Origin of the sequence: Asticcacaulis sp. DW145, assembly GCF_037101385.1 — a bacterium.
Lineage (GTDB): Bacteria > Pseudomonadota > Alphaproteobacteria > Caulobacterales > Caulobacteraceae > Asticcacaulis > Asticcacaulis currens.
In genome coordinates, this window is record NZ_AP029025.1 from 1168037 (window position 1) to 1224333 (window position 56297).

Here is a 56297-nt window from a genome sequence, read left to right on the forward strand (position 1 = left end):
TTTCCGGCTGGCGGACATGGTCATCATGGCAGGAAGCTTCTCCGAAAAGATCGGCGGCCACAACCCGCTGGAGGCCGCGCGGCTGGGCAAGGCCGTGATCACCGGCCCGGACCTGTATAACTGGGACGCCGTCTATCAGCAGATGTTCGACGCGGGCGCCGCCTTCCGCGTCAGCGGGCGGCAGGAGCTGGGCTTTCTGGCGCAGGGGCTGATCGACAATCCGGCGGCCCTGCTTGATGCGCACCGCATCGCTCAGGCGCTGGCGCAGCGTGAGGCCGGGACGCTCGATACCGTCATGGCGCACCTCAAACCCTTCCTGCCCGGTAACGCCCCCACTCCGGACGACGAAAGCCATGAGGCGGCGGATGCCGCTTAAAGCCCGCCGATTGAAGACCCCCGACTGGTGGTATAAGCGCGAGGCGAAGGGCGCGCCGGTTACCCGCTACGCCTTGGCCCCGCTGGCGTGGATCTGGGAGGCGGTGACGATCACGCGCTTTCTGACGGCCAAGCCCTATCGCTCGCCCGTCTGCGTCATCTCAGTCGGCAATGCGACGCTGGGCGGGTCGGGCAAGACGCCGATCGAGCGCGAACTGCTGCGCCGCCTGAAAAAGCTGGGCCACAGGGCCAGCGGCCTGTCGCGCGGCTATGGCGGGTCGCTGAGCGGCCCGGTCAGGGTCGATCCCACCGTCCACAGCGCCGCCGAGGTGGGCGATGAGGCCCTGATGCTGGCGCGCGACTACGACATGGTGATTGCGCGCGACCGCGCCGACGGCCTGCGCCAGATCGAAGGCGAGGGTTTTGAGATCGCCATTGCCGACGACGCGCATCAGAATGTGAAGATCGCCAAGGATATTCACCTGCTGGTCGTCGATGGCGACACCACGAATGACGGCTGGCCGTTTGGTGACGGATCTGTGTTCCCGATGGGACCGATGCGGGAACCTCTGGCCATCGCGTTGAAACGCGCCGATATCGTCGTCCTGTGGCTGCCGGATGAGAAATCCGTCGTCGATCAGAAGCTGTTGCGCCTGTTTGGGGACCTGCCGGTGTTTGTGGCGCGCCTGATCCCGATGCCGGTGGGCGAGCCGGGCAAGGTGGTGGCCTTTGCCGGCATCGCCAAGCCGTGGAAGTTCCGCGCCACGCTGGAAGGGCTGGGCTATGCGGTGGCCGATTTCCACGCCTATGCCGACCATGAGCCGCTGAGCGAGGCCGATCTGAGCGCGCTGGAAACGCAGGCGCAGGTCCGCGATGCGACCCTGATCACCACGGAAAAGGATTGGGTGAAGCTCAGCCCGGCATGGCGGGAAAAGATCGCCTTCCTGCCCATTACCGCCCGCTTTGACGATCAGGCGGGCTTCATGCGGGCGCTCATGGCCCGGACGCCTTTTGCACCGGAAGCGCTATCCGTTAATGACAAATCGTTCATAAAATAAAAGAATGTTCACTTGGGCCGCGGGCCGCCCTGTGAGAAAGAGGTTTCAAAAGCGATAGGTTTTCGCCCTCTTTCCGACAGGATGTTCATGACCTTCCCCAAGGCCCTGATGTGTGCCACCGCCCTTCTGTGCGGTCTGCCGGTTATGGCACAGGCTCAGACCACCGACGCCCCCGCCTCGCGTCAGGTCATCCCCTATGATCAGGCCTTTTTCAGCACGTTTCAGGTGCAGTCGGCGCTGGACATGGTCAACCGCGTGCCGGGCTTTACGCTGAAAAACGTCGATCAGGTGCGCGGTTTTGCGGCGGCGGCCGGTAATGTGCTGATCGACGGCCAGCGCCCGACCAGCAAGTCGGACAAGCTGACCGACATCCTCAACCGCATCCCGGCGGGTACGGTGGAACGCATCGACCTGATCATCGGCGGGGCCGAAGGCATCGACATGCAGGGTCAGACCCAGGTGGTCAACATCATCCGCAAGCCTTCGGAAAAGCCGACCCTGACCGTCATCGCCAATGCCCGTTTCCTGAGCAATGGCTGGGTCAAGCCGACGGGGCGCATCACCTATAGCCGCAATGCCGGGGACAAGACGCTGGAGCTTTCGGCCACCGTCTTCAGCAGCTTCGACGAAGAGGGCAGCAATGGCGACAAGACCGTCTATCCCACCGACGGCAGCCCCGTACGCCGCACCCGCATCATCGGCGAAGCGGGAGCCAAGGGGTTTGAGCTGAACGGCGTCGCGTCGCATCCTTTGTGGGGCGGCAAGCTGACGCTGAACGGCAAATGGACGCCCGACCGCTATGAGGGCAATTACCGCTACATCACCGACACGACGGCGGTGGAAAATCTCGATTACCGCGAAGATCTGCGCGAAGGCGGGTTTCAGTATATCCGCCCACTGGGCAAGGTCTTCACGCTGAAACTCAACGGTCTGGCTAAATATACGCACGAAAAAGGCGACGACCTCTATATCAGCCCGTCGGAAGAGACGCGGTTCCTCGATGATTCGGTCGAGACGGAAAACATCGTCTCCGGACAACTGATCTGGACGCGCAGCGAGCGCCTGACCTACGAGGTCGGGCTGGAAAAGGCCTATAATTCGCGCGACAGCGACACCGCCCTGACGGTCAATGGCGCGGCGGTGGACCTGCCGGCTTCGCGCGTCAAGGTCGAGGAAGACCGTACCGAAGCCTCGTTTCTGGCCACCTGGCGCGCCACCCCGGCGCTCAGCGTCGAAACGGGCCTGAAATACGAGTGGTCCACCCTGTCGCAAACCAGCGAGCACCCGGACGAAAAGCGCTTTGGCTATGCCAAGCCCAAGGTGCAGGTCACCTGGTCGCCCGAAGGGCCGTGGCAGTATCTGCTGCGCGTCGAGCGTGTGCTGGGGCAACTCGATTTCGACGATTTTGTCTCCTCGATCGACCTGATGGACTCGACCGTCAAGGCCGGCAATGTCGGCCTTGAGCCCGACAAGCGCTGGGAGACGGAGCTGAACGCCAGCTATCGCTTCTGGGACAAGGGCGCGCTGGTGCTGAAATACATTCATAAGGACGTGTCGGACGTCATCGACCGCGTCCCCATCGTCGCCAGCGACGGCAGCGTGTTCGACGCCAAGGGCAATATCGGCGACGGCACGGCCGAAGAGATCGGCACCACCCTGACCCTGCCGATGGACCGCCTGCGCATCCCCGGCGGCCTGCTGAAATTCACCGGCAGCGTCTTCCTGTCGGAAGTCACCGATCCGGTGACGAAGGAAAAGCGCCGTCTGTCGCGCCAGCCCGAAACCGACTGGATACTGGAGTTCGCGCAGGACCTGCCGGTGCGGCGGATGCAGTGGGGCTTCTCGGTATGGAACGGCTATGACGAAAAGGTCTATCGCGCCTCGGAAATCTCATATGCGCGTGGCAATGCCAAGCTGAACCTGTTTACCGAATACCGGCCCGGCCCGAAGACAATCTGGCGCATCGAGCTGAACAACCTGCCGGGCCGCGTGCATGATTATGACCGGGTGCGCTATGACGGCGACCGGGCCACGGGCTCGGTACGGGCGGTGGAAATGACGCGCCACCGCACCCAGCCGTGGCTGTTCCTGCGGTTACGCCGGGAGTTGTAGGGCGCGGCCTATCCGAAACGCCGCGTCTCCAAGCACTTAAACCAGATGTCACTATCCGTCTTGGAGATAGCCGATAAGGGAATACGTCCCAATTCGCATCCCGTGGCTGTATTGCAGACAGCCAAAACAGAAGTGGACAATATTTGAACCTGCCTTAGTTCCATTGAGTCACAGCCCACGGACCAAAACGTCAATCCATACCGCTTTTCCTTCACCTGCCCCTGCTCGTAAATCAGGCGATAGGTCTGAAAATAAAGGCATAAGGCCGCAAACAAGGCATATAAAACAGAACACCAGAAAACGTCTTCCCGTTCTAATTCATGAGACAGGAAGTCCGAGACCACCCGGCATGTCAGCAAAATGGGAATGAAGGAAAAACTGGCATAGGTCACCGCTAAACTACGTTTTGCGTATTTCAGGACGGCGCGTTGGAGTTCCATTTAAAGTGCGCGCCAGCCGATGTCCGAGCGATAAAACCCCATCGGCCAGTCGATCTTGGCAATGGCCGCATAGGCGGCATCGCGAGCTGCCTGAATCGTCGCCCCACGGGCGCAGATATTGAGCACGCGCCCGCCCGCTGCCGCCAGACGCCCGTCGTCCAGCCGCTTCGTGCCGGCGTGAAAGACGCTGACATCGGGGCCAAAGTCATGTTCGACCCCACGGATGATCGAGCCGCCGACGGGGCTGTCCGGATAGCCATTGGCGGCGAAGACCACGCAGACGGCGGCGTCTTCGTACCATTCCGGTGCCGGCATGTCCTTCAGGCGGCCCGTGGCAGCGGCCAGCAGATAGGGGACCAGATCGCTTTTGAGGCGCAGCATCAGCACCTGACATTCCGGGTCGCCGAAGCGGGCATTGTATTCGACCAGACGCGGGCGACCATTTTCGATCATCAGACCCGCATAGAGCACGCCCGTATAGGCGTTCCCTTCGGCCTTCATACCCGCCATGGTGGGGGCCAGAATCTCACGCTCGGTAATGTCGAGAATATCCTGAGTGACCACCGGGGCCGGGCTATAGGTGCCCATGCCGCCCGTATTGGGCCCCGCATCGCCGTCAAAGGCGCGCTTGTGGTCCTGCGCATAGCCGAACAGGATCGCCGTTTCGCCATCGGCAAGGGCGAAGACCGAGGCCTCTTCGCCCGCCATGAATTCTTCGATGACCACGGTTTGCGACGCCGCGCCGTAGCGCCCGCCGAACATGGCCTCCAGCTCGGCATAGGCGTCGGGCAGGTCGGGGGAAATCGCCACGCCCTTACCGGCCGCCAGACCGTCGGCCTTGATGATATAGGGCGCGCTCTGGGTTTTCAGATAGGCTTTGGCGGCATCGAGGTCCGTGAAGGTCTCGTAAGCCGCGGTGGGGATATCGTGGCGCTTGCAGAAATCTTTGGTGAAGGCCTTGGAGGATTCGAGCTGCGCCGCCTTTTGCGTCGGACCAAAACAGGGGATGCCGACCCGCTTTAAGGCATCGGCAATGCCTTCGGCCAGCGCCGCCTCCGGACCCACCACGACCAGATCGGCCTGCATTTCGACCGCCAGCGCCGTCAGGCCGGCCACATCGGTGACCTTGAGGTCGTGCACCTCGCCCAGCGCCGCCATGCCGGGATTGCCCGGCGCAAGGACCAGACGCGACACGCGCGGCGACTGACGGATTTTCCACGCGAGGGCGTGTTCACGGCCGCCCGAACCGATCAGCATGATGTTCATGGGGGTGACTTCCGACAGGACGGCCCCTGGGTCAAGCGGAAAAATCGGCGTTTGTGATTAAGCCCTACCCGGTGCAGGATGGGGGCAGGCTTTCGCAGCGGAAACCCTCATGACCCGGCATCGTATTTATCAAATAAGTGTCGCGAGCGTGTACGTCCATTACGTGACCAAGGCAAAGAAGAAGGCGCGCACGCAGGCCGAGGTCGATGCGATCATCGGCTGGCTGACGGGATATGATCAGCCCCAACTGGCGGCGCATCTGGAAGCCAAGACGAATTTTGAGGATTTCTTCGCTCAGGCCCCGCAATTGCATCCGTCACGCCACCTGATCAGGGGCGTGATCTGTGGCGTGCGCATCGAAGAGATCGAAGACCCGCTGATGCGCGAAATCCGCTATCTGGACAAGCTGATCGACGAACTGGCCAGGGGCAGGCCCATGGAAAAAATCCTGCGCAGCGCCTGAGCCCTCGTATTTTCCCTCTGGTGTTCTGACAACATCGCGTTAATAGTCAGACAAATTAAAGAGGAACCCGCTATGTCCACGCTGAATCGTCGCGCCCTGTTTGCCGCTCCGGCCCTGATCGGGGCCACCACCCTACCCGCCGTTGCGGCCACACAGCCTAGGTCGTCCACCCTCCGCGCGCCCAAGCCGCCTATGGGCTGGAACAGCTGGAACAGCTTTGCCACCACCCTGACCGAGGCGCAGGCGCTGGAGACGGCGAAGATCATGGCCGACAAGCTCTTACCCGCAGGCTATGACGTGTTTACGGTGGATATTCAATGGTATGAGCCCAATGCCACCGGCTATGAGTACCGTCACGGGGCAGAGCTGGCCATGGATAGCTATGGCCGCCTGCTGCCTGCGCCCAACCGCTTCCCGTCGGCGGCCAACAGCGCGGGGTTCAAGCCGCTGGCCGACAAGGTGCACGCCTTGGGCCTGAAGTTCGGCGTGCACCTGATGCGCGGCATTCCGCGTCTGGCCTATGAGAAGAACCTGCCGATTCTGGGCACCAAATACACCGCGCGCGACGTGGCCAATCCCAACTCGGTCTGTACCTGGAACACCGACATGTACGGCGTCGATATGTCGAAGCCGGGGGCGCAGGCCTATTATAACTCAGTGTTTAAGCTGTTTGCCGACTGGGGCATCGACTTCGTCAAGATGGATGATATGAGCCGCCCCTATGACATCAACTGGCCGGAAATCGAAGGCGCACAGGCCGCCATCGCCGCATCGGGCCGCCCGATCGTGCTCAGCCTGTCGCCGGGTGAAACCGACCTCAAATGGGCCGTCCATGCGCAGAACAATGCCCAGATGTGGCGCATTTCCGACGACTTCTGGGATAGCTGGGACATGCTGAAGGCGCAGTTCAAGCGGCTGGCCGACTGGAGCCCCTATCGCCGGCCGGGGGCGTGGCCCGATGCCGACATGCTGCCGCTGGGCCTCCTGGCGCTGGGGCAGCGCAAGACCAAGTTCACACCCGATGAGCAGCAAACCCTGATGACCCTGTGGTCGATCGCGCGCTCGCCACTGATCATGGGCGGCGACCTGCGCGCACTCGATGAGGCGACGCTGAAACTCCTGACCAATAAGGAGGTTATCGCGCTCAATCAGGACAGTGTGAACAACGTCCCCGTCTCCAACGACGGCGCGCAGGTGGTGTGGACGGCGCAAACCGCAGACGGCGCGAAAGATTCCGGGGCGCGCTATCTGGCTATCTTCAATATCAGCGACCACCCGCAGGTGGTGACCCAGCCGTTGAAGGCCATCAATGCGCCGGAAAAAGCGCGCGTGCACAATCTGTGGACCGGGGCCGTTTCAACGGCGGACGAAGAGATTTCGCTGGAACTGCGCGGCCACGCCAGCGTCCTGTACAAGCTCACGCCGCTATAGATTTGCGTCCCGTCACGTCCTGAAGCACGCCGAACAGCGACAGGGGCTGCCCCGCCTCGTCGCATTCGACCGAGCCCTGACTGAAAACCGTGCGGATGTCGCCATCGGCGCGGACCAGCCGCGCTTCGAAGCTGTACCCCTCACCGCGAGAGGCGGCGGCCTTCACGCAGTCGCTCACGCGCTGACGGTCATCGGGGTGATAGCATTCCAGCGCATTGGTCAGGTTGGGGTGGAAGATTTGCGGCGTCAGGCCGTGGATGCGGTACACGCCCTGCGACCATTCCACCGTCTGGTTTTCCAGATCGACGTGCCAGTAGCCGACCCCGGCCACCGCCTCCATCATTTCCAGCTTCTTCTGATTTTCGTTGCAGCGGCGCACGATGGACTTCTGCATCTGGGCGTCCTTGCGCAGCGTCATCAGCGACGACACCGTGGCCGCCAGCGTGGTCAGACGCGCCCGGTCGCGCGCGTTAAATTCGGTGCGCGCTTCCGTGTCGATGACGCACAGGGAGCCCACCAGCACCTCCCCGAAGCGGATCGGCGCCCCAGCATAGAAGCGGATATGGGTATCGCCCAGAACCAGCGGATTATTGGCAAAGCGCGGGTCCTTTGTGGCGTCGAGCACCACCATCACCTCATCGCGGCAGATCGTATAGTCGCAAAAGGCCTGTTCGCGCGGCGTTTCACAAACCGACAAACCCACACTGGCCTTAAACCACTGACGAATGGCGTCGATCAGCGAGATGGCGGCGATCGGACAGTCAAAGACATCCGCCGCCAGTCGGGTGACCTGATCAAATTCGGGCTCCGCCTCGCTGTCCAGAATCTCCAGAGTGCGCAAGGCATTCAGGCGCTGGGCCTCCCGCCGCTGGACCTCGGAAACCGGTGCGTCTGTTTCGGTGATCATCAGGTGCCTTCCTCTTTTTATCGCTTTAGTTTAGCACAAAATGAAGAAAACAACGTTATTTCCTCGCGCGCAACGGGTCATTTCGTCGCGTGACAGTTTTTCCCGTCAGAGGTAAACGGGTGACATGTCCGAAGACCTGCTTAGCCCCGCCGATTCGCAATCCAACAGCCCGCCCTGGTCGGTATCCGAACTGGCCGGCGCGCTGAAACGCACGATTGAAAGCGCCTATGACCATGTGCGGCTGCGCGGCGAAATCTCCAAGGTCACGCGGCATACGTCGGGTCACGTTTATCTGACGCTGAAGGACGACCGCGCCGCCATCGACGGCGTTATCTGGAAGGGCAATGTCAGCCGCCTGAAAGCGCAACCACAGGCCGGGCTTGAGGTCATCGTCACGGGCAAGCTGACCACCTTCCCCGCCTCGTCCAAGTACCAGATCGTGATCGAGAGCCTCGAAGCCGCCGGGATCGGTGCCCTGTTGGCGCAGCTTGAGCGCACCAAGGCGAAACTGCACGGCGAAGGGCTGTTTGCAGCGGAACGCAAAAAGCGCCTGCCTTTCGCGCCCAAAACCATCGGCGTCATCACCTCGCCCACCGGGGCGGTCATCCGCGACATCCTGCACCGCATCCGCGACCGCTGGCCCTGCCGTGTCATCGTCTGGCCCGTCATTGTGCAGGGCGACGCCGCCCCGCCGCAGGTGATTCAGGCCCTGAACGGCTTTCAATCGGAGGCTGTGCCGCGCCCGGACGTGCTGATCGTGGCGCGCGGCGGGGGTTCGGTCGAAGACCTGTGGGCCTTCAACGACGAAGGGCTGGCGCGCGCCGTCGCCGCCTGCACCATCCCCGTGATTTCCGCCGTCGGGCACGAAACCGACACCACCCTGATCGACTTTGTGTCGGATCGCCGCGCCCCTACCCCCACCGGGGCAGCGGAAATGGCGACGCCCGTCCTGAGCGAGCTGCGCGGCTTTGTGCTCGATCTGGAACGCCGCCGTCTGGGCAGTTTTGATCAGGCCTTGCGCAACCGGCGTGAACGCGTGGCGCTGCTGGGACGCGCCCTGCCCAAACCGCAGGACCTGATCGACGCGGCGCAACAGAGGCTCGACTACGCGGCGCATCGGCTGGACGGCGGGCTGTTGCGCAACCTCAATGCCCACGACACGGCCTTTGCCCGCACGGCGGCGCGCTTTTCGCCCGCCCTGCTGGAGCGCCCGCGCCAGCTCAAGGCCGAGCGCGTGACACAACTGTCCGAGCGCGCCACAGCGGCCCTGACGCGCGGCGTGGAACGGCAAAGGCAGGAGTTTAACCGCCTGTCGGCGCGTCTGACCCCGGCCCTGACCCTGCGCCCGCTCGACCTGAAGCGCGAGGCCCTCGGCCGCCTGAGCCAGCGTTTCGACGCAGCCCTCAGCCGCCGCCTCGACGACGCGGAACGCCGCGCCCGACTGCCGGACTTGCAACAGCGGCTTGGAGCGTCCTTTGCCCGGCTGCTGAGCCAGAAAGCCGAGCGCCTGCACCGGCTCGATCAACTGCGCCTCAGCCTCGACCCCGACCGCCCGCTGAACCTCGGTTTCGCCCGCGTCAGCCGCGCCGACGGCCACCTCGTTACCTCACCCGACGGCGTGAGCGCCGGCGAGGCCCTGACCCTGACCTTCAAGGGCGACCGCACGCTCGGCGTCGTGGCCAGCGACGGCACCTCAGCCCCCCCGGCCCCCAAACCCACCCCGAAGCCCCGCCCCGCGCCCCCGAAACCGGAACAGGGCTCTCTGTTTTAATCTTGCGCCCCACTGAGGTCGGGCCTATCTTGGGCGCATGAATATGCATTCCAAGCCGCCCCTTCCCGATCAGGCCATCCTCCATTACGGAGACGGTGAATACGCCGTCATGCGTCCGGGCAAGTTCGTGATCTGCGCCGTGTCGGGCAAGCAGATCCCGCTGGAGGCCCTGCGCTACTGGAATCCCCGCACGCAGGAGGCCTATGCCGGGCCGGAAGAGGCCACGGCCCGATGGAAAGCCCTGAACGGACGTTAAAGCGCATCCCGAAAAGTGGGACGCACTTTTCGGACTCAGATGCGCGACAAGCCACAATGAAGCGCAGGCACATTCTGGGCGGCGGGCTTGCCTTGGGCCTTGCGGGCCTTATCGCGCCCGGTCTTGTCAGAGCCGATCCACGCCCCTACGGCTCGGTGTGGGCGCGGACCTTAAAAGGCGGCGCCTATAATCTGACCGGCAAGTTTGTGCAGAGCGGCTTTGCCACTGGCCGGGCCGAACCGCGTCAGGAGGTCATTCTTGACGGCACGGCGCGCGGCCTGACCTCCGAACAGGGTGATTTCGTTATCGGCTTCGACCGCGACGCCCCGCCCATGGCGCGGCTGGCCATCGGGTCGGGACCGGCCATGGACTTTGAAATCCTGCGCACCCCCTACGACATTCAACGCATCGACGGCCTGCCCCCCGATCAGGTCAGTCCCTCGGACCCGGCGCTTCTGGAGCGCATCGCCAGGGAGCGCGACCTCAAAAACATCGGCTTCGCCAGCCGGGAAGATGCCACCTGGTTCGTGCGGCCCTTTGTCTGGCCGCTGCGTCACTTCGTCAATACAGGACGTTTCGGCAATCAGCGCGTCCTCAATGGCGAGGCCAAGAGCCCGCACTATGGCTTCGACATGGCCGCAGCCGAAGGCACGCCGGTCTATGCGCCCCAAACGGGGCGTGTCACCCTGGCGGAACCCGACCTGCATTTCGAAGGCGGCCTGATTCTGCTCGATCACGGTCAGGGCCTGATCAGCATGTATCTGCACCTGTCCACCCTGACGGTAAAGGCCGGCGACCTTGTGACGCAGGGCCAGATTATCGGTCAGGTGGGGCAGAAGGGACGCGCCACCGGGCCGCATCTGTGCTGGCGCCTGAAATGGCGTGACCGCGCGCTCGACCCTTCGTTGTGGGTGGTATCGCAGGCGTAGCGAAATCGGTTTTATATTACCTTAGATTTCATCATTTATCGCACAATAACACTCTTGTTTTCAATGCCATTTGCGACATTTGGTCGCTTAGCGTCAGGTTCGTGAAAATCCGTTGCGCATTAGGGCTTGATCTCGCCGATCCTTCATCGTAACAGCGCTACTCTTTGTCACAGGTTTGCAAAAACAACGCCATCCTTACGTTACGTCAAGATGAGCGCAGATCCGGACCATGGGGGATATGGCAGATTACGGGGCCCTGAAAATTCTGCTGGTTGAAGACAATCAGCACATGCGTTCGATCGTACTGGCCATCCTCAAGGGGTCGGGCATACGCGACGTGCGCGAAGCGCGCGACGGGGCCGAGGCGTTCGACGTCCTGCGTCAGTTTCCGGCCGATATCGCTCTGGTCGATTTCAACATGTATCCGATCGACGGGGTTGAATTCACGCGGATGCTGCGCACGGCCAGCGATTCCAGCAACCCCTATCTGCCCGTGGTAATGATCACCGGCCATTCCGAGCGTTCGCGCGTGGTTGAGGCGCGCGACGCCGGGGTCAATGAATTCGTGGCCAAACCCCTCACGGCCCGCGCCCTTTTGAGCCGGCTGGACGCCGTGGTCATGCGCCCCCGCCCCTATATCCGCTGCGCCAGCTATTTCGGCCCGGACCGCCGCCGCAAGACCGATCAGCCCTATAACGGCCCCCTGCGCCGCGCCAGTGACGGCCTCCTCGCTTAACCGCTTGTTAGTAAGTATTAACGCCGGCTTGGCTTGCGCCCCAAATCGCCGCATAGTCGCCTCTGGCGCGATTCGGCGCGGTTGTTCGACAGGTACACCCGATGGGAAGACTGACCTCCATACTGCTGATGGGAACCTATCTGTTTCTGTCGCTGGGCGCGGCCATGGCGCTCTATACCGGGGGATCGGATACGGGCGCGTGCATAGCGGCGGCGCTGGCCACACTGGCCGTCTGTTTCGCCATCCACAATTTCGTCAATCAGTACCTGTCAGAACGCCGCCTCTCGAAAGAGATTGATCTGGTGCGCGACGCCCATCGCCTGATGGTCGAAGCCATTGATGTCACGCAGAAAGACATGGTCGAACTGGCCGATCAGATGCAGCACCAGCGCGTCGGACGCACCGACGAACTGACCACCGAAGTGAAGATGCTGGAAAATCTGGTGCTCAAGCTGGGCGAAAGCATCGAGGAGCGTCTCGCCGACTGGCAGGCCGTGCCCGGCCCGGCTCAGGCGCCGCAGCCCGCGCCCCTGTCGCGTCAGGAACAGCAGGCCATAGCCCTGATCGAGACCGTGCGTCAGGCCCTGATCGAAAACCGCGTGGACCTCTATCTGCAACCCGTCGTCTCCCTGCCGCAGCGCAAGACCATCTATTATGAGAGCTTCTCGCGCCTGCGCGACGCCACCGGCCGCGTGCTAATGCCCGCCGAATATCTGTCGGTGGCTGAACCCGAAGGTCTGGTGCCCTCCATCGACAACCTGCTGCTGTTCCGCTGCGTGCAGATCGTGCGCCGCCTGGCCAAGCAGGACCGTCGCATCGGCATTTTCTGCAATATTTCGCTGACCTCGCTGCGCGATGAGGTCTTCTTCCCGCAGTTCCTTGAATTTCTCAACGAAAACCGCGATCTGGCCGATTCGGTGATCTTTGAGCTGGGTCAGGACGCCTATGCGGCGCGCGGGGCCATGGAAGCCCGTCACATGGCGCGACTGGCCGATATGGGCTTCAAATTCTCGCTGGACAAGATCACCTCCATCGACCTTGACCTGACCGACCTGCAACGTTCGGACGTGCGTTATGTGAAGATCGGCGCCAATCTACTGCTCGATCAACTGATGAATATCGACGGCAAGCCGGCCTTGCGCTTCCTCAAGGATATCCACGCGGGCGACTACGCCAACCTGCTGGCGCGCTATGGCATCGACGTCATCGCCGAAAAGGTCGAGAACGAGCGTCAGGTGGTGGACATACTCGAAATCGAGGTCGCCTTCGCCCAGGGCCACCTGTTCGGCGAACCGCGCGCCATCAAGGAGCAGGTGCTACTGGAAACCGCTCCCCCGGCGGGCTTCATCAAATCGACCCTGCCTCCGCAACGCCGCCGGGCTTAAGGTTTTTAACCACGGATAGACACGGATATGAGCGGCAATGCCGCTCATTGACACGGATGTTATAGCGCAGAGGGGGGGCTATGACGAAGCTTCATTTTGAAGACGAGGTCTATCGTATCAGCGGCGCGGCCTTCGAAGTCCACAACACCTTAGGCATTGGGTTTCTCGAAGCCGTTTATCAGGAATGTCTGGTGCACGAGTTTCGCGTAAACGATATTCCGTTTGTAGCTCAGAAAGCCCTAACTCTCAGCTACAAGGGAGCGGTGCTGACGCAAACCTATCAGGCAGACTTCGTCTGCTTTGAGAGTATCATTGTTGAAATTAAGGCCTGCCCGTCCATCGTACCGGCCCACCGCGCTCAACTCCTGAACTATCTCAAAGCGACGGGCCTCAGTCTGGGCCTGATCATTAATTTTGGCACCCATCCCAAGGCCCAGATCGAACGCTTCGCGCTTTAATTCCGCTCCGTGCGTTCGCCCAACAACTTTTACCCTGCTAATTACCCCATCCTCGAATCATCCGTGTCACGTGCGGCACCGCCGCACATATCTGTGTGCATCCGTGGTGAATCTTTCCCTTTGGTGACAGGCTCTATCAACGTCACTTCATGGCGCCCAATGTCGCCCGGCCAGCCCTTTCAGCCGTGACCACTCCTCAATCGCGGCAACCAGCCGGTCCCCGGCCTCTTCCAACACCCAGTGCGAGACGCCGGGCAGGCATTGTAGAGTAAAATCAGGCACATACGCCTCATTGCCCTCGGTCAGGGCCGCATCCAGGAACGGATCGGCCATCCCCCACACCATCAGGGTCGGCACGCTGAGCGGGGCCTTGGTGCGCGGCGTCACCAGACGGGTCACATTGGCGCGGTAATAGTTGATCATCGCCGTGGCGGCCCCCGGACGCATGATATTCTCGGCATAGGCCTCAAGTGCCGCCTGACCGAAGGCCGGCGACTGACGCCGCAGCAGCGCCGCCAGCCCGCGACCCTTACGCCGCCGCACCTGCCATTCGGGCAGCCACGGCAGCATGAAGAACAGCACATAGAGCGAGCGCAGCCTCTGCCGCAGACCGCTGTACAGCAAGCGTTCAAACACCGCAGGATGCGGGGCATTGGCCACCACCAGCCCGGATACGCGCTCCGGATAGTCGATGGCCGTGCGCCACGCCACCACCCCGCCCCAGTCGTGCCCGACCAGCACGGGCCGCGTGGCGCCTGCCGCTTCGGCAATGGCAAGCACATCCTCGCTCAGTCGCTCGATACGGTAATCGCTCTGGCGTCCGGGCCGCTCACTGTCGCCATAGCCGCGCAGGTCCGGGGCGAGAACCCGCCACCCCATGGCCGCCAGCGGGGCCATCAGCGGATGCCAGGCGATGCGGCTCTGCGGAAAGCCGTGCAGAAGCAAAAGCACGCGATCGCCTTCCCCGGCCTCATCGACCGCAAAGCTCAGTCCATTGGACGTCAGACGATAGCTGCGCATGGGCTCGCCTCCCTGCCCTGTCATAGCGCAGTTCGGGCGGCAGCGATATGCCCGGCAAGCCCGCAAAAGGCCAGACCGTATAAAGTATGGACGTGCGCCGAACCTGTGGTAGGCTGTTACGGGTTACGTACCACAGGGGGACATCATGAAAACTGTGTTGGCACGCGCGGGACTGGCGATGGTTTTGGCTTTTTCGCTGGGGATGCCCGCAATGGCACAGACCCCGGCCTTTGATCCGACCACCTGGAAGCCTCCGGTCGCCGGCCCGAAGACGCAGGTTCTGGTGCTGGGCAGTATCCATCTCAGCAATCTGGATAAATTCGATCCGGCCTCGATGAGCGCGCTCCTCGACAAGCTGGCGGCCTATAAGCCGACGGTCATCACCATCGAAGCCCTGTCCGGGATGCAGTGCGATCAGTTACGGCGCTACCCGACGATTTACCCCGGCGTCGCCGATCAGTATTGCCGCCCTACCGACGCGGCGCAAAAGGCCACGGGCCTTGATGTACTCACCGCCTATGCGCAGGCCGAGGCCATGCTGGCCTCATGGCCCGCCAACCCCACCCCTGCGGCGCGGCGGCGTCTGGCGGCCACGCTTCTGGCCGCCAATGAACGGGCGTCGGCGCTGGTACAGTGGCTGAGATTGCCTGCGGCAGAACGGCGCGTCGGCGACGGCCTCGACGCGGCCCTGCTCAAACTGCTGACCGACATTGCGGCCGCGCCCAATGAAAACTATCAGATCGCTGCGGTTCTGGCGGCCCGAAGCGGACTTGAGCGCGTCTATTCGGTGGATGACCACACCTCGGACGCGGTTCAGAGCGAAGATCCGGCCTTCGAAGCGGCCATCACCCGCATCTGGTCGAGTCCGAAGGACCCCGCCCCGCCCGCCCCGGCAGCCGACGCCAATGCGGCGACCGGCATGTTGAACCTGTTCCGCTATTACAACAGCCCGCCGATGCAGATGTACGCCATCACATCCGATTTCGGAAAGGCAGCGGCGGACAAGACCCCGGACTACTGGGGCCGTCAGTATGTCGGCTGGTGGGAGGTGCGTAACCTGCGCATGGTGGCCAATATCCGCGCCGCCTTCGTCAGGACACCGGGGGCCCGCGTGCTCAGCGTCGTCGGCGCCTCGCACAAGCCCTATTTCGACGCCTATCTGAACCAGATGCACGAGGTCGAACTGGTGGACACGGCCAGCGTCCTGAAATGACGCTCTAAGCGCCGCGGCGCCTGACCTGCCTTTAGATCGAAAAACCGGATTCCCCTTTCCGGGCGCTTGTTCTATGAAGGCCTCTCTCAACGAAAGGCCCGCCATGAACGCCCCGCATCTGCTGACCCATCTGTCCGATATCGCCGCTGACTATGACGCGGTTTTCTGTGACATCTGGGGCGTCATCCATAATGGCAAGCGGCATTTTCCGGAGGCCTATGATGCCCTGCGCCGCTTCAAGGCCGAGCGCGGGCCCGTTGTGCTGATTTCCAACTCGCCGCGCCCGCAGGACGGGCTGAAGGCGCAACTGGCCGATCTGGGCGTCCATGACGATGCCTTTTCTGCCATTGTGTCGTCGGGCGATGCCACGCGCACCTTCCTGAAAGACTATGCCCCAAAGGGCTCGGCCTGGATCATCGGGCCGGAGCGCGACGCGCCCCTTTATGACGGGCTGGGGGTCGATCTGAGCGGCACGCCGGAAACAGCCGCCTTCATCTCCTGCACGGGCCTGTTTGACGATGAGAACGACACGCTGGAGCAGTACCACCCCGACCTGAAAGCCGCCGCCCGGCGCGGCATCCCCATGATCTGCGCCAATCCTGACCGCATCGTGCAGCGCGGCGATCAGATCATCTACTGCGCCGGGACTCTGGCCGACATCTATATGGCCTTTGGCGGCGAAGTGATCATGGCGGGCAAGCCCTATGCCCCCATCTACGACCTCTGCTATCAGGCCCTGAAGGCGGTGGCCGGGCGTGAGGTGGATAAATCGCGCATCCTTGCCATCGGCGATGGATTGCCGACCGATGTGCTGGGGGCCAATGGTCAGGGGTTGGACCTCGTCTTTATCGCGGCGGGTATCCATGCGCTTGAAGCCACCAATGCCGAGGGTCAGCTCGATGCGCAACTGCTGGTGAAGGTGCTGGAAAGCGAAAAGGCCAGCGCCCGTTACGTCTCCCCCGCCCTGACATGGTGAAGACAAGTTCTGGTAGCGCAACCACAGTAATGTTTTATCAACAGGTCGCCTCCAAAATAAGGAAGTCATAAACGTACCTGGGGTGGCGCCGTGTCGCGAACCGTCCTGATCATCGAAGACAGCGCCACTCAGGCGCGTATCATTGCCCGCATGTTTGCGCAGCAGGGTTGCGAAGTGGTCACGGCCAGTTCGCTGGCCGAAGCGCGGGCGCAACTGGACGTGTCCCGCTTCTACCTGATCCTGGCCGACATCTTCCTCGGTGAAGACAATGTGCTGGACCACATGGCGGAACTGCGCGAACGCGCACACGGCACGCCTATCGGCATCATGTCCGCCGGTCAGCGCAACGATCCGGTGATGATCCGCACCATGCTCAACAAGGCGCGCCGCGAACAGGCCGATTACCTGCTGCCCAAACCGTTCAGCTATGTCGATGTGAAGCAGATCTGCACCTCGATCGACAGCCGCGACCAGACCGACCTGTCGCAGCAACTGGCGGCGCTCAGGGCTTGATCTATCCTAAGCGCCTGAACGAGGCTCTTTTAGGAAACACCCAGCGCAATACAGGTATCAATCCACCAGCAAGGATGATCAGCCCTGCTGAGATTTGCCGCGCCTCAGCGCATGGTAGTTTCAGGGCGTGCCATACTACCATATTGGCCAGAGTGAATATCGCGGCAAGCAAAATAATCAGCCACCTTGGCCGTTCTGTAAGGCCGAGCCAAAAGAAAAGCCAGAGAGTCGCGAAGACAACGACGAAACCCAGTATGTTAAGAACTATCACCAAAGGCTACCTCTAGCGTTTGCTCTTTATCACAGCAAAACCACTTCCGGATAGGGGCGGAAGGGGTTTAGGCGCATTCCGAAACGCAGTTCGGCGAAGCCAAAAGTGCGTAGCGGTTTTCGGAATAAAATGCGCGACAAGAAAACAGTCAGGGCGGAATGACGGTCTGTCATTCCGCCCTGACGGGCCACCATCACGAAGGCCTGCGGGACAGGCCGTTGACCGGCCTTGTCCATTATGGGGAGTGATCGGGAGCCCGCCGGATCAGTCGAACAGGGCGTCGATATCGTCCTGAGAATTGGTCTTTTTGAGGTCTTCCGGCGACATGTCGAACAGGGCGTCGATGTCGTCCTGAGACTGAGGCTCATTGCTGGCCGCAGGGGCCGGCGTATCGAACAGGGCGTCGATATCATCCTGAGAATTGCCGGCGTCCGGGGTGGGGTCCGGGGCGGCAACCGGTGCAGGGGCCGCCTTGGCGACCGGCTCCGGCTTGGGCTCAGGCTGTGGTTCCGGTTTGGGTTCGGCTTTGGGCGCTTCAACCTTCGGGGCCTGCACCTTCAGTTCCGGGGCCGTCACAGGCGCTTCATCGAACATGGCGTCGATGGCGTCCTGACGGGTTTCCGGACCGCCAATAGCGGGGCCGTTGAGCAGCAGATCGCGGGCACGCTTTTCACGTTCGGACAGCTCGACATCCTTGTCCTCAACGCCCAGGGTCGCCGCCAGCTTGCCGACGCGCTCCTCGATCTGTTTGAGGACGTTGACGACCTTCGACACGCGCTGACCGGTGATGTCCTGGAACGAGCAGGCTTCGAAAATCTTCATCACCTCGTCGTCCACCGCCGCCTTGTAGGCCTTGGGGTCGGAGACATCCATGCCCATGATCGCCTCAGCGGCGTTCATGATGTTGTGCGTGGCGTTTTCCGTATCGCGGGTAATGGCTTCCAGTTCCGCACCGGCCGTAGGGATACGCTCCTGCGACAGATCGTGCGGCCTCAGCTCCCGGATCTCTTCCTTGGCCTTGGCGATATAGTCGGCGATAACGGCAAACTCTTCGGCGCGGCGTCTGTCGAGCTGCTGGAAGAATTCCCGCATCAGGCTGACAAGGGCCTCGGACTGCTGCATCAAATTGATCAGCTTGGGCTCCATCGCCGCCGCCAGAGCCGCGTCAACGGGCTCCAGAGCGGGAGATTCAGCCTGTTTGGGTGCAACCTGGCCCATTTTAACCTGCATGATAGTCGGTCAATACTTTAGTTCTTCGCGCAACCTTATCGAAAAGTGGCGCCCACTTATCGGATTGCGCTTTAGAATTCGCCAAGAACGGCGGTGATCTTCTGCTTCAGCGTCGCACCGTTGAACGGCTTAACGATGTAGTTGTTCACGCCAGCCTTTTTGGCCGCGATCACGTTCTCGGTCTTGGACTCGGCCGTAACCATGATGAAGGGCGTGCGTTTCAGCGAATCGTCTGAACGCACCTTCAGAAGAAGCTCATAGCCGGTCATGGGCTCCATATTCCAGTCGGAAATGACCAGACCGTAACTGGTCTTCTTCATCTTTTCGAGGGCTTCCGCGCCATCCGACGCTTCCTCGATGTTCTCGAATCCCAGCTGCTTCAGCAGATTGGAAATGATCCGAAGCATGGTCTTGTAATCATCAACCACCAGGATCTGCATGGACATATCGACGGCCATGTGAGTGTGCCCACCTTTGTAATACTCGAACCTGCCTTATGCAGGCCCTTCACATCTGACTGGGCCATAATGGCAGCAAGCGGATAAAATAGAGTTAAAGGGCGCGGCCAAATTTTTTTATATTATTCAATGATATAACTATAGTTAACCATGAAAAACCCGCGTTTTGTGAACCGCGTTTGAAAAAATAATGCCAAATCGGGACAGTTTTACGCACCTCAGAGCGGCGGGATTCTGCACCGCGCGTCTTGGCAAACGCTGCCGCGCGCCCTAAAGCGCAATCCGACAAAGTGGAAACCACTTTTCGGAAAAATTGCGCGACAAATAGGAATCTATAGCGGGATGATGTTTTCATCTAAAATCATCCCGCTATAGATCAGGCCAAAAGCCATGGGAACCCTTGCTGATGACCGATGCCGTCACCGTGTATCTCGAAGACCTGAGCGTGGGTCAGTCGCTGGAGCGCGCCTTCACCGCCACCGATGCGGCTATCCGCGCCTTTGCCGAGGTGTCGGAGGACCACAACCCCGTACACGTCGATGAGGCCTACGCGGCGACCACACCGTTCAAGGGGCGCATCGCCCACGGGGCGCTGTTGAATGCGTGGATTTCGGCGACCATTGCCGGCGGCCTGCCCGGACGCGGCAGCATCTATGTGTCGCAGTCGCTGAGTTTCAAGCGCGCGGTGAAGATCGACGACGTGGTGACCATCACCCTCACCGTCACCGATATTCAGTCCAAGACCGGCGTCGTGACCCTGACTACCGTCGCCAGCGTCGGCGGCAAGACCTATGCCAAGGGCGTGGCCGAGGTCATCGCCCCGCGCAAGCCGGTCTGAGCATGGCGCAAATGGCGACCAAGGCGTTTCTTCTGACGCTCGAACCCGGCGGAGCCCTGCGCGCGCAGGCGCTCAACGCGGCGGCGCAGGGCGTGGCGTGGCCGACCGGTGCCTGTGCGGCGATAGGCAGCTTTGACGGCGTGCACCGCGGCCATCAGCGGGTGATCGAAAACGCCATCGCCGCCGCACACCGTCTGGGGGCCCCCTCCGCCGTCGTCTGTTTCGACCCGCACCCGCAGGCCTTCTTTCTGACGCGCGCCGGAAAGCCCGTCACGCCGTTTCGCCTGATGACTCTCGATCAGCAGGTGCGCGCCTTTTCTGAGCTGGGCGTTGAATACGTCTTTGTGCTGCGCTTTGACGAGACGCTGTCGGCCCTGACGGCGGAGGCGTTTACGCAGAGCATACTGCACGACCACCTCAAACTGAGCCACATCAGTTGCGGCTTCGACTTCCGTTATGGCGCGAAGGGCGGCGGTTCGGCGCAGACGCTCAGCGAGTCAGGGGCGTCGATGGGCTTCACCACCGCCGTCACCCCGTGTCAGACCGATGAGACGGGGCACAAGCTGTCGTCGTCGGCCGTGCGTGAGGCGCTGGAAGCCGGTGACGCGCAACTGGCCGGGCACGTGCTGGGCCGTCCGCAGGCCTTTGCCGGTGTCGTGTCGCGCGGCGATCAGATCGGGCGTCAGATCGGCTTTCCGACGGCCAATATCGAGCTTGGCGACTATCTGCGCCCGCAATACGGGGTCTATGTGACGCGCACGCGGCTCAGCGACGGGCGGGTGCTGGGCAGCGTCACCAATTTCGGCAAGCGCCCGACGGTGGGCGGCCTGTCTGAGCGCTTCGAGACGCATATCTTCGGGCTGGACCACGACATCTACGATCAGGTGATCGAGGTCGAATTGCTGCACTATCTGCGCGGCGAACAGAAATTCCCCTCCTTCGATGCCCTAAAAGCGCAAATCGCCAGAGACGCCGAAACGGCACGGGCGTATTTTCGATAAACCCGTCTGCCGCAGACGGGGAGAAGGGCCAGTGGTCTAAACGTGCCGCACCGGCTGACGCAGGATCGTCTTCAGCTTCTCCGGCACAGTGCGGCGCGGGTCAGACAGATAGATTTCGTGGTGGTGGCCGGTTTCGCTCAGGCCATTGTCGGCAATCCATTGATGCAGGCGCGCGATCAGCGGGCCTTCGTCGTCATAAGACCCCATGTGCAGGGTCTGAACGCTCAAGCCCTCGGCCCAGGTTTCGAGCCGTAAGCGCCCCAGCGCCGAACCGCCTTTACCCTTGCGCCCGGCCCCGACCACGGCGCGGGCGAACATATCCGGCGTGATGGCGTCCGGCTGCGGCACCATGATCCGCCACGACCACAGGTCCTTGTCGCGGTCATAGAAACGCTCGAAACGATCAGCCCACCACAGCCCTTCCATCGGCGGCACGCTGTAGTCGAGGTCACATTCGACCTTGCTCATGAATTTCAGCCCATAGGCCACCGAAAACAGGGCCTGCATGGACGCAGCAAAGCCGTCGCCATTGGGGTCGCCGTGGCCGTCAATCATCAGGAACGGCAGCGGCGGCACGTCGATCAGCACAAACTGACCGGCGGGCGCGGTATAGAGCGACTTGCGCTCGCGTTTCAGATCGACCTTGCGCATGGGCACCTCCTGAGCGGAGGTTACAAGCCGTGCTGACAGTTTTTGTCAGGATTAGATGCGCCCCCAACCCAAAGCCCCTCCTCTAATTTTAGGGGAGGCGCTTTAACAATGGACCCTCACCCACTTTTCTTTCCCTGTCTTTGTTTGGCCCCTCGCCGGGCGGTGGCTTGCGCCACCTTGGCCGCCACCTTTGCGGTTTGAGCGGAATGTCCATTAGAAACCATTCCGCTCTAGGCAATCCCGGCGGCCTCTGATAAACGCTGCCTCCATGTTGACGATACGGGCGCAGCTTCGAATTTGAAGCCCAGCGTAAGCCACCCGCACCGGGTCTTGCGCTGGGAGTACATCGCCACGCCTTATTTGACCGTATCCCCTCCCAGAGATATCAGGATTCATGTCCGAACACCCTTCACGCGATTACCGCGAAACCGTCTTCCTGCCTGAAACCGCCTTCCCGATGCGCGCCGGCCTGCCCAAGGCCGAGCCCGAAATGCTGAAAAAGTGGGAAGAGTCCGACCTGTACCACAGCGTGCGCAAGGCGCGTCAGGCCAAGAACGCCCCCCTGTTCGTGCTGCACGACGGCCCGCCCTACGCCAATGGCAACATCCATATCGGCCATGCGCTGAACAAGATTCTCAAGGACTTCGTGGTGCGCTCGAAGTTCCTGATGGGCTATGACGTCGATTACGTCCCCGGCTGGGACTGCCACGGCCTGCCCATCGAATGGAAGATCGAGGAGCAGTTCAGCGCCAGGGGCCGGAGGAAGGACGAGGTGCCCGCCGCCGAGTTCCGCAAGGCCTGCCGCGAATACGCCGCCGAATGGATCGGCGTGCAGCGCGAAGAGTTCAAGCGTCTGGGCGTCTTAGGCGAATGGGATGAGCGCTACGCCACCATGGACTTCGACACCGAAGCGAAGGTGACGGCGGAGTTCCACAAGTTCCTGATGTCGGGCCAGCTTTATCGGGGCTCAAAACCCGTCATGTGGTCGCCGGTCGAGCGCACGGCTCTGGCCGACGCTGAGGTCGAATACCACCCGCACGTCAGCCCGACCATCTGGGTGAAGTTCCCGGTCCTAAATGGCCCGGTTCCCGGAGATGTGGTGATCTGGACGACAACGCCATGGACTATCCCGGCAAACCGTGCCGTCAGTTTCAACCCAAAGGTCGCCTATAGTTCCTTCAAAGTCGAGGCGATTGAAGAAAATCTTGAGTTCGAACCTTGGGTCTCGGTCGGCGACTGTCTCATCGTCGCGGATAAACTCGTCGAGGATGTTTTCAAGGCGGCCAAGGTAGCACGCTGGTCCAAGGTGGCGTCTGTTGATCCAACTGGGTGGACCTTGCAACATCCGTTGTTCGATGTAGGTGGACCCGGCGGCTATGACTTCGACGTGCCCATGCTGGCGGGCGATCACGTCACGGACGATGCCGGTACGGGCTTCGTGCACACGGCGCCCGGCCACGGCGCGGACGACTATCTGGTGTGGCTCAAGCATGGCTATTCGCTGGATTCCATCCCCGACACCGTGGACCCCGATGGGGCCTACTACCCGCATGTGCCGCTGTTTGCGGGTCTGAAAGTCCTTGAAACCGAGGGCAAGAAGGCCGGCAAGTTCGGCGACGCCAACAAGGTGGTGATGGAAAAGCTGATCGAAGCCGGCAACCTGCTGGCGCGCGGTCGCGTCGATCACTCCTATCCGCATTCGTGGCGCTCTAAAGCCCCGGTCATCTTCCGCAACACGCCCCAGTGGTTTATCCGCATGGACGGTGAGACGAACCTGCGCGCCACGGCGCTGAAGGCCATCTCCGAGACCGCCTTCTACCCCGATCAGGGCCGCAACCGTATCGGCAGCATGGTCGAAACCCGCCCGGACTGGCTGATCAGCCGTCAGCGCAACTGGGGCACGCCACTGGCCATGTACGTCGATAAAAAGACGGGTGAGCCGCTGAAGGACGAGGCGGTCAACGACCGCATCATCAAGCTCATTGCATCTGAGGGCGCAGACGCCTGGTTCACGCGCCCGGACGAGGATTTTCTGGGCAATGGCTACAATCCGGCGGACTATGAGAAGGTTACGGATATTCTGGATGTGTGGTTCGACTCCGGCTCGACCCACGCCTTTACACTGGAAGGCCGCGACAATACCCATAGCCCCGCCGACCTCTATCTCGAAGGCTCGGATCAGCACCGCGGCTGGTTCCAGTCGTCGCTGCTTGAGTCGTGCGGCACACGCGGCCGTGCGCCGTATAAGGCCGTCCTGACCCACGGTTTCGTCCTCGACGAACAGGGCGAGAAGATGTCGAAGTCCAAGGGCAATGTCGTCGCCCCGCAGGACATCGCCAAGGAATCCGGCGTCGAAATTCTGCGCCTGTGGGTCGCCCTGTCCGACTATTCCGACGACCTGCGCATCGGCAAGCAGATCATCCAGACGACCGTGGACGCCTATCGCAAGCTGCGCAATTCGCTGCGCTATCTCTTGGGCGCGCTCAACGGTTATACGGACGCTGAGGCCGTCGATTATCAGGACATGCCGTCGCTGGAACGCTATATCCTGCACCACGTGCATGAGTTGGATGCCAAGGTGCGCGCCGCCTATGACGCCTATGACTTCGCCGGCGTCATCCGTCCGGTGGCCGATTTTGCGTCCCAGACCCTGTCGTCGCTCTATTTCGACATCCGCAAGGACAGCCTCTATTGCGACAAGCCGTCGGACGTAAAGCGCCGCGCCTGCCGCACCGTGCTCAACATCCTGTTTGAGCGCCTGACGGCCTGGCTGTCGCCCATCATGGCCTTCACCACCGAAGAGGCGTGGAGCTATCGCTATCCGGACGCACCGGAAAACCTTTATCGCACCCTGCCTGCCGTGCCCGCCGAATGGCACAATGCCGCCGAAGCGGCGCGCTGGGGCAAGATCGAGGAAGTGCTGTCGGTCGTTACCGCCGCTCTGGAAGAGAAGCGCCGCGACAAGGTGATCGGTTCGGCGCTCGAAGCCGCGCCGACGGTGTTTATCGACTCCGAACCGCTGCTGGCGGCCTTTGACGGCATCGACGCGGCGGAGGTCTTCCGCACGTCTCAGGCCGTGCTGTCGGCCTCAGTCGGCCCGGACGACGCCTTCCGCCTCAACGAGGTGAAGGACGTGTCGGTCGTGGTGCACATCGCGCACGGCAACAAGTGTCAGCGGTCGTGGCGCATCCTGCCCGAAGTGGGCTCGGACCCGCGCTACCCGGATCTCTCTTTGCGCGACGCCGCCGCCGTCGCCGAATGGGACGCCGCTCGTGGGGGCTAGTCGTCCCGCTTCCCCCCTGATATCAGAGGGGATACCGGCTTTAGCCGGAGGGGGGTTATGCGGCGGGATTAACCCCACCCGTCTCGTCGCTCACGCGCCGATCCACCCTCCCCTGATATCAGGGGAGGTGCTTATCTTCTGCATCGACGGCCAATCATGACTGACCTTCACACCAAGCTGAAAACCCACTTCGCCCCGCCGCACACCACGCCGCTGGGGCGGCAGATGCTGCTGATCGGCCTGATCGGCCTGATCCTCGATCAGATCAGCAAGAACTGGATTTTATACGGTCTGCAACTGCCCAGTCTCGGACAGGTCAAGATTTTGCCCTTCTTCTCGTTCAGCATGGTGTGGAACAAGGGCGTCAGCTTCGGTTTCTTCCATTCGGAAGGGATCGGCCGCTGGCTGCTCACCCTGTTTTCGCTGGTCGTGTCGGCCTGCCTGATCGACTGGGTCCGCCGCACCAACCGGCGCGTCCTCGGTCTGGGGCTGGCTCTGGTGGCGGGCGGAGCCATCGGCAACGCCATCGACCGGGTCATCTACGGCGGCGTGGTCGATTTTCTCGATTTTTCGGGGCTCGGCTTTCCGTGGGTGTTCAACATCGCCGACGCCGCCATCAATATCGGCGTGGCCCTGTTGTTCATCGACGTCTTCTTCCTCAATCGGGAAGAGTCGAAACAAGGTTAAACGCGGACCCTTGGCAGGGCGGCGAAAAGCAAGTAACACTCTCCGGCCCCTTCTGAAAAAGGGCACGGATAATGCGGAGCGAAGAATGAAGTCGGTCAAAGTAGTGGCGGGTCTGGTGCTGATCGCCGGCGTCGGTCTGACGGGGTGCGAATCGACCAAGAGCGCGCTGGGCCTGAACAAGGTCGTGCCGGACGAGTTTCGCGTCGTGACCAAGGCGCCTTTGGTGGTGCCGCCGGATTTCGCGCTGCGTCCGCCCGCGCCAGGTGAGCCCCGCCCGCAGGAACTGCAACCCGAAAGCGCGGCGCGTGAGGCCCTGTTGGGTCAGCGTCAGGCCATCACCCGCTCCGAAGGCGAGAAGGTGCTGGCCACCAAGGCCGGGGCCGATAAGGCCGATCCGCTGGCCCGCTACGTCGTGGACGATGAATTTGGCGATCTGGCCTATAAGGAAGAGAGCTTCGCCGACAAGATCCTGTTCTGGAAAAAGGACACGACCCCGGCGCCCGTGCCCTCGACCAATTCGGTGATCGCCGGTGAAGTCAACGCGCTCGACCCGGAAGCCGAAGCGGCCCGCATCAAGTCGCTGCTGGGCGACGGCAAGGTGACCATCGAGCAGAAGAAGGAAAAGTCCTTCAAACTGCCCGGCCTGTAAGCCGTAAGACATTGTGGTTTCAAAAGGGCTGCTGCACTGCGGCCCTTTTTCGTTTGGGTTTACGCCTTAAGATCGAAACCACAGATTCCACAGATGCCACAGATTATCCGTGCCCGTGTCACCCGCCCGGCGCGCAGCGCCCATCTGTGAAATCTGTGGTTCACACCTCTTATTGACATCGCGAGCGAGACTCTTTTGAACCACAGATAGACACGGATGACGAAGGGCGTTCGTCTGCACGGGTATCCGTGTCGGCGGCAAAGCCGCCATCCGTGTGCATCCGTGGTGAAAGACATTCCTTAAAAGCCCACAGGCGTCACGACTTGTGCTGAAAGAATAGAAACCACAGATTTCACAGATGCCACAGATTATCCGTGCCCGTGTCGCCCGCCCGGCGCGCAGCGCCCATCTGTGAAATCTGTGAAATCTGTGGTTCACACCTCTTACTGACATCGCGAGCGAGACTCTTTTGAACCACAGATAGACACGGATGACGAAGGGCGTTCGTCTGCACGGGTATCCGTGTCGGCGGCAAAGCCGCCATCCGTGTGCATCCGTGGTAAAGCCCTTCGGGCGCAGGCGGCGTTACGGCTCAGCGTTCGTGACGTTCGTGGTTAATTCCCTTCCCGACATTGCCCCCACAGCCGGACTCAACTAAATTGGGTCAATGGCCCATATTTCCCGCCTGCCTCAGGACACCATCAACCGCATCGCCGCCGGCGAGGTGGTCGAGCGTCCGGCTTCGGCCATCAAGGAACTGGTCGAAAACGCCATCGACGCCGGGGCGACGCAGATCGACATTTTCGCCGATATGGGCGGCCTGTCGCGCATCCTGATCGAGGATAATGGGCGCGGCATGGACGCCGAAGACCTGCCGCTGGCGGTCGAACGCCACGCCACTTCCAAGCTGAAACCGCAGGCCGACGGCACCTGGGATCTGCTGCATATCCAGACGCTCGGCTTTCGCGGTGAGGCCCTGCCGTCCATGGGCTCCGTGGCGCGTCTCGACATCACTTCGCGCGCCAAAGGCATGGACGGCGCCATTGCCATTACGGTCGATGCCGGGGCGATGTCGCCGCTGCGCCCCGCCGCCTTTTCGCGCCCGCACGGCACGCGGGTCGAGTTGAAGGACCTGTTTTACGCCACCCCGGCGCGGCTGAAGTTCATGAAGACCGACCGCGCCGAGAACATGGCGATCAGCGAAGAGGTCAAGCGTCAGGCCATGGCGCACGAGGATGTCGGCTTTTCGCTGACGCTGGATGGCAAGCGGTCCTTGCGCCTCTATCCCGAAGAGGCCGGATTTGAGGGGCGTCTGAAGCGCCTGGCCGCGCTGCTGGGCGATGATTTCGGCCACAATGCCCTGCTGATTGATCAGCAGCGCGAGGGCGTCCGGCTGACCGGCTATGCGGGACTGCCGACCTTTTCGCGCGGCAATGCCCAGCATCAGTACCTGTTCGTCAATGGCCGCCCGGTGCGCGACAAGCTGCTGACCGGGGCGCTGCGCGGGGCCTATGCCGATTTTCTGGCCCGCGACCGCCACCCGATGGCGGTGCTCTATGTCGAGACCGACCCGCAGGATATCGACGTCAATGTCCACCCGGCCAAGGCCGAGGTACGCTTCCGCGACCCCAATCTGGTGCGCGGCCTGATCATCGGGGCGTTGAAACACGCCCTGGCCTCGGCCGGGCACCGCGCCGCGACCACCGTCGCCGATCAGGCGCTCAGCGCCTTCAATCCGTTGTCGTCGGGCTATCGTGCGCCGATGCAACCCACCCTGTCCCTGAATGGAGGCTATCAACCCCGCGCCTATGCGACGCCGGACCAGCCGCACCCTAACTACCAGCCGGCGTGGAATACCGACCTGACCTTTGCCCCGTCGGCCAGAGTCGAAAGAGACTTTGTCGAGGCCGCACCCACGATGGAGCGGCCGGAGGACAGCGGCCTGGCCGAAGCGGGGGTTGATCTGAGCGTGCTCAGCCAGCCCTTGCCGCCGGAGTTTGAGTCCTATCCTCTGGGGGCTGCGCGGGCGCAGTTGCACGAGACCTACATTCTGGCGCAGACCAAAGACGGCCTGATTATCGTCGATCAGCACGCGGCCCACGAAAGGCTGGTCTATGAGCGCATGAAGACCATGATGGCCGAAGGCAATGTGGCGCGTCAGACCCTGCTGATCCCGGAAATCGTCGATCTCGACCCCGCCGATGTCAGCCGCCTGATGGCGCGGCGCGACGATCTGGAAGGCTTTGGCCTGATGATCGAAAGTTTTGGCCCGGCGACGATTCTGGTGCGCGAAGTCCCGGCCCTGATCGGCGATGGTGACGTGGCCGGGCTGATCCGCGATCTGGCCGACGATATTGCCGAAAACGGTCAGGCCCTGATCCTCAAAGAGCGGATGGCCGAAATCTGCGGCAATATGGCATGTCGTAACTCTGTGCGCGCCGGGCGGCGGCTGTCGGCCTCCGAAATGAACGCCCTGCTGCGGCAGATGGAGGCCACCCCCCATTCGGGTCAGTGCAATCACGGCCGCCCGACCTATGTCGAACTGAAGCTGAAAGATATCGAAAAGCTGTTCGGTCGAAGATAGAGATTTGCCACGAAAAACACCAAAAGCACGAAAGGTGTCGCAGCGTTTTTTTCGCGAAGCGCCTGAAACACCGACGGGTCGCACGCTGTTCAGTGGCTTTTGGGCGGAGGCCTGTCCGCTATTCGAATGTTCGTGCTTTTCGTGGCGAAACACCTTAAATATGACGACACGTCAAACGGTGTTATTTAACCACGGATAGACACGGATGACGAACTACGTTCGTCTGGCACGGATATCCGTGTTGGCGGCAAAGCCGCCATCTGTGTCTATCCGTGGTGAGAAAGAGTCCCGGCCCCCGAAAGCACAGAAGGGCGCTGCGCGCCGGTGCTGGCACCGCAACGCGGTTAATCTGTGCGATCTGTGAAACCTGTGGCTTCTACCGATTACGCCTTACCCCATAGAAACGCCCGCAGCATACGTCGGAAGCTTAACCACCTATATTCGCGGTGCGATTTTCAAGGGCGATCAGGGTGAGCGCACCTCATCCGGCTCACTCACCCTAAGCCCCACTCCCCCGTCGGCTCATGCGGTCTATGTCCCGTCAGACCGGAGCTTTAGGTCAGACCCACAACCGGGATAACAAGGTCAGTTTCCCCCTGAACCCCATACCCGGTTGAAACAGCCATAAAAAAACCCGCGGCAAACGCCACAGGCTACAAAATCAACGCGTCACGTTGAGAACGATAATCCCGACACCCATCAGGAAGGCCCAGGCCTGAACGCTGAGACCGGCCATCAGAATAACCTTCAGGCCGTCGCGGCGCTTCTTGCCGCCTTCAAGCTTGATCGCTTCTGCCGTCATAACATCACCCCAATTTATAACAGTTCAATCCCGCCCCTTAAGGGAGCTTCAGTGCATTAAACGTGCCGCACAGCGCGGTTTACACCTTGTTAAGGACATATTGGGGACACAATAAAAAACTCGTCAATACGAATTTTCTGCGAAATGGGTTAATTTAGCCACAGCCCGGATGGGCCATGTCAAAATAGATATAAAAATCAGTAATTTGAGTAGTTAAAATTCTGTAAGAATTTTTTGTTTCAGGAACAGGACCTGCGCCGGACCATAGGTTCGGGTGTCGATTATTTGCCACAGTTCCGTGGCAAAAAAGTCCTCATCGGCGGCCAATTCGGCCACAATCAGGGCCTCACCGCTCAGCCAGTTCCCGTTTCGCAACGCCTCCAGCGCCGGCTGTACCAAACCCTTACGGTAGGGCGGATCCATAAACACCAGATCGAAGGCTTCCGACCCGCCGCCGGGCCTTACCCCCAGTTGCGTGGCGTCGCGGCGGTGGATGCGCGTGACGCCAAACAGGCCAAACGCTTCGACATTGTCGCGGATGGCGCCGCGCGCCGCGTCGTCCGTATCGACAAACAGACAAAACGCCGCCCCGCGCGACATCGCCTCAAGCCCCAGCGCGCCGGAACCGGCAAAGACGTCCATCACCCGCGCCCCGTTGAGGTTGGGGGCGAACTCGGCGTGCTCCAGAATGTTGAACACGGCCTGACGCGCCCGGTCCGAGGTCGGGCGGGTGTTCTGGCCTTCGGGGGCGCTGAGGGCGCGCCCGCGAAACTCACCACCAACGATGCGCATGCGGACTTACTCCGGACGCGGCTTGCGCGGCGCGCCCTTACCGGCGAAGCCGCCCGGACGCCCGCCAGATTTAAACCCGTCAGATTTAAAGCCACCCGGCTTGCCCCCGAAGGACTTGCCACCACCGGGCTTACCGCCAAACGACTTGCCCGCCGGGCGGTCGCCGAAGCTGCGCTCACCGCGCGGTTTGAAGTCGCCCTCAGCGCGCGGCTTGAAATCACGCTGCGGACGGTCACCCGCCGGACGCTCGCCACGCGGCTTATCAAAGCGCGGCTTGTGGCCGTAGCTACGTTCGCCCCGCGGCTTGAAGTCACCCTCAGCGCGCGGCTTGAAATCACGCTGCGGGCGGTCGCCCGCCGGGCGTTCCCCACGCGGTTTGTCAAAGCGCGGCTTGTCGCCGTAGCTGCGTTCGCCACGCGGCTTGAAGTCACCTTCGCCACGTGGTTTGAAATCACGCTGCGGACGGTCACCTGCCGGGCGTTCGCCACGCGGTTTGTCAAAGCGCGGTTTGTCGCCATAGCTGCGTTCGCCACGGGGCTTGAAGTCCCCCTCACCGCGCGGCTTGAAATCGCGCTGCGGACGGTCGCCACGCGGTTTGAAACTGCCTTCGCCGCGCGGTTTGAACTCGCCGGTATTGAAGTCTCGTCTGGGACGCTCGGCGCGCGGCGTCCATTCGCGCTCCTCGCGTTCCGGACGGCGATCACGCGCCTGCCCGTCACCTTCAAAGCGCGGGCGCTCATCGAAATCGCGGTCGCCAAATTCCTTGGCCTCGTACTTGCGGCGGAAGGCCTCTTCGCGGCTGATCGGGCGCTCGCGGCGTTCCTCACGGCCTTCGCCCTTCGACGCAAAGCGTTCACCGCCCCCACGACGGCCGGTGCGTGGCGCGCCCTCGCCTTCGGTCCGGCGCAGACGCATCGGCGTGCGCGTCTGGGTCTCGTTTTCCGACGGCAGGTTGCGCGGGTCGATCTTGTCGCCCAGCAGCTCGCGCACGACGCGCGGGCCGATTTCCTCGACTTCACCCGGCTCGATATCGCCGAGCTGGAACGGACCGTAGGCCAGACGGATCAGGCGGTTGACCTTCAGGCCCAGGCTGTCGAGCACCTTACGGACTTCGCGGTTCTTGCCTTCGTTGAGCGACACCGTGATCCACAGATTGGCGCGGCCGTCGGCCTTTTCCTGCGCCTTGTCCAGCCTGGCTTCGATGGGACCGTACTGCACGCCTTCGACCGTCACGCCGTTTTTCAGCGTGTCGAGCGCCGCCTGCGTGGTGCGCCCCAGCGCCCGCACGCGATAGACCCGCGTCCAGCCGGTCGTCGGCAGCTCCAGCGCGCGCGCCAGTTCGCCGTCATTGGTCAGCAGCAGCAGACCTTCGGAATTGATGTCGAGGCGGCCCACCGAAATCACGCGCGGCAGTTCCTGCGGCAGCGAATTGAACACGGTGGGGCGGCCCTGCGGGTCCTGATGGGTGGTCATCAGACCGACCGGCTTGTGGTAGCGCCACACGCGGGTGGGCTCGGCCTTACGGATCGGCTTGCCTTCGACGGTGATCAGGTCGTCGGGCGACACGGTGGTCGCCGGGGTGTCGAGCAGGCGGCCATTGACGGCGATCTTGCCGAGGCCAATCAGACGCTCAACTTCGCGGCGCGAGGCCAGACCGGCACGCGCCAGCACCTTGGCGATGCGCTCCGGCGGGCGCGCGGGCTTACCAAAGGACTTGTCAGCCGGGCCTTTCTTGGCCGCGGGCTTTTTGACGTAGGATTTTTTGGGGGCGGCGTCGCTGGCAACGCTCTCGGTCGGAGCGGCGGATTCGGGCGTATTATGGTCTTCAGACATCATCATTTTCCTGACTGGGCCTGCTCACGCAGGGCCTTTTAACTTGACGCCGCAGCGGTTTGCCGGTCATCAACCCCTATGGACTCCCCACAGGACATGACTGACGAAACCCTGATGCGTCTGGCGCTGGACGAGGCCGAAAAGGCCGCCCAGGCCGGCGAGGTGCCGATAGGCGCTTTAATCTACGATCCGTCAAGTAAAACCGTCATTGCGCGTGCAAAAAATGCGCCCATTAGTCTTAATGACCCCTCGGCCCACGCCGAAATACTGGCTTTACGCGCGGCGGGGCAGGTTGTCGGCAATTATCGCCTGACCGATCTGTGGCTCTATGTGACGCTGGAACCTTGCGCCATGTGCGCCGGCGCGCTGTCGCACGCCCGTATCGGACGGGTGATATATGGGGCCTCTGATCCCAAGGGCGGCGCGGTAGAGAGCGGCCCGCGCTTTTTTGCGCAGCCGACCTGCCACTGGGCCCCCGACGTCACCGGCGGCGTGCTTGAGGCCGAGACGAGTCAGGTGCTAAAAGACTTTTTCAGACAGCGGCGCAAGGTCCGCACATCCGAGGGGGCGCCCGATGAGGCTTGAGGGGTTTTTCGCAACGACGCTGCTGGCCGTCTCAGCCGCCGGTTCGGCGCTGGCACAGGTCCCCGCGACCCAGACCGTGTATGAGGGCACGATCGGCAAGGCGCCGGTGGTCATCGAGATCGTCAGACAGGGCAATCTGACCACGGCGCAGTATTTCTACAGCCGCTATCATCTGAGCATCCCTTTACAGGCCAGCGGCCCGCTCAGCTTTGAGGAGCGCACCAACTGCTGGGAAGACACCTGCCCGCTGGTCGGCAGGCTGCAACTGAAGGCCACAGCGACGGGCCTCAGCGGTCAGTGGCTGGGTCAGGCGGGCAAGAAGATCAATCGTGACATCGTGCTGAAAAAGGTCGCCGAACGCCGCTTTACCCCGGCTGAACGCGTGGCCGAAGCGACCAGCCTGCGCTCCAGCCTGTCCTACGACAGCCCCGTCGCAGCGCTCGATAACCCCTATCTCAGCCGCCTATACGATTCCGGCCTGACCGAAGGCAAGGCGACAGACCACGGCGCGTTCGCCGTGCGTGCCGTCACCGACAAGACGACGGGCGTATCCGGCGTGCGCCTGACCCGCGCGCCGGACGCTAAAACCCTGCCCCTAGCCAACCGGCTGCTGGACGGGCTGCGTTTTCAGATGGTCGATGGCGCGCTGAGTTGTCTGGCCGAAAGCAAGGACGACAATCCTGCGGCCGGGACGGCGGGCGGCTTCGATGAGACCACCACCGACGTGACCTATATGAGCGCCACCCTGATGACGGTGGAACAGTCCGGCTCGACCTTCTGCGGTGGCGCGCACCCCAATAATTTCTGGAACCGCACCACCTACGACCTGAAGACCGGTCAGGCGCTGGACCCCGACCGCGTACTGAAACTTTATGCACGACCGGCCAGAACCGACACGGACGGCGCCCCGGTCGAAACCCCGGAGTATCAGGCACTCAAAGCCAAACTGACCCCCAAATCACCGTGGTTCGTCGGCGATAAGGATCAGGACGAATGCCTGAGCGACGACCTCGGCTACGGCTATGCGCTGTCTTTTAACGACAAGGGGCTGGTCTTCAGTCTGCAAGACCTGCCGCACGTCATGGGCGTGTGCATGGGCGAATACTATGTCGTGCCCTACGCCGCCCTGAAACCCCTGTGGCGGCCCGAAGCCAAGACCTATTTCAATGGCCTGTGAGGCAAGGATATGACGTTCGATTTTCGCGAAATTCCGCAGCGCTTCGGCTATTTCGTTGCTAATGTGCAAACCTTCTGGGACGACCTGACTCAGCATTCGGAGTTCCTGTCGAACCTGCTGATCGCCGCCCTGATCCTGATGTTCACCCTGTTCCTGTCACAATGGCTGTCGAACACGGTGCGCAATACGGCCAAGCGCTACGCCCATTCCGACGCCGACCGCACCCTGCCGGAATTCCTGTCGCAGGTGGTGTGGTGGCTAATCATGGTGGTCGGTCTGGTGGTCATCCTCAACCGGCTGGGGGTGCAGACGACCTCGATCCTGACCGTGCTGGGGGCGGCGTCTCTGGCCATCGGTCTGGCGTTGCAAGGCACGCTGTCCAACGTCGCCTCAGGCATCATGCTGCTGGTACAAAAACCCTATCGCATCGGCGATACGGTGACGATTGGTGACGTGACCGGCACCGTCGGGCGGCTGGGCCTGTTTTCGACCGAGCTGACCAATGGCGACAGCCACAAGGTCTATATCCCCAATGCCAAGATCTTTTCCGACCGCATCATCAATATCAGCCATTACGGCCACCGCACCCTGGCCATACTGGTGACGGTCGATTTCGCCACCGATCTCGATAAGGCCCTGTCCATTCTGAAAAAAGTCACCGCGTCGCACCCCGGCACCCTGTCCACGCCGGACGTCTGGGCCGGGGTCGAGAACTTCACCGACAACGGCGTGCAGCTTAAGGTGACGGCGCAGGTGACGGTGGCTCAGCACGGTCAGGTGCGCGCCGATGTGCTGAAATCGGTCAAGGAAGAATTCGGCGCGGCGGGCATCTACATCCCCTATCCGCATCAGGTGACGATGGAAAAGGCGCTGGCCGCCGCCACCGGCGAGAAGACCGGCGCTTAAGCCCCCACTCCGCCGTTCGCTTTGCGCACAGGGGCGGCGGATTAGGCTTGCGCATCCTGCAAAATTCGTTTCAAAAGGAACGTATAAAGACTTTTTTGTGGCACTGGGGGGTGCGAAAAACCGCCCGCCCGTCCGCTTATCGTTTTCGCTGGGGTCATCCGTGTTTAAAAAGCTGCTGCTCGCTTCGTGCGTCTTCGTCCTGCCGGCCGTCACCTCCGTCGCACTGGCCGATCCGGTCGAACAGACCAAGGGCCGTTTTGAGGACAAGTTCCGTCAGTTGGAAGGCGAAGAATGGCCAACGCCCACCGATTACCGTAACGCCGCCGGTGAGCCGGGCTATCGCTACTGGCAGCAGAAGGTCGATTACCGCATCAAGGCCTCGCTGAACGAAGCGACGCGCACCCTGACGGCTTCGGAAACCGTCACCTACAAGAACAATTCGCCCGATACGCTGCGCTATCTGTGGCTGATGCTCGATCAGAACAGTTACAAGCGCGACTCGATCGCGCAACTGACCGACACCGTGTCGCCGTCGAAAGAGATTTCGGTGGGCGAAGTGCGCCGCGTCAAGCGCATGCAGGTGTGGGAAGGCGGCTTTAACGACCTGAAGGTCACCGCCGCCGACGGCAGCGCCCTGCCCTTCACGCTTAATGACACCCTGATGCGTATTGATCTGGCGCAGCCGCTGAAGTCGGGCGAGAGCCTGACCTTTACGGTGTCGTGGAGCGTGCCCCTGCCCGAAACCAAGGTGGTTGGCGGCCGTTCGGGCTATGAATGCTTCACCAAGCCGGGCGAAGACGGCAACTGCATCTTTCTGGGGGCGCAGTGGTTCCCGCGGCTGGCCGTCTATTCGGACTATGAAGGCTGGCACAACAAGGCCTTTATCGGGTCGGGCGAGTTCACGCTGGAATTCGGCGACTATGAGGTCGAGCTGACTGTCCCCGCTGATCACGTCGTCTCCGCCACCGGCGAACTGCTCAACCCGTCCGAAGTGCTCACCCCGGCGCAGCAAAAGCGCTTCACGGAGGCGAAGACGGCGGCGGCCCCGGTCTATGTCGTCACGCCCGATGAGGCCGCCGCCGCCGAAAAAGGCAAGGCCACGGGCACCAAGACGTGGAAGTTCAAGGCCGACAATGTGCGTGACTTCGCTTTCGGCTCGTCGCGCAAATTCATCTGGGACGCCATAGGTGTCAAGAATGCCGACCCGGCGCACCCCACCGTGATGGCCATGTCCTTCTTCCCGAAGGAGGCGCGCCCGCTGTGGGACGCCTATTCGACCAAGTCGATCGCCCACACGCTGAACGTCTATGGCAAGTTCGCCTTCGCCTACCCCTACCCGACGGCGCAGTCGGTCAACGGGCCGGTCGGCGGCATGGAATATCCGATGATCACCTTCAACGGCCCGCGCCCGGTGAAGGACAAGAAGACGGGGGAGCTGACCTATACGGAACGCGCCAAGTACGGCCTGATCGGCGTGGTTATCCACGAAATCGGCCACATCTGGTTCCCGATGACGGTCAATTCCGACGAGCGTCAATGGACGTGGATGGACGAAGGTATCAACTCCTTCCTCCAGTTTCAGGCCGAAAAGGCATGGGACAAGGACTACCCCACCCGTCGCGGTGAGCCCAAGTCGATGGTCGAGTACATGCTGAGCGAGAATCAGGTGCCGATCATGACCAATTCGGAATCGATCCCGCAATTCGGTAACAATGCCTATGGCAAGCCGGCGGCGGCGCTGACCATCCTGCGCGAAACCGTGCTGGGGCGCGAAAAGTTCGACTTCGCCTTCAAGGAATATTCGCGCCGCTGGCAGTTCAAGCGTCCGACCCCCTATGACTTCTTCCGCACAATGGAAGAGGCATCGGGAACCGATCTCGACTGGTTCTGGCGCGGCTGGTTCTATTCGACCGACCACGTGGATATAGAGCTGGCCGATGTGAAGAAGGCCCGCCTCAATACCCGCGACCCGGTTGTCGAAAAGGCTTGGGAAAAAGTGCAGGACGACGCGCAGCCCGACTCGCTGACCGCCGCGCGCAATACCGGCAAGACGGTCGTTGAGACCGATCCGGCCACGGTCGATTACTACAATACCGACGACAAGTGGGAACCCACGGTCAAGGAGAAGAAGAAGTATGCCGACCTGCAAAAGGACATCGACCCGGACCTGAAAGAGGCGCTGGCGGTGAAGGACAACTTCTACAACTTCACCTTCCGTAACAAGGGCGGGCTGGTCATGCCGGTGATCCTCAAGATGGACTTCACCGACGGCACCTCCGAAACCGTGCGTATCCCGGCCGAGGTCTGGCGCTATGATCCGCGTCAGGTGACGTGGCAGTACGCGACGCTGAAAACGCTGAAACAGGCGGTCATCGACCCGCTGTGGGAAACGGCGGACGCCGATGTCTCCAACAACGCCTTCCCGCGCAAGATCGACGAACAGCGCTTTGAGGTCCGCGAAGGCGAAGACGGCCCCAACCGCATGAAGGACGACGATCTGGTCGTCACGCCGGACAGCCTGAAGACCCAGCCCAAAAAGGCGGACAAGAAGTGATCCGACGCGGTTTCCTGCTGGGAGGGGCGGCCCTGATGCTCGCCTCTCCGGCACTGGCCCATCGCGGCCATCACACGCTAAGCGTGGTGGAAATCGCCCCGGACGGCGCAGTGACGGTGACACATACCCTGTCGGCGCACGACAGCGAGCCGGAGCTGGTCGAGCTGGCCCCCGACGCGCAACCCTCCGTGGATGATCCGGATGCCCTCAAGGCGCTGGAAGCCCACCTGCGCAACGCCTTCACGATCAATGGTCAGAGGCTCGACTTTTTCGCTTACGAAGCCTGGGGCGACGACCTGCAATTCACCTTTAAAGGCAAGCTGAACGGCGTTCCGAAGACCGTGACGGTCGCCTATGGCCTGTTCCCGAACTCGCGCAAAACCGGCGTCGGACTGGTCAATGTGCGCCTCAACGGCGTGACCAAGAGCCTGACCTTTGCCAAAGGCGATGCGCCAAAGACGGTGGGGTTCTGAGTTAAACCAGTCCCGTCTGGCCGATCTTGTAGAAGCGTTCGGCGCGCTGGGCCACAAGCTGATCCGGCGACAGGTAGTCCAGCGCCTGAAGCTCGGATTCCACCACATCGCCGACCTTTTTGATCGCCGCGTCCTTGTCGGCGTGCGCGCCGCCGGCGGGTTCTTCGATGATGCGATCGACGATACCCAGTTTCAGCAGGTCGGTGGCGGTAATCTTCATCTGATCGGCGGCGTCCTTGGCGCGCGAGCCGTCACGCCACAGGATCGAGGCCGCGCCTTCCGGCGAGATGACCGAATAGATCGAGTGTTCAAGGATCAGCACGCGGTTGGCGGCTGCCAGCGCGATGGCCCCACCCGACCCGCCTTCACCGGTGACGGTGGCGACAAACGGCACCTTCAGCGTGAGGCCGCGCTCGGTCGAACGCGCAATGGCCTCGGCCTGACCGCGCTCCTCGGCCCCGATGCCCGGATAGGCCCCGGCTGTATCGACAAAGGTGATGACCGGCAGGCCGTACTGTTCGGCCATATCCATCAGGCGCACCGCCTTGCGGTAGCCCTCCGGGCGCGCCATGCCGAAATTGTGGCGCAGGCGCGAATTGGTGTCGTGGCCCTTTTCGTGGCCCATCACGACCACAGACCGCCCGCGGAAACGCCCCAGACCGCCGACAATCGCCTGATCGTCGCCGAATTTGCGGTCCCCGCGCAGCTCGACGAAATCCTCGATCAGGCCATTGAGATAATCGACCAGATGCGGGCGCTCCGGGTGGCGGGCGACCATGGTCTTTTGCCACGGCTCAAGGCGATCGTAGGTTTCTTTGATCAGCACCTGGGTGCGTTCGCGCAGGGCGCGGATTTCGGTGTCGAGATTAGCCCCCCCCGAAGACGACAGGGCCGACAATTCCTCGATCTTGGCTTCCAGATCGGCGATCGGACGTTCGAATTCGAGATAATGGCGCATGATCTTCCGGGGACTCGGTTTCCGTTACAAACCTTGGCGTTTAGCTTAAGTCGGCTCAGGGGGCAATATGCCCGGACCGGACGCCGCGCGCGAAATGATTCACCCAAATCGGCGTTTCGACAGCGGGTGGTGCGTTTCGACCACCTCTTTGAGGCGTTCGGTGGCCACGTGGGTATAGACCTGTGTCGTTGAGATGTCGGCGTGCCCCAGAAGCGTCTGCACGACGCGCAGGTCGGCCCCGCCTTCGAGCAGGTGGGTGGCAAAGGCATGGCGCAGGACGTGGGGCGAGACGCGCGCCGGGTCGATCCCGGCCTCCAGCGCCGCCTCGTCCAGCAACTGCCCCACCCGGCGGCGCGTCAGGTGCCCCTGCGCCCCGCGCGAACAGAAGAGAAAGGGGTTGGCCTTGTCTTTCGCTCCCAGAAACAGCGGCCGGATATCGAGATAATCCTTGATCGCCGTGCGTGCCGACTGGTTGAGCGGCACCAGCCGCTCCGTGCCCCCCTTGCCCTTGACGATCAGATAGGCCGGGTCCTTTTGCACGGCATCGAGGCGCAGGGCGACGATTTCCGACACCCGCATCCCTGAGGCATAGGCGATCTCGATCAGGCATTGCAGGCGGATGGCCTGATGCGCGTCCTTCGCGTCGGCGGCGGCGATCAGGGCGTCCACCTCTTCGCGGCTGAGGATTTTCGGCAGGGGCCGGCCTTTTTTGGCGGCGGCGATCTTGCGGCTGGGGTCTATGTCGCTCAGCCCTTCGCGTACACAGAAACGATAGAATTGCCGCACGGCGGCGCGCTTGCGCTGAAGCGTCGATGAAGCCAGTCCGCGCGCATCCAGCGCCGCAAAAAACCCGGCAATATGGCTTTCGCTGAGGGTCAAAAGCCCCTCGGCATCGACCCCGGCATGGCTGCGCAGATCGAGCAGGTCCTGACCATAGGCCTCGCAGGTGCGCGGTGAGGCATTACGTTCGACGCTGAGCATCTGGAAGAAAGCGGTGAGCGGATCGGGACGCATGGTCTGGCTTTCGAAACGGGGGCGATTGGCCGTCCTTGGGACGATCTTGGGCACTATCAAAGCAATTTGGTTTATGACTGGCTAAATCGGGCCAACATCGTGTAAAGCACCTCCATGCATATCGTTTTTCCGCGCACGGGGCGCGCGCGTCGTGCCTGAGACCTCGAAACCGACTGAACCGCGTCTGATCCTGCCGCGCCCGGTGGCGCTGGTGGGGCTGATGGGCGTGGGCAAGACCACGGTGGGCCGACGGCTGGCCGACGCGCTGGCTGTACCCTTCCGCGACGCCGACGAAGAGATCGAAAAAGCCGCAGGCCTCAGCGTCTCCGACATCTTTGCCGCCTTTGGTGAGGCCGGTTTCCGCGACGGCGAGCAAAAGGTCATTGCGCGCCTGCTTGACGATGGGCCGCAGATACTGGCGACCGGCGGCGGGGCCTTTGTGCAGCCCGCCACCCACGACATCATCCGGCAAAAGGCCGTCACCGTGTGGCTGAAGACCGATCTGCGCGTCATCGCGCGGCGCGTCGCCAACCGCAGCCATCGCCCACTGCTGCGCGACCGCGACCCGATGGAGGTCCTGCGCGAGCACGAGGCCAAACGCTACCCCTTCTACGCCAGGGCCGATATTACGGTCGATACCGGCGATCAGTCGCACGGCAAGAGCGTTGAACTGGTTATCGGCGCGCTCAAGCGCTTTCTGGAAACGAAATAATGCCCACACTCCCCGTATCCGGCGGCGATTTCCGCCCCTATGAGGTCGAGGTCGGCGCCGGTCTGATCGCGTCGGCCGGTCGCCGTGTCCTGCCTTTTCTTAAAAACCGCCGCACCCTGATCGTCACCGACACCCATGTGGGGCCGCTGCACGCCGGACGCCTGAAAGAGGTGCTGGAGGCCGAAGGCATTGCCGCGCAGATCCTGACCCTGCCTGCCGGGGAAGAAACCAAGTCGTGGGAGGGCCTCAAGGCCCTGACCGACGGTCTGGTCGAGGCGGGGCTGGACCGCAAGGACGTGATTATCGCACTGGGCGGCGGCGTTATCGGCGACCTGACCGGCTTTGCGGCGGCCATCTATATGCGCGGCATCGACTTCGTGCAGATCCCCACCACCGTGCTGGCGCAGGTCGATTCCAGCGTCGGCGGCAAGACGGCCATCGACCACCCGAAGGGCAAGAACCTGATCGGGGCCTTCCATCAGCCGCGTCTGGTCCTGTGCGATCTCGACGTGCTGGCCACCCTGCCGGCGCGCGAAATCCGCTGCGGCTATGCCGAGGTGATCAAGTACGGCCTTTTGGGCGACAAGGCCTTTTTCGAGTGGCTGGAGGCCCATGATCAGGCCGTGCTGGCGCTGGAAGCGGCGGCCATTGAGCACGCCGTGGGCCGTTCGGTCGAGATGAAGGCCGAGATCGTCGCCGCCGACGAACGCGAGGGCGGGCAACGCGCCCTGCTCAATCTGGGGCACACCTTCGGTCACGCGCTGGAGGCCGAGCTGGGCTTTGGCGATACCCTGCTGCATGGCGAGGCCGTGGCCATCGGCATGGGCATGGCCTTCCGCTATTCGGCGCGCATGGGCCTGTGTGCGCAGGCCGAGGCCGACCGCGCCGTGGCGGCCATTGCCAGGGCAGGCCTGCCGACGCAGATGACGCAGATTCGCAACACGGCCTTTGATGCGGATACGCTGATCCGCCATATGGGCCACGACAAGAAGGCCGAGGGCGGCAAGCTGGTCTTTGTGCTGGTCAAGGGGATCGGCGAAGCCTTTGTAGCCAAAGACGTGTCCGCCGACTCGATCCGCGACTTCCTGATCGCCGACGGAGCTAAGGCCTGACTACACCTCCCCGCTGGCGGGGAGGGGGACCGCGCCCGCAGGGCGTGGGGGTGGGGTGGACATTGAACCGCAAGGCTAACCTTGTTTGATAGGTCGTCAGCGTCTGTGATCGGGGTTAGAGCGATGTGCGGAAAAGTGTGAGCGGTTTTCCGCAAAAACATCGCGACAAAACAAAAATTTAGAGCGAAATGACGTTTCCACCTAAAGTCATTTCGCTCTAGACACCCCACCACCACATCTCAGCGGCTTTTGCCGCATCGTGCGGTCCCCCTCCCCGGCATAGCCAGGGAGATGTAGGGCTTTATTCCCCCGCCACGGTTTCCGGATCGGTCTCCTTCTGGGCGCGGAAATATTTGCGCGTATGCCGCCCCAGAAACTGCGCGAAATCATCGACCAGCGTATAGGCCACCGGCACAAACAGCAGCGACAGCAGCGTCGAGGTCATCAGTCCGCCGATCACCGCAATGGCCATCGGCGCGCGGAAGGCGACGTCGGCACCCCAGCCGATGGCGATGGGCAACATGCCCGCCCCCATGGCCACGGTGGTCATCAGGATGGGTCGCGCCCGCTTGTGCGCCGCGTCCATCAGGGCGTCCATGCGCGGCATACCGCGATTGATGGCCTCCAGCGCATATTCGACCAGCAGGATCGAGTTTTTGGCCGCAATGCCGGTCAGCATGATCAGGCCGATCAGGGCGGGCATGGACAGAGACTTCCCCGTCACCAGCAGCAGCAGGAAGGCTCCGCCAAAGCTCAGCGGCAGAGCCGTCAGGATGGTGATGGGGATGGTGAAGCTGCGGAACAGCAGCACCAGCACCACATACATCAGCATGATGCCCGTCCCGATGGCGACGCCGAAGCCCTGCCCCAGTTCGGCCTGACTTTCCTGATCGCCGGTGACGAGTTCCTGTACCCCGGCAGGCAGGTTTTTCATGATCGGCAGGTTGCGCACGGCGTCCTGCGCCACGCCGGCCGGCACCCCGTCGGGCAGGTTGGCCTTCACCGTGGCGGTACGCGAGCGGTCAATGCGGGTGATCTGGATAGGGCCGGAGCCGAAGCGCACATCGGCCACCGCCTCCAGCGGCACAGCCACACCGTGATTGGTCGGCACCTTCAGCTCGGCCAGCGTGTCCACCACCGTGCGGGCCTGCGTATCCATCAGGACGCGGATCGGCACCTGACGGTCACCGATATTGTACTTGGCCAGGATCTGGTCGAAGTCGCCCACCGTCGCCACACGCGCCGCCTGAGAAATGGCCTGAGACGATACGCCCATCAGCGCCGCCTGATCGGCCTTGGGCGTCACCAGCACTTCGGGCCGCGACAGGTTGGAGGTCGAGAAGACGTTGCGCAGGCTGGACAATCCGCGCATCTGCCGCTCCAGTTCGCGCGACGCCTGCTCCAGCGCCTGCGGATCGTCCGACGCCAGGGTGAAGGAGACGATGCCGCCCCCGCCGCCCTCCTGACCGAAGGAGGCGCGCACGCCCGGATAACGCGCCACGAAGGTGTTGAAATCGGACTCAAACTGCTGCTGCGTGAGCTTGCGCTCGTGGCGCGGGATCAGGTTGATGGTCAGGCTGGCCTTGCGCAGATCGACCGAGGCAAAGGCGCTCTTGACCTCCGGGCGCTTTTTCAGCTCGTCCATGATCGAAATGACCACGGCGTCGGTCTCATCCAGCCGCGTGCCCGGCGGCATTTCGATGGACAGGAAGGAGCGCCCGTTGTCACCGACCGGGATGAATTCGCCGGGCAGCTTGGTCGAAATGAAGATCGACAGGACGAAAAAGCCGATACCGGCCATGAGGATGCCCCAGCGCATCTTCATGCCGTCACCCCCGTGTTTGCGCAGAAGCGTCCACACGCCGTAGGCCAGGGCCGCGAAGATAGCGAAGCCGATCCCGGCCCCGATAAAGGCACCTATGCCCTTGGGTGGCGCTGCCGGAGCTGTTGGCGGCGGCGGCAGGAAGGGTCCGGCCAGCATGAACAGCGCCAGCGCCGCAAACGCCAGTAACATCAGCCCCAGCGGCCAGCGCGCGTGCACGACGGCGCGCCCGCTGATCAGGCCAAGCCCCAGACCGCCCACCAGCACGCCCAGACCGATCGCCCCCAGCAGCAGGCCCGCCCCCTTGGTAGCGAACTCTGCCCCACCGAGCAGCAGCAGAAGCCCGCCGAGCGTGATCCCCAGCGTCCACAGAAGCGTGCGCCAGTAGAAGGGGCTTTCGAGCCCCCATCTCAGGCTGCTCAGATAGCCCTTCATCCAGAACGGATCGTCGTGTTCCTTGCCCGGATTGGCGCGCATCAGATAGGCGCCCATCAACGGGGTCAGGGTCCGCGCCACCACCAGCGAGAAGAAGACCGAAACGCAGGCCGCGACAGCGAAGCTCTTGAAAAACTGCCCCACAATGCCCGGCATGAAGCCGACCGGCGCGAAGACGGCGATGATGGTGGCCGTCGTCGCCACCACGGCCAGACCGATTTCGTCGGCGGCTTCGATCGCTGCCTCATAGGGCTTTTTGCCGTCGCGTATGTGCCGGACGATGTTTTCGATTTCCACAATGGCGTCATCGACCAGAATACCGATGGTCAGCGACAGGGCCAGCAGCGACACGATGTTGAACGAGTCGTTGAGCACATACATGACGAAGAAGGTCGGCAGCAGCGACATGGGCATGGCCATGGCCGACACGAAGGTCGCCCGCAGGTCGCGCAGGAACAGCCAGACCACCACCACGGCGAGGATGGCCCCGATCAGCAGGGTTTCCATCGAGGCCAGATAGCTTTCCTTGACCCAATCGACCGAGGCCGTCACCTCTTCGATCACCATGTTCGGGTGGGCTTTACGAATAGCGTCCATCGACTTGCGCACCGACTCGGCGACATCGACTTCGGAAGAGCCAATGGAGCGATAGACCGCAAAGCCCACCACCTCATTGCCGTTGAAACGCGCGCGTTCGCGCGGTTCGGCCCAGGTGTCGATGACCTGCCCCAGATCGCCCAGACGCACGGAACCGCCATTGGACAGGGCGATACGCGTTTCGCGCAGGGCATCGACGGAACCGGCATTGCCGAGCGTACGGATCGACTGCTCCGCCCCGCCGACCTCAAGCCGCCCGCCGGGCAGGTTGACATTGGTGGCGCGCAACTGGTTCGACACCTCGGCCGCCGTAATCCCCTTACCCGCCAGACGCGCCGGATCAAGCTGGATACGGATTTCGCGCGTCACCCCGCCGATGCGCGTCAGCTTGGCGACGCCCTTATTGGCGAGAATCTTCTTGGAAATGTCGTTATCGACGAACCACGACAACTGCTCAGGGTTCAGGCCGTCGCCGCGGATGATGTAGTTGATCAGGGCCTCGCCCGACGCCTCTTCGCGGCGGATGATCGGGTCCTGCACGTCGGCCGGCAGGTCCGAGCGGATCTGGGCCACGGCATTGCGCACATCGTTGGTCGCCTTTTCGAGATTGACCCCCAACTGAAACTCGATGGCGGTCGTGGACACCCCGTCATTGACGTAGGAGGTGATGTGCTTGACCGAACCGATGCCGGAGACGGCGTCTTCGACGCGCCGCGTCACCTGGGTTTCCAGCTCCGTCGGGGCCGCGCCTGACTGGATGTAGGTGGCGGTCACCACCGGCAGGTCGATATCGGGAAAATTATTGATACGCAGGGCCTGAAACGCACCCCAGCCGACAATGGTCATGACGATGAAGAACAGGACCGTCGGGATGGGGTTGCGGATCGACCACGAAGAGATGCTGCCGCGGGTGGGAGGCGTGACGGGGCTGTTCATTACTGGCCCCCGGCCTTTTCGGCACCGGCGGGGACGGTGGTTTTCGCCACGCGCACCGCGTCGCCATCGACTAGGAAGCCCGCCCCGCTGGTCACCACTTTTTCACCGGCGCGCACGCCCTCGGCGATGACGATGCGGTCGCCGCGGCGGTCGCCCGTCCTGACCTTGCGGCCGCTCACCTTGTTGCTGGCACCGACGACGAAGACGACCGGCTGGTTCTGCTGATAGACGACGGCCTTTTGTGGCACCAGAACCGCCGGTTGCTCGCCCACCGTGATGGAGGCCCGCGCGAACTGGCCCGGCTTGAACCCGGCATTGGCGGGGATGCTGATGCGGGCATAGCCCAGCCGCGTCTGCTGATTGACCGCCGGGGTCACGACGCGCACCGTGCCGGTGACGCTCTGACCGGTTTCGCCGGTGACGGTGGCGCTCATACCGGCCTTGACGGCGCTGAGCTGGGTTTCGACCACTTCCATATTCATTTCGATGCGATTGTCGCGCACGATGCGGAACAGCTCGGTGCCCGGGGCCACGATCTGACCCGCCACAGCCGTGCGCGCCGTGATCAGACCGGATACCGGGGCGCGCACCACGGCGCGATCCAGCTGGGTCTGGGCCTGCACGGCGCTGGCCTCGGCCGTCGCCACCTGAGCGGCAGCCGTCTTGTAGGCCGCCTCCTTCTGATCCAGCGCGGCCTGAGAGGCATAGCCCTTATCGAACAGTTCCTTGTAGCGCTGATAGGCGCGCTGCGCCTCGACCGCCTGCGCCTTCGCGCTTTGGACGCCCGCCTGCGCCTGCTGAAGCTGGGCGCGCAGCACCGCGTCGTTCATCTTCAGAAGCGGCTGGCCCTGCGTCACATACTGGCCTTCGTCGGCCAGCACGGCGGTGGCGGTCAGACCGCCGACCTCGGCCCCGATCGGCGCTTCCTGCCACGCGGCAACCGTACCGGCACCGGAGACCACCAGAGGGGCAACGGCCTCACTGGCTACGGTCGCTTCGACCAGCGCGCCTTCGGCGGGTTTCTTTTCCGCCTCTCCCTTCTGACCGGAGCACGCCGCCACAGACAGGGCCAGAACACCGCTCAGCAAAAGCCGGGAAGCCGAACGTTTGAAAAGCGTGGAAACATAAGGAGCCGAGGCAAAAGCGCGCATGGGCGATATCCTGAAGACTTGTAATCCGTAAAGACTTATCGTTTCATTGACCGATCAGTCAACGAACAGCGTATTAAAAATAATCAATGCCGCCAAAACCCCACACCTCCCCTCCCGAGGACGCCACCGCCTGCGGGTTGAAAGCCGTCGCCAGACGGCTGGGCATCCGTGAGCAGGCCAAGGCGCTGCGGCCGGGCCAGATCCTGGAGGCGGCGCGTGACGAATTCTGTCAGCGGGGGTTTGCGGCAACGCGGCTGGAGGACATCGCCCGACGCGCCGGCATCTCCAAGGCGCTGATCTACGTCTATTATCCGACCAAAACGGATTTGTTTCTGGCGGTTGCCCGTCATGTTACCGACCCCATCAAAGGCGCAGACTTCGTGCTCGACCCCGACCGCTCCGCCGAAGACCAGCTCCGGCACGAGCATGTGCGCTTCTACGCCAACCTGTTACAGGACGAGCATACGCTCGGCATCCTCAGACTGATCATTTCGGAGAGCCATCGCGTGCCCGAAATCGGTCAGTTCTATGCGCTGGAGCTGGTGGGCGGTGAAATCGAGAGCCTGCGCGACCTGATCCGGCACGGCATGGCGCGCGGCGAATTTGCCCCCGACGCGCTGGAGCGGCTGACCGGCATCGAGGACATCGTCATCGCGCCCGGCATCATGATCATGCTGACCCAGATCATCGGCGGCGGCGTGCAATACGACCTGAGCAAATGGTCGCAGGCGCATCTCGACATGGTGCTGGGGCTGCTGAAGGCCGGTTGAGCCCACCAAGGTGTATTGTCTTCTTATCAGAGCCGCGTACACTTTCAGTTAAGCACAGCAAGGACAGGGCACGATGGTCGATTGGGAAGGCGGACGCCGCAGCGGGGTTGAGGATCGGCGCGGTCTGGGCGGCGGTGCCCTGATCGGGGGTGGTGGCATCGGGGCCGTTGTGCTGGCCCTGATCGGCTATTTCGTCTTCGGCATCGACCCGCAGACCCTGCTCAGCCAGACGGCGCAGGTGTCGGGTCAGGCCTCCGGCCCGGTGGCCGTCAGTGCCTGCCCCGAAGGCGACAAGGCCTGCGAATTTACCGACGTCATGCACACCTCGGCCAATGAGGTCTGGGCCTCGACCATCCGCGGCTATGAACCCTCGACGCTTGTCCTCTACACGCAAGGCACCCAGACGGGCTGCGGTATGGGTCAGTCGGCCATGGGGCCCTTCTACTGTCCCGCCGATCGCAAGGTCTATCTCGATCTCGACTTTGCCCGCACGCTGGAACAGCAACTGGGCGCATCCGGCGATTTTGCGCTGGCCTATGTCATCGGGCATGAGGTCGGCCACCACGTGCAGAACGTCACCGGCGTTTCCGGCCAGGTGCAGCAGGCGCAGCAACGTCTGAGCGAGCGCGGATCAAACGCCCTGTCGGTCAAGCTGGAGCTTCAGGCCGACTGCTATGCCGGGGTGTGGGCCAAACGCTCGGACGCGCAGGCGCACTGGCTTGAGGCCGGCGATCTGGAAGAAGCGCTCAATGCCGCCTCGGCCGTCGGCGACGACACCTTGCAACGGCGCAGCGGCGGCGAAGTCGTGCCCGATTCCTTCACCCACGGCACGTCGAAGGAGCGGGTCTATTGGTTCAAAACGGGCTATGCGTCCGGCGATCCCAAGGCCTGCGACACCTTCAAAGCCTGAGCCCGCCCCGCTCAACTCCACGATAAAACAACGGCTTACGGCACGATTTTGGTTCAAACCCGGCGGAATCGGCTGTAGGATGCTGCCTGATACAGGGGCAACCAGACGGAGGCAGGGCCGGACACCGCCATGAGGGAGAGCGACGCCAACCGTATCCGCCAGCTGCAATTGCTGGCGACCATCTCCGATGAGGCCTTCGCGCAGATCACGCGCGGCGCGCTGGTGCAGACCTTCCCCGCCGGGGCCAACCTCATCTACGAAGCGGATTCGGTCGATTTTCTGTACATCCTGATCGACGGCATGGTCGAGCTTCAGGGCCACTGGCACGATAAGGAAAGCACGCTGGCCGTGCTGCGGCCCGTCTCGACCTTCATTCTGGCCGCCGTGGTGCTCGACGCCCCGGCCCTGATGGCGGCGCGCACCCTCAGCCGCTCGCAGATCGTCATGCTGCCCGCCGAGACGTTCCGCGCTGCCATGCGCGAAGACCCCGGCTTTGCCGTCGCCGTAGCGCAGGAATTGTCGGGCTGCTATCGCGGGCTGGTCAGAACCATCAAAAACCACAAGCTGCGGTCGGGCACCGAGCGGCTGGCCAACTATCTCCTCACCCAGCAGGTGCGGCAAGGCGGTGGCGACACAATCGAACTGCCCTACGAAAAGCGCATCCTGGCCTCGCTGCTCGATCTGACGCCCGAAAGCCTGTCGCGCGCCTTTGCCCAACTCGACAAGTACGGCGTCGCCGTTACCGGCAGCCGCGTCGTCATCGGCAATCCGGCAGGCCTGCGCAAGCTGGCGCGCCCCAATGCCCTGATCGACAACCACCAGCCGCCCAGAGGCGACGTGCAGGGCAAGGCCGCCAAGGAGCTGTGGCCCCTGCCCGGCGATCGCGGCTGCGGCATGGAAGTGGAGTAGCCACTTATCAAATATCAAGTCGCCACACGGCCTTGATCAATAGCGCCCCTATCGCACGTTAAGGCGCGTGCGGCGTGAGCTGCATATACCACTCCCTGAGGCTGTTTCAGGAGTGAGTCGATGTTTACCCCCTTTTCTCCAGACCCTGTTGAGGGCACGGATGCCCGTCTCCGTCGATAAGGCCCTGCGCACAGTGCGGCGCAAGGGGTGGGAACCTACGCCGACCGACGACGGTCTGTGGTCGCTGGCGCACGTCGTGTTGTCCACTGACGAACTGATCGCGCTGGCGGCGGCTCTGGTCGCGGCGGAACCGAAGGCGGCCCCGGCAGACGATCCCCTCCCCCGGAAATAACAACGGCTTGCGGCATATTGCCCCGCGCCATTTGGCTCAGGCGCTTTTGTCCGCGCGCACCTGTAACCCCGACACACACAGGCCGCCCAACGGCCTTTCACCCACAGCGAGGCGGCGGCCGGATTCCATCAGGTCCTCCATCAGGCCCCATCAGGACAGACACATATGACGGCGCACGAGGTCTTTTCGGGACTGTTCCCGGCCTGCGGCGCCCTTGTCGAGGGACAGGGGCCGCTGTGGCTTGGCCTGTTCCTGGCCGGTCTGACGGGCAGTGTCGCCCACTGCCTGCCCATGTGCGGGCCGTTTGTGCTCATGCAGATAGCCGCGCCCGGTCAGTCGCGGTGGGCGCGCCTGCTCTTGCCCTATCACGCCGGTCGCCTGACCACCTACGCCCTGCTGGGGGCCGCCGCCGGGAGCGTGCTGTTCTTCCTGCCCGCCTCGCCTGTGCTTGAGCTGGTGCGCCGCGCCCTGCTGGCTCTGGTGGCCACGGCCTTTCTCTATCTGCTGGCCGAAGGGCTTCTGGCGCGGGTGGGCCTGCGCCTGCCTTTTCGGTTGGGGCTGCGCCTGCCGTGCCGTCTCAAGGCGATGTCCGGCCACAACAGCCCTCGCGTTGTGGCGCGCTACGCGCTCGGCCTCAGTCTGGGCCTGCTGCCGTGCGGCCTCGTCTTCGTCGCCCTGACGGCGGTGGCCGCGGCGGGCAATCCCCTCTCCGGCGCGCTGGGGATGCTGGCCTTCGGGGCCGGCACCGTCCCGGCGCTCAGCGCGCTGGGCCTGTTCGGCGCGCCCCTCCTGCAACGCTGGCCGTGGTTTCAGGACGCCCTGCGCCTGACCGCGCTTGGCGTCAATGCCGCCCTCCTCTTCGCCCTCAGCGCCCGATTCTGACACAGTAAGGAAACACTTCATGTCACAAACCGCTATAGCCCCACCGCCAAAGGTCGCCCCCGCTGCCGCCGCCTCCCGGCCGGTCTATGACGAGACGATCCTTAAATATTTCACCATCGCCGCCATGTTCTGGGGCATAGCGGGCTTTGCCGTGGGGCTCCTGATCGCCCTACAGATGGCCTTTCCCGACTTCAACATCCCGCCCTATCTGACCTTCGGGCGGTTGCGCCCGCTGCACACCTCTGCGGTGATTTTTGCTTTTGGCGGCAATGTGTTGTTTGCCACCTCCTACCACGTCGTGCAGCGCACCTGCCGCGCGCGCCTGTTCTCGGATGGTTTGAGCTGGTTCACCTTCTGGGGCTATCAGGCCTTCATCCTGATGGCGGGTCTGGGCTACGTCTTTGGCGTCACACAGGGCAAGGAATATGCGGAGCCGGAATGGTATGCCGACCTGTGGCTGACCATCGTCTGGGTGGCCTATCTGATCAACTACCTCGGCACCCTGTGGAAGCGTCAGGAAAAGCACATCTACGTCGCCAACTGGTTCTATCTGGCCTTTATCGTCACCGTGGCCATCCTGCACCTCGTCAACAACGTGTCGGTGCCGATAGAGATCGGCAGCGTCCACAGCTATTCGGCCTGGGCGGGCGTGCAGTCGGCCCTGATCCAGTGGTGGTACGGCCACAATGCGGTGGGCTTCTTCCTGACCGCCGGCTTCCTCGGCATCATGTATTACTACATCCCGAAGCAGGCCAACCGTCCGGTCTATTCCTACCGCCTGTCGATCATCCACTTCTGGGCGCTGATCTTCATCTATATCTGGGCCGGTCCGCACCACCTGCTCTACACCGCCCTGCCCGACTGGGCGCAGACGCTGGGCATGACCTTCTCCATCATCCTGTGGATGCCGTCCTGGGGCGGGATGATCAACGGCATGATGACCCTGTCGGGGGCCTGGCACAAACTGCGCGACGACCCGATCCTGCAATTCATGATCATCGCGCTGAGCTTCTACGGCATGTCCACCTTTGAGGGGCCGCTGCTGTCGATCAAGGCCGTCAACTCCCTGTCGCACTATACGGACTGGACCATCGGGCACGTCCATGCGGGCGCGCTGGGCTGGGTCGCCTTCATCTCATTCGGCGCCATCTACTATCTGGTGCCGCACCTGTGGAAGAAGCCCGGCATGTATTCGACGAAGCTGATCTCGCTGCACCTGTGGGTCGCGACCGTCGGTATCGTGGTTTACATCACCTCGATGTGGGTGGCGGGCATCATGCAGGGCCTGATGTGGCGCGCCTATAATGAGATGGGCTTCCTGACCTATTCGTTCGTCGAAACCGTCGCGGCCATGCACCCCTACTACATCATCCGCGCCATCGGGGGCCTGCTGTTCCTGCTGGGGGCGCTGATCATGGTCTTTAACATCTGGAAAACCATCGCCAGCCCCGACAGCGTCGCCTCGGAAACGGGCACCCCCTCGCTGACCCCCGCCGCCCTGCCGGAGCACGTCTGATGCTGGAAAAACATAAAAAACTCGAACGCAACTCCATGCTCCTGCTGATGTTCACCGTTATTGCGGTGTCAATCGGCGGCATCATCGAGATCCTGCCTTTGTTCCGTATGCAAACCACGATCGAGCCGGTCAAGGGCGTGCGTCCCTATACGCCGCTGGAGTTGATGGGGCAGGAAATCTACATCCGCGAAGGCTGCAACACCTGCCATTCGCAGCAGATCCGCCCCCTGCGCGATGAGCAGCAGCGCTATGGCCACTACTCGCTGGCGGCCGAAAGCATGTACGACCACCCCTTCGTCTGGGGCTCCAAGCGCACCGGGCCCGATCTGGCCCGCGTCGGCGGCAAGTATTCCGACGAATGGCACGTCGCCCACCTCAAAAACCCGCGCGCCGTCGTGCCGGAATCGATCATGCCCAGCTACGCCTTTCTGGCCGAAAAGCCCTATGGCGACTGGCGCATCAAAAAGCGCCTGAAGGTGCTACAATCGCTGGGCGTGCCCTATACGCAGGCCATGATCGACGAGGCGCAGAACGATTATGAGGCGCAGGCCAATCCCAACACCATTATCGACCCCAGCGGCCTTCAGGAACGCTATGGCGACAAGGTGGCGGTGCGCGATTTCGACGGCAATCCCGACGAGATCACCGAGATGGATGCCCTGATCGCCTATCTGCAAAAGCTGGGTACGGATGTCGATTTCTCGACCTACGACCCGGATTACGCCCTGAAGCCCCAGGATGGGAAACCGAAGACCGGAGCCGCCAAATGATGAACCTGTCGCTTCTGGGCGGGCTCATCACGCTCGCCTTCACGCTCGCCTTCCTCGGCATCGCCCTGTGGGCCTACTGGCCGAAGAACAAAGAGTCGCTTCAGGCGCATCGCCTTATCCCCCTGCAAGACGAGGACACCGACCATGTCTGACGCGCCCGAACTTCACAAAGACATCGACGCCCCGACGGGGGTCGAGACAACGGGCCACGAATGGGACGGCCTGAAGGAACTGAACAACCCCGCCCCGCGCTGGTGGCTGATCGTGTGGATGCTGACCATCGTCTGGGCCATCGGCTACTGGGTGGTCTATCCGTCCTGGCCGACGCTGACCGGTCACACCAAGGGCATTGCCGGCTGGACCCAGTACGACAAGCTGAAGCACGAGCAGGCCGAGATCACGCAGCGTCAGAGCGGCTGGCTCGGCAAGTTCCACAAGGCGAGCTTTGCCGAAATCAAACAGGACCCTGTCCTGTTTGAATTTGCCCGCGCCGGTGGCGAAGTGGTGTTCAAGGAAAACTGCGCCGCCTGTCACGGGGCGGGCGGCGAAGGCCGTCGCGGCTATCCCAACCTCAATGACGACGACTGGCTGTTCGGCGGCACCGCCGAAGACATCTATAACACCATCAATGTCGGCTCGCACTCGACCCACCCGAACACGCACGCCGTCGCCATGCCCGCCTTTGGCGCCGTCATGGGGCGCGAAGGGATGCTGACCCCGGCCCAGATCGACGACGTGGCCACCTATGTCAGCTATCTGCGTCAGCCGGTCGCCTCTGAGGCCTTCGCGCGCGGTCAGGCGGTGTTTCAGCAGAACTGCGTCAGTTGTCACGGCGAAGGCGGTATCGGCAACCGTCAGATGGGCGCCCCGCGCCTCAATGACGCCATCTGGCTCTATGGCGGCGACAAGGCCACCCTTGTCCAGACCATCACCAAGGGCCGCGCCGGGGTCATGCCGTCCTGGCAGTCGCGCATGTCCGACGATTCCCGCCGTCAGGTCGCCATCTACGTCCACAGTCTGGGCGGTGGTGAATGACCCGTCCCCCCTCCCGGCCCGCCCCCGCCGGGAGGGGGACACTTTGATTTGTCGCGATGTGGAGGCGGAAAACCGCTCACACGTTTCCGCACATCGCTCCTGAGTATGTAACCATGTCCCTGTTTGAAACCGCCCGGAAAATCTACCCGCGCCGCGTCAAAGGCACCTTCCGGTCCCTGAAATGGCTGAGCATGATCCTCCTGCTCGGTATCTACTACGCCGCCCCGTGGCTGCGCTGGGACCGTGGCCCGCACGTGCCGGATCAGGCCATACTGGTCGATCTGGTGGGGCAGCGCGGCTACTTCTTCGGTATCGAAATCTGGCCGCAGGAGGTCTATCTGCTGGTCGGCGTGCTGATCCTCGCCGCCATCGGCCTGTTCTTTGCCACAGCACTTCTGGGGCGGGTGTGGTGCGGCTATGCCTGCCCGCAGACCGTATGGACCGACCTGTTCGTGTGGGTCGAACGCTTCGTGCAGGGCGACCGCAATGCGCGGCGCAAGCTGGACGAAAGCGCGTGGACGCTCGAAAAACTCTGGAAAAAGACGCTGACCCACCTGATCTGGCTTCTGATCGGGGCGGTCACCGGCGGGGCTTGGGTCTTCTATTTCAATGACGCCCCCACCCTTTTCAGCGACCTGTGGCATCTGGATGTGTCATGGTCGGTGCTGGGATGGATCATCGCCCTGACGCTTTCGACCTATTTCATGGCCGGTTTCGCGCGCGAAAACGTCTGCACCTACATGTGCCCCTATGCGCGCTTTCAGTCGGCCATGTTCGACAAGGACACCCTGATCATCACCTATGAGGCCGAGCGCGGCGAACCGCGCGGCAAGCACAAGAAGGGCGAAAGCTGGGACGGCAAGGGTCACTGCATCGACTGCGACTCCTGCGTCATCGTCTGCCCCATGGGCATCGACATCCGCGACGGCCTTCAGATGCAGTGCATCTCCTGCGGCCTGTGCATCGACGCCTGCAACAGCGTGATGGACAAGATCGAGCTGCCGCGCGGCCTGATCCGCTATGACACCGAGTCGAACCAGCGTCAGCGGCGCGAAGGCTATCGCACGCTCGATATCGCTCACCGTAAAAGCGGCAAGACCGTCGTGCCGCCGCAAAAGATGCGCTGGGTGCGGCCGCGCACCGTGGCCTATGCCCTGATCCTGTCCACCGTGGGCAGCCTGATGCTGACCGCCATCGTGCTGCGTCCGATGACCGAACTGACGGTCAATCACGCCCGCGCGCCGCAATTTGTGCGCCTGTCCGACGGCAGCGTGCGCAATAATTACCAGATCAAGATCCTGAATAAGTCGCACGACGACCGCGCCTACCGCCTCAACACGCAAGGCCTGTCTCAGGCGCGGCTGGAGGTGCTGGCCGCCGGGGATGAGACGGTCGAGACGCTGCACGTCCCCGCCAACAGCGTCGCCAGCTTCCGCGTGCGCGTCGATACGCCGGAGGCCACGGCGCACGGCCGCAGCGATATCCGCTTCCTTTTGTCCGAAACCCGTAACCCTGCCCAAAACTCTGGAAACACCCCGGAAAGCGCCCGCCATGACAGCTACTTCATTCGCTGAGGCCAAGCCCCTCTCTCAGGCCGAGATCGACAGCCGACGCGGCCGCTTCGTGCCGTGGGTGATCGCGGCCTTCTTCCTCAGCTTCATGATCCCCCTGATCTGTTTCACCGTCATCGCCTTTCGCCACCCGCCCAGCGAGGTGACGCCGCAGGCCTACGAAAAGGGCGTGGCCTACAACCAGACTCTGGCCGCTGAGGCCGCCCAGAAGGCGCTCGGCTGGCAGGTAACGCTCAGCCACACGGGCGGGCGGCTGACGGTCAGGGCGCGCGACGCCCAGGGACAAGCGCTGGACGGCGGGCAGGTGGAGGTGTGGCTGATCCACCCGGCGCAAAGCGCGCTCGACCGCCATCTGGTGCTCACGCCCGAAGGCCAGGGCCTCTATACCGCCGCGACCGCCCTGCCCTCCCCCAGCGTCTGGACCGCCCACGTCACCGTACAGGTGGCGGACCATCAGATGCAGACGCGCGCCTTCGTGGAAAACTGATCGTGGACATTCTGATCCTTCTGGTAGCGGCGGCGGGCGTACTGGCCCTGATTGCGGGGGCGGCCTTCATGTGGGCCCTGCGCAGCCAGCAGTTTGACGACCCGGAGATGCAGGCCGAGCGCATCCTGCACGACGATGACGAGTCATGACCGACACCCTGACCGATTACGGCTGCTACGTCACCGAGGAGGACGACGGCCATCAGGCCCTTTATCTGCGCGTCGAGGGGATGCGCTGTGCCGCCTGCGCGTGGAAGGTCGAAAGCACCCTCAATG

The 56297-nt window shown here is 62.6% G+C and carries 55 protein-coding genes (2 of these 55 running past the window's edge); 40 read left to right on the forward strand and 15 right to left on the reverse strand.

The genetic code is table 11. The features are described from left to right. The 3 genes from AACH73_RS16580 to AACH73_RS16590 form a co-directional block, all read left to right on the forward strand. Nucleotides 1-376: the 3' end of a 3-deoxy-D-manno-octulosonic acid transferase gene (locus tag AACH73_RS16580; RefSeq protein ID WP_338735916.1), read on the forward strand. The gene continues 950 nt to the left of window position 1, outside the view; 376 of the gene's 1326 nt are visible here — the last part of the coding sequence; its start codon lies off the left edge, out of view; its stop codon occupies nucleotides 374-376. Beyond that, on the forward strand, nucleotides 366-1433 hold the full coding sequence (lpxK, locus tag AACH73_RS16585) for a tetraacyldisaccharide 4'-kinase (protein ID WP_338735917.1): 1068 nt from the start codon (nucleotides 366-368) through the stop codon (nucleotides 1431-1433). The genes AACH73_RS16580 and lpxK overlap by 11 nt, the downstream gene beginning before the upstream one ends. Nucleotides 1434-1520: 87 nt before the next feature. Next, on the forward strand, nucleotides 1521-3545 hold the full coding sequence (locus AACH73_RS16590) for a TonB-dependent receptor (RefSeq protein ID WP_338735918.1): 2025 nt from the start codon (nucleotides 1521-1523) through the stop codon (nucleotides 3543-3545). A gap of 8 nt (nucleotides 3546-3553) precedes the next feature. On the opposite strand, the gene AACH73_RS16595 is transcribed toward AACH73_RS16590, so the two are convergent. Together AACH73_RS16595 and purD are read right to left on the reverse strand one after the other, a co-directional pair. Continuing rightward, nucleotides 3554-3985 carry a hypothetical protein gene (locus tag AACH73_RS16595; protein WP_338735919.1) on the reverse strand — a complete coding sequence of 144 codons (432 nt, stop codon included), beginning with the start codon at nucleotides 3983-3985 and terminating at the stop codon, nucleotides 3554-3556. Beyond that, nucleotides 3986-5251, reverse strand: a complete 1266-nt coding sequence (gene purD / locus AACH73_RS16600) for a phosphoribosylamine--glycine ligase (RefSeq protein WP_272741804.1) — start codon at nucleotides 5249-5251, stop codon at nucleotides 3986-3988. 109 nt (nucleotides 5252-5360) lie between these two features. Here purD and AACH73_RS16605 point away from each other — a divergent pair, with 109 nt between their 5' ends. Then, nucleotides 5361-5714, forward strand: a complete 354-nt coding sequence (locus AACH73_RS16605; RefSeq protein WP_272741803.1) for a DUF2200 domain-containing protein — start codon at nucleotides 5361-5363, stop codon at nucleotides 5712-5714. A 72-nt stretch (nucleotides 5715-5786) separates the two neighbouring features. Beyond that, entirely contained in the window at nucleotides 5787-7145 is a 1359-nt protein-coding gene (locus tag AACH73_RS16610) for a glycoside hydrolase family 27 protein (RefSeq protein WP_272741802.1), read from the forward strand. Here the strand turns inward: AACH73_RS16610 and AACH73_RS16615 are convergent. Continuing rightward, nucleotides 7132-8052 carry a PAS domain-containing protein gene (locus tag AACH73_RS16615; RefSeq protein WP_338735921.1) on the reverse strand — a complete coding sequence of 307 codons (921 nt, stop codon included), beginning with the start codon at nucleotides 8050-8052 and terminating at the stop codon, nucleotides 7132-7134. The two genes, AACH73_RS16610 and AACH73_RS16615, sit on opposite strands and share 14 nt — an antisense overlap. Nucleotides 8053-8176: 124 nt before the next feature. Between AACH73_RS16615 and xseA the strand changes: the two genes are divergently transcribed. The 6 genes from xseA to AACH73_RS16645 all read left to right on the forward strand — a co-directional run bounded on the left by xseA (nucleotide 8177) and on the right by AACH73_RS16645 (nucleotide 13587). Next, nucleotides 8177-9823 carry an exodeoxyribonuclease VII large subunit gene (gene xseA, locus AACH73_RS16620; RefSeq protein WP_338735923.1) on the forward strand — a complete coding sequence of 549 codons (1647 nt, stop codon included), beginning with the start codon at nucleotides 8177-8179 and terminating at the stop codon, nucleotides 9821-9823. Between the two features lie 37 nt (nucleotides 9824-9860). Further along, entirely contained in the window at nucleotides 9861-10079 is a 219-nt protein-coding gene (locus AACH73_RS16625) for a DUF2093 domain-containing protein (RefSeq protein ID WP_272741799.1), read from the forward strand. Nucleotides 10080-10135: 56 nt separating this feature from the next. After that, nucleotides 10136-11008, forward strand: a complete 873-nt coding sequence (locus tag AACH73_RS16630; protein WP_272741798.1) for a M23 family metallopeptidase — start codon at nucleotides 10136-10138, stop codon at nucleotides 11006-11008. Nucleotides 11009-11246: 238 nt separating this feature from the next. Then, complete coding sequence (locus AACH73_RS16635) at nucleotides 11247-11744, forward strand: response regulator (protein WP_272741943.1); 498 nt, start codon at nucleotides 11247-11249, stop codon at nucleotides 11742-11744. A gap of 101 nt (nucleotides 11745-11845) precedes the next feature. Beyond that, nucleotides 11846-13129 (forward strand): EAL domain-containing protein, encoded by a 1284-nt coding sequence (locus AACH73_RS16640; RefSeq protein WP_338735924.1) that lies wholly within the window; start codon nucleotides 11846-11848, stop codon nucleotides 13127-13129. Nucleotides 13130-13209: 80 nt separating this feature from the next. Then, on the forward strand, nucleotides 13210-13587 hold the full coding sequence (locus AACH73_RS16645; protein ID WP_272741796.1) for a GxxExxY protein: 378 nt from the start codon (nucleotides 13210-13212) through the stop codon (nucleotides 13585-13587). Nucleotides 13588-13734: 147 nt separating this feature from the next. On the opposite strand, the gene AACH73_RS16650 is transcribed toward AACH73_RS16645, so the two are convergent. Further along, nucleotides 13735-14607 (reverse strand): alpha/beta fold hydrolase, encoded by an 873-nt coding sequence (locus tag AACH73_RS16650; protein WP_272741795.1) that lies wholly within the window; start codon nucleotides 14605-14607, stop codon nucleotides 13735-13737. 145 nt (nucleotides 14608-14752) lie between these two features. Here AACH73_RS16650 and AACH73_RS16655 point away from each other — a divergent pair, with 145 nt between their 5' ends. The 3 genes from AACH73_RS16655 (at nucleotide 14753) to AACH73_RS16665 (ending at nucleotide 17309) form a co-directional block, all read left to right on the forward strand. Further along, nucleotides 14753-15820, forward strand: coding sequence for a DUF5694 domain-containing protein (locus AACH73_RS16655; RefSeq protein WP_338735925.1), 1068 nt, complete (start codon nucleotides 14753-14755; stop codon nucleotides 15818-15820). A 103-nt stretch (nucleotides 15821-15923) separates the two neighbouring features. Continuing rightward, nucleotides 15924-16796 (forward strand): TIGR01459 family HAD-type hydrolase, encoded by an 873-nt coding sequence (locus AACH73_RS16660; protein WP_272741942.1) that lies wholly within the window; start codon nucleotides 15924-15926, stop codon nucleotides 16794-16796. A gap of 90 nt (nucleotides 16797-16886) precedes the next feature. After that, nucleotides 16887-17309, forward strand: a complete 423-nt coding sequence (locus tag AACH73_RS16665) for a response regulator (protein ID WP_272741793.1) — start codon at nucleotides 16887-16889, stop codon at nucleotides 17307-17309. A gap of 535 nt (nucleotides 17310-17844) precedes the next feature. Here the strand turns inward: AACH73_RS16665 and AACH73_RS16670 are convergent. The 3 genes from AACH73_RS16670 to AACH73_RS16680 all read right to left on the reverse strand — a co-directional run bounded on the left by AACH73_RS16670 (nucleotide 17845) and on the right by AACH73_RS16680 (nucleotide 19623). Continuing rightward, nucleotides 17845-18798, reverse strand: a complete 954-nt coding sequence (locus AACH73_RS16670; RefSeq protein WP_338735926.1) for a protein phosphatase CheZ — start codon at nucleotides 18796-18798, stop codon at nucleotides 17845-17847. A gap of 83 nt (nucleotides 18799-18881) precedes the next feature. Then, nucleotides 18882-19268: a response regulator gene (locus tag AACH73_RS16675; protein WP_013480940.1), complete on the reverse strand. Its 387-nt coding sequence runs from the start codon at nucleotides 19266-19268 to the stop codon at nucleotides 18882-18884. A 94-nt stretch (nucleotides 19269-19362) separates the two neighbouring features. Further along, the gene (locus tag AACH73_RS16680) at nucleotides 19363-19623 is read right to left on the reverse strand and encodes a hypothetical protein (RefSeq protein ID WP_272741791.1); all 261 of its coding nucleotides are present in this window, start codon (nucleotides 19621-19623) and stop codon (nucleotides 19363-19365) included. Nucleotides 19624-19674: 51 nt separating this feature from the next. Between AACH73_RS16680 and AACH73_RS16685 the strand changes: the two genes are divergently transcribed. Next, nucleotides 19675-20106, forward strand: coding sequence for a MaoC family dehydratase (locus tag AACH73_RS16685; RefSeq protein ID WP_272741790.1), 432 nt, complete (start codon nucleotides 19675-19677; stop codon nucleotides 20104-20106). A 2-nt stretch (nucleotides 20107-20108) separates the two neighbouring features. Beyond that, on the forward strand, nucleotides 20109-21107 hold the full coding sequence (gene ribF / locus AACH73_RS16690) for a riboflavin biosynthesis protein RibF (protein WP_338735927.1): 999 nt from the start codon (nucleotides 20109-20111) through the stop codon (nucleotides 21105-21107). A 36-nt stretch (nucleotides 21108-21143) separates the two neighbouring features. Here ribF and AACH73_RS16695 read toward each other — a convergent pair whose 3' ends face one another. After that, a complete protein-coding gene (locus AACH73_RS16695; protein ID WP_272741789.1) occupies nucleotides 21144-21758 on the reverse strand; it encodes a GyrI-like domain-containing protein in 615 nt (204 codons plus the stop codon). Between the two features lie 394 nt (nucleotides 21759-22152). Here AACH73_RS16695 and ileS point away from each other — a divergent pair, with 394 nt between their 5' ends. From ileS to mutL, 4 genes are all read left to right on the forward strand, one after another. Next, entirely contained in the window at nucleotides 22153-25041 is a 2889-nt protein-coding gene (ileS, locus tag AACH73_RS16700; RefSeq protein ID WP_338735928.1) for an isoleucine--tRNA ligase, read from the forward strand. Nucleotides 25042-25197: 156 nt separating this feature from the next. Then, nucleotides 25198-25728, forward strand: coding sequence for a signal peptidase II (gene lspA, locus AACH73_RS16705; RefSeq protein WP_338735929.1), 531 nt, complete (start codon nucleotides 25198-25200; stop codon nucleotides 25726-25728). An 85-nt stretch (nucleotides 25729-25813) separates the two neighbouring features. Further along, nucleotides 25814-26377: a DUF3035 domain-containing protein gene (locus tag AACH73_RS16710; protein WP_272741786.1), complete on the forward strand. Its 564-nt coding sequence runs from the start codon at nucleotides 25814-25816 to the stop codon at nucleotides 26375-26377. A gap of 667 nt (nucleotides 26378-27044) precedes the next feature. Then, the gene (gene mutL, locus AACH73_RS16715) at nucleotides 27045-28961 is read left to right on the forward strand and encodes a DNA mismatch repair endonuclease MutL (RefSeq protein ID WP_338735930.1); all 1917 of its coding nucleotides are present in this window, start codon (nucleotides 27045-27047) and stop codon (nucleotides 28959-28961) included. Between the two features lie 661 nt (nucleotides 28962-29622). On the opposite strand, the gene AACH73_RS16720 is transcribed toward mutL, so the two are convergent. The 3 genes from AACH73_RS16720 to AACH73_RS16730 all read right to left on the reverse strand — a co-directional run bounded on the left by AACH73_RS16720 (nucleotide 29623) and on the right by AACH73_RS16730 (nucleotide 32388). Then, on the reverse strand, nucleotides 29623-29763 hold the full coding sequence (locus AACH73_RS16720; RefSeq protein ID WP_013480909.1) for a hypothetical protein: 141 nt from the start codon (nucleotides 29761-29763) through the stop codon (nucleotides 29623-29625). A gap of 213 nt (nucleotides 29764-29976) precedes the next feature. After that, entirely contained in the window at nucleotides 29977-30555 is a 579-nt protein-coding gene (gene rsmD / locus AACH73_RS16725) for a 16S rRNA (guanine(966)-N(2))-methyltransferase RsmD (protein ID WP_338735931.1), read from the reverse strand. A 6-nt stretch (nucleotides 30556-30561) separates the two neighbouring features. Further along, on the reverse strand, nucleotides 30562-32388 hold the full coding sequence (locus AACH73_RS16730) for a pseudouridine synthase (RefSeq protein WP_338735932.1): 1827 nt from the start codon (nucleotides 32386-32388) through the stop codon (nucleotides 30562-30564). Between the two features lie 96 nt (nucleotides 32389-32484). Between AACH73_RS16730 and tadA the strand changes: the two genes are divergently transcribed. From tadA to AACH73_RS16755, 5 genes are all read left to right on the forward strand, one after another. Then, nucleotides 32485-32973 carry a tRNA adenosine(34) deaminase TadA gene (tadA, locus tag AACH73_RS16735; RefSeq protein WP_272741782.1) on the forward strand — a complete coding sequence of 163 codons (489 nt, stop codon included), beginning with the start codon at nucleotides 32485-32487 and terminating at the stop codon, nucleotides 32971-32973. After that, the gene (locus tag AACH73_RS16740) at nucleotides 32963-34150 is read left to right on the forward strand and encodes a hypothetical protein (protein ID WP_272741781.1); all 1188 of its coding nucleotides are present in this window, start codon (nucleotides 32963-32965) and stop codon (nucleotides 34148-34150) included. The genes tadA and AACH73_RS16740 overlap by 11 nt, the downstream gene beginning before the upstream one ends. Before the next feature lie 9 nt (nucleotides 34151-34159). Beyond that, nucleotides 34160-35056, forward strand: coding sequence for a mechanosensitive ion channel family protein (locus AACH73_RS16745; RefSeq protein WP_272741780.1), 897 nt, complete (start codon nucleotides 34160-34162; stop codon nucleotides 35054-35056). Between the two features lie 160 nt (nucleotides 35057-35216). After that, nucleotides 35217-37610, forward strand: a complete 2394-nt coding sequence (locus AACH73_RS16750) for a M1 family metallopeptidase (RefSeq protein WP_338735933.1) — start codon at nucleotides 35217-35219, stop codon at nucleotides 37608-37610. Then, entirely contained in the window at nucleotides 37607-38083 is a 477-nt protein-coding gene (locus AACH73_RS16755; protein WP_272741778.1) for a DUF6702 family protein, read from the forward strand. Before AACH73_RS16750 ends, AACH73_RS16755 begins: the two co-directional genes overlap by 4 nt. A gap of 1 nt (nucleotide 38084) precedes the next feature. On the opposite strand, the gene AACH73_RS16760 is transcribed toward AACH73_RS16755, so the two are convergent. After that, nucleotides 38085-39044, reverse strand: a complete 960-nt coding sequence (locus AACH73_RS16760) for an acetyl-CoA carboxylase carboxyltransferase subunit alpha (protein ID WP_272741940.1) — start codon at nucleotides 39042-39044, stop codon at nucleotides 38085-38087. A gap of 96 nt (nucleotides 39045-39140) precedes the next feature. Continuing rightward, complete coding sequence (locus tag AACH73_RS16765) at nucleotides 39141-40055, reverse strand: tyrosine recombinase (protein ID WP_272741939.1); 915 nt, start codon at nucleotides 40053-40055, stop codon at nucleotides 39141-39143. A 151-nt stretch (nucleotides 40056-40206) separates the two neighbouring features. On the opposite strand from AACH73_RS16765, the gene AACH73_RS16770 reads away from it, so the two are divergent. Beyond that, nucleotides 40207-40767: a shikimate kinase gene (locus tag AACH73_RS16770; RefSeq protein WP_272741777.1), complete on the forward strand. Its 561-nt coding sequence runs from the start codon at nucleotides 40207-40209 to the stop codon at nucleotides 40765-40767. Further along, a complete protein-coding gene (gene aroB / locus AACH73_RS16775) occupies nucleotides 40764-41879 on the forward strand; it encodes a 3-dehydroquinate synthase (protein ID WP_338736361.1) in 1116 nt (371 codons plus the stop codon). Before AACH73_RS16770 ends, aroB begins: the two co-directional genes overlap by 4 nt. A gap of 301 nt (nucleotides 41880-42180) precedes the next feature. Here aroB and AACH73_RS16780 read toward each other — a convergent pair whose 3' ends face one another. After that, nucleotides 42181-45669, reverse strand: a complete 3489-nt coding sequence (locus AACH73_RS16780; RefSeq protein ID WP_272741776.1) for an efflux RND transporter permease subunit — start codon at nucleotides 45667-45669, stop codon at nucleotides 42181-42183. Next, nucleotides 45669-46820, reverse strand: coding sequence for an efflux RND transporter periplasmic adaptor subunit (locus AACH73_RS16785; RefSeq protein WP_272741775.1), 1152 nt, complete (start codon nucleotides 46818-46820; stop codon nucleotides 45669-45671). Before AACH73_RS16785 ends, AACH73_RS16780 begins: the two co-directional genes overlap by 1 nt. Before the next feature lie 86 nt (nucleotides 46821-46906). Between AACH73_RS16785 and AACH73_RS16790 the strand changes: the two genes are divergently transcribed. The 13 genes from AACH73_RS16790 to AACH73_RS16850 form a co-directional block, all read left to right on the forward strand. Beyond that, nucleotides 46907-47590, forward strand: coding sequence for a TetR/AcrR family transcriptional regulator (locus tag AACH73_RS16790; protein ID WP_272741774.1), 684 nt, complete (start codon nucleotides 46907-46909; stop codon nucleotides 47588-47590). Nucleotides 47591-47663: 73 nt separating this feature from the next. Further along, a complete protein-coding gene (locus tag AACH73_RS16795; RefSeq protein ID WP_272741773.1) occupies nucleotides 47664-48500 on the forward strand; it encodes a neutral zinc metallopeptidase in 837 nt (278 codons plus the stop codon). Between the two features lie 129 nt (nucleotides 48501-48629). After that, nucleotides 48630-49409, forward strand: coding sequence for a helix-turn-helix domain-containing protein (locus AACH73_RS16800; RefSeq protein WP_272741772.1), 780 nt, complete (start codon nucleotides 48630-48632; stop codon nucleotides 49407-49409). Between the two features lie 160 nt (nucleotides 49410-49569). After that, the gene (locus AACH73_RS16805; protein ID WP_272741771.1) at nucleotides 49570-49761 is read left to right on the forward strand and encodes a hypothetical protein; all 192 of its coding nucleotides are present in this window, start codon (nucleotides 49570-49572) and stop codon (nucleotides 49759-49761) included. Nucleotides 49762-49926: 165 nt separating this feature from the next. Continuing rightward, nucleotides 49927-50643, forward strand: a complete 717-nt coding sequence (locus AACH73_RS16810; RefSeq protein WP_338735934.1) for a sulfite exporter TauE/SafE family protein — start codon at nucleotides 49927-49929, stop codon at nucleotides 50641-50643. A gap of 19 nt (nucleotides 50644-50662) precedes the next feature. After that, entirely contained in the window at nucleotides 50663-52159 is a 1497-nt protein-coding gene (gene ccoN / locus AACH73_RS16815) for a cytochrome-c oxidase, cbb3-type subunit I (protein ID WP_272741769.1), read from the forward strand. Further along, complete coding sequence (ccoO, locus tag AACH73_RS16820; protein WP_272741768.1) at nucleotides 52159-52929, forward strand: cytochrome-c oxidase, cbb3-type subunit II; 771 nt, start codon at nucleotides 52159-52161, stop codon at nucleotides 52927-52929. Before ccoN ends, ccoO begins: the two co-directional genes overlap by 1 nt. After that, complete coding sequence (locus AACH73_RS16825; protein ID WP_272741767.1) at nucleotides 52926-53081, forward strand: cbb3-type cytochrome c oxidase subunit 3; 156 nt, start codon at nucleotides 52926-52928, stop codon at nucleotides 53079-53081. Before ccoO ends, AACH73_RS16825 begins: the two co-directional genes overlap by 4 nt. Further along, nucleotides 53074-53964: a cytochrome-c oxidase, cbb3-type subunit III gene (ccoP, locus tag AACH73_RS16830; protein WP_338735935.1), complete on the forward strand. Its 891-nt coding sequence runs from the start codon at nucleotides 53074-53076 to the stop codon at nucleotides 53962-53964. Before AACH73_RS16825 ends, ccoP begins: the two co-directional genes overlap by 8 nt. Before the next feature lie 113 nt (nucleotides 53965-54077). Further along, on the forward strand, nucleotides 54078-55538 hold the full coding sequence (gene ccoG, locus AACH73_RS16835; RefSeq protein WP_272741765.1) for a cytochrome c oxidase accessory protein CcoG: 1461 nt from the start codon (nucleotides 54078-54080) through the stop codon (nucleotides 55536-55538). Beyond that, complete coding sequence (locus AACH73_RS16840) at nucleotides 55516-56022, forward strand: FixH family protein (protein ID WP_272741764.1); 507 nt, start codon at nucleotides 55516-55518, stop codon at nucleotides 56020-56022. Before ccoG ends, AACH73_RS16840 begins: the two co-directional genes overlap by 23 nt. A gap of 2 nt (nucleotides 56023-56024) precedes the next feature. After that, on the forward strand, nucleotides 56025-56171 hold the full coding sequence (ccoS, locus tag AACH73_RS16845) for a cbb3-type cytochrome oxidase assembly protein CcoS (RefSeq protein WP_126423081.1): 147 nt from the start codon (nucleotides 56025-56027) through the stop codon (nucleotides 56169-56171). Next, nucleotides 56168-56297, forward strand: partial view of a heavy metal translocating P-type ATPase gene (locus AACH73_RS16850; RefSeq protein ID WP_338735936.1) — the start only. The gene runs 2051 nt beyond the window's last position; 130 of the gene's 2181 nt are visible here — the first part of the coding sequence; its start codon is at nucleotides 56168-56170; its stop codon lies off the right edge, out of view. The genes ccoS and AACH73_RS16850 overlap by 4 nt, the downstream gene beginning before the upstream one ends.

What these genes read in the sequence shown, in the direction of transcription:
- AACH73_RS16695 (WP_272741789.1), bottom strand. Translation starts at nt 21,758, where the DNA reads ATGCGCAAGGTCGATCTGAAACGCGAGCGCAAGTCGCTCTATACCGCG.
- AACH73_RS16670 (WP_338735926.1), bottom strand. Translation starts at nt 18,798, where the DNA reads ATGGGCCAGGTTGCACCCAAACAGGCTGAATCTCCCGCTCTGGAGCCC.
- AACH73_RS16660 (WP_272741942.1), top strand. Translation starts at nt 15,924, where the DNA reads ATGAACGCCCCGCATCTGCTGACCCATCTGTCCGATATCGCCGCTGAC.
- AACH73_RS16710 (WP_272741786.1), top strand. Translation starts at nt 25,814, where the DNA reads ATGAAGTCGGTCAAAGTAGTGGCGGGTCTGGTGCTGATCGCCGGCGTC.
- AACH73_RS16745 (WP_272741780.1), top strand. Translation starts at nt 34,160, where the DNA reads ATGACGTTCGATTTTCGCGAAATTCCGCAGCGCTTCGGCTATTTCGTT.
- AACH73_RS16655 (WP_338735925.1), top strand. Translation starts at nt 14,753, where the DNA reads ATGAAAACTGTGTTGGCACGCGCGGGACTGGCGATGGTTTTGGCTTTT.
- AACH73_RS16640 (WP_338735924.1), top strand. Translation starts at nt 11,846, where the DNA reads ATGGGAAGACTGACCTCCATACTGCTGATGGGAACCTATCTGTTTCTG.
- rsmD (WP_338735931.1), bottom strand. Translation starts at nt 30,555, where the DNA reads ATGCGCATCGTTGGTGGTGAGTTTCGCGGGCGCGCCCTCAGCGCCCCC.
- AACH73_RS16595 (WP_338735919.1), bottom strand. Translation starts at nt 3,985, where the DNA reads ATGGAACTCCAACGCGCCGTCCTGAAATACGCAAAACGTAGTTTAGCG.
- AACH73_RS16590 (WP_338735918.1), top strand. Translation starts at nt 1,521, where the DNA reads ATGACCTTCCCCAAGGCCCTGATGTGTGCCACCGCCCTTCTGTGCGGT.
- AACH73_RS16790 (WP_272741774.1), top strand. Translation starts at nt 46,907, where the DNA reads ATGCCGCCAAAACCCCACACCTCCCCTCCCGAGGACGCCACCGCCTGC.
- AACH73_RS16675 (WP_013480940.1), bottom strand. Translation starts at nt 19,268, where the DNA reads ATGGCCGTCGATATGTCCATGCAGATCCTGGTGGTTGATGATTACAAG.
- AACH73_RS16680 (WP_272741791.1), bottom strand. Translation starts at nt 19,623, where the DNA reads ATGAAAACATCATCCCGCTATAGATTCCTATTTGTCGCGCAATTTTTC.
- AACH73_RS16780 (WP_272741776.1), bottom strand. Translation starts at nt 45,669, where the DNA reads ATGAACAGCCCCGTCACGCCTCCCACCCGCGGCAGCATCTCTTCGTGG.
- AACH73_RS16610 (WP_272741802.1), top strand. Translation starts at nt 5,787, where the DNA reads ATGTCCACGCTGAATCGTCGCGCCCTGTTTGCCGCTCCGGCCCTGATC.
- ccoN (WP_272741769.1), top strand. Translation starts at nt 50,663, where the DNA reads ATGTCACAAACCGCTATAGCCCCACCGCCAAAGGTCGCCCCCGCTGCC.
- lpxK (WP_338735917.1), top strand. Translation starts at nt 366, where the DNA reads ATGCCGCTTAAAGCCCGCCGATTGAAGACCCCCGACTGGTGGTATAAG.
- ileS (WP_338735928.1), top strand. Translation starts at nt 22,153, where the DNA reads ATGTCCGAACACCCTTCACGCGATTACCGCGAAACCGTCTTCCTGCCT.
- lspA (WP_338735929.1), top strand. Translation starts at nt 25,198, where the DNA reads ATGACTGACCTTCACACCAAGCTGAAAACCCACTTCGCCCCGCCGCAC.
- ribF (WP_338735927.1), top strand. Translation starts at nt 20,109, where the DNA reads ATGGCGCAAATGGCGACCAAGGCGTTTCTTCTGACGCTCGAACCCGGC.
- tadA (WP_272741782.1), top strand. Translation starts at nt 32,485, where the DNA reads ATGACTGACGAAACCCTGATGCGTCTGGCGCTGGACGAGGCCGAAAAG.
- ccoG (WP_272741765.1), top strand. Translation starts at nt 54,078, where the DNA reads ATGTCCCTGTTTGAAACCGCCCGGAAAATCTACCCGCGCCGCGTCAAA.
- purD (WP_272741804.1), bottom strand. Translation starts at nt 5,251, where the DNA reads ATGAACATCATGCTGATCGGTTCGGGCGGCCGTGAACACGCCCTCGCG.
- AACH73_RS16800 (WP_272741772.1), top strand. Translation starts at nt 48,630, where the DNA reads ATGAGGGAGAGCGACGCCAACCGTATCCGCCAGCTGCAATTGCTGGCG.
- mutL (WP_338735930.1), top strand. Translation starts at nt 27,045, where the DNA reads ATGGCCCATATTTCCCGCCTGCCTCAGGACACCATCAACCGCATCGCC.
- AACH73_RS16645 (WP_272741796.1), top strand. Translation starts at nt 13,210, where the DNA reads ATGACGAAGCTTCATTTTGAAGACGAGGTCTATCGTATCAGCGGCGCG.
- AACH73_RS16825 (WP_272741767.1), top strand. Translation starts at nt 52,926, where the DNA reads ATGATGAACCTGTCGCTTCTGGGCGGGCTCATCACGCTCGCCTTCACG.
- AACH73_RS16730 (WP_338735932.1), bottom strand. Translation starts at nt 32,388, where the DNA reads ATGTCTGAAGACCATAATACGCCCGAATCCGCCGCTCCGACCGAGAGC.
- AACH73_RS16685 (WP_272741790.1), top strand. Translation starts at nt 19,675, where the DNA reads ATGACCGATGCCGTCACCGTGTATCTCGAAGACCTGAGCGTGGGTCAG.
- xseA (WP_338735923.1), top strand. Translation starts at nt 8,177, where the DNA reads ATGTCCGAAGACCTGCTTAGCCCCGCCGATTCGCAATCCAACAGCCCG.
- AACH73_RS16765 (WP_272741939.1), bottom strand. Translation starts at nt 40,055, where the DNA reads ATGCGTCCCGATCCGCTCACCGCTTTCTTCCAGATGCTCAGCGTCGAA.
- AACH73_RS16840 (WP_272741764.1), top strand. Translation starts at nt 55,516, where the DNA reads ATGACAGCTACTTCATTCGCTGAGGCCAAGCCCCTCTCTCAGGCCGAG.
- AACH73_RS16740 (WP_272741781.1), top strand. Translation starts at nt 32,963, where the DNA reads ATGAGGCTTGAGGGGTTTTTCGCAACGACGCTGCTGGCCGTCTCAGCC.
- ccoO (WP_272741768.1), top strand. Translation starts at nt 52,159, where the DNA reads ATGCTGGAAAAACATAAAAAACTCGAACGCAACTCCATGCTCCTGCTG.
- AACH73_RS16720 (WP_013480909.1), bottom strand. Translation starts at nt 29,763, where the DNA reads ATGACGGCAGAAGCGATCAAGCTTGAAGGCGGCAAGAAGCGCCGCGAC.
- AACH73_RS16650 (WP_272741795.1), bottom strand. Translation starts at nt 14,607, where the DNA reads ATGCGCAGCTATCGTCTGACGTCCAATGGACTGAGCTTTGCGGTCGAT.
- AACH73_RS16810 (WP_338735934.1), top strand. Translation starts at nt 49,927, where the DNA reads ATGACGGCGCACGAGGTCTTTTCGGGACTGTTCCCGGCCTGCGGCGCC.
- AACH73_RS16805 (WP_272741771.1), top strand. Translation starts at nt 49,570, where the DNA reads ATGCCCGTCTCCGTCGATAAGGCCCTGCGCACAGTGCGGCGCAAGGGG.
- AACH73_RS16630 (WP_272741798.1), top strand. Translation starts at nt 10,136, where the DNA reads ATGAAGCGCAGGCACATTCTGGGCGGCGGGCTTGCCTTGGGCCTTGCG.
- AACH73_RS16615 (WP_338735921.1), bottom strand. Translation starts at nt 8,052, where the DNA reads ATGATCACCGAAACAGACGCACCGGTTTCCGAGGTCCAGCGGCGGGAG.
- AACH73_RS16785 (WP_272741775.1), bottom strand. Translation starts at nt 46,820, where the DNA reads ATGCGCGCTTTTGCCTCGGCTCCTTATGTTTCCACGCTTTTCAAACGT.
- ccoP (WP_338735935.1), top strand. Translation starts at nt 53,074, where the DNA reads ATGTCTGACGCGCCCGAACTTCACAAAGACATCGACGCCCCGACGGGG.
- AACH73_RS16625 (WP_272741799.1), top strand. Translation starts at nt 9,861, where the DNA reads ATGAATATGCATTCCAAGCCGCCCCTTCCCGATCAGGCCATCCTCCAT.
- AACH73_RS16635 (WP_272741943.1), top strand. Translation starts at nt 11,247, where the DNA reads ATGGCAGATTACGGGGCCCTGAAAATTCTGCTGGTTGAAGACAATCAG.
- AACH73_RS16795 (WP_272741773.1), top strand. Translation starts at nt 47,664, where the DNA reads ATGGTCGATTGGGAAGGCGGACGCCGCAGCGGGGTTGAGGATCGGCGC.
- AACH73_RS16605 (WP_272741803.1), top strand. Translation starts at nt 5,361, where the DNA reads ATGACCCGGCATCGTATTTATCAAATAAGTGTCGCGAGCGTGTACGTC.